Source organism: Rhodococcus sp. NPDC060084 (genome assembly GCF_042730335.1).
GTDB lineage: Bacteria > Actinomycetota > Actinomycetes > Mycobacteriales > Mycobacteriaceae > Rhodococcus.
On record NZ_JBHWWX010000001.1, the window covers coordinates 114279 to 170503 of the forward strand.

At 66.4% G+C, this 56225-nt stretch carries 58 protein-coding genes and 1 pseudogene (2 of these 59 cut by a window edge); 28 read left to right on the top strand and 31 right to left on the bottom strand.

Annotated features, from left to right (window positions below; translation table 11 throughout):
- A protein-coding gene (gene arsB / locus ACFWBU_RS00540) for an ACR3 family arsenite efflux transporter (RefSeq protein ID WP_378527245.1) crosses the window boundary here: on the top strand, nt 1-310 show its end. 731 nt of this gene lie to the left of the window's left edge; only the last 310 of its 1041 coding nucleotides appear in the window; the start codon falls outside the window, past its left edge; the stop codon is at nt 308-310.
- Between the two features lie 79 nt (nt 311-389).
- Here the strand turns inward: arsB and ACFWBU_RS00545 are convergent, their stop codons facing one another.
- The gene (locus ACFWBU_RS00545; RefSeq protein ID WP_378527155.1) at nt 390-896 is read right to left on the bottom strand and encodes an ArsI/CadI family heavy metal resistance metalloenzyme; all 507 of its coding nucleotides are present in this window, start codon (nt 894-896) and stop codon (nt 390-392) included.
- 95 nt (nt 897-991) lie between these two features.
- On the opposite strand from ACFWBU_RS00545, the gene ACFWBU_RS00550 reads away from it, so the two are divergent.
- Nucleotides 992-1351, top strand: a complete 360-nt coding sequence (locus tag ACFWBU_RS00550) for an Rv2640c family ArsR-like transcriptional regulator (RefSeq protein ID WP_378527157.1) — start codon at nt 992-994, stop codon at nt 1349-1351.
- 20 nt (nt 1352-1371) lie between these two features.
- On the opposite strand, the gene ACFWBU_RS00555 is transcribed toward ACFWBU_RS00550, so the two are convergent.
- Nucleotides 1372-1506 carry a hypothetical protein gene (locus tag ACFWBU_RS00555; protein WP_277350460.1) on the bottom strand — a complete coding sequence of 45 codons (135 nt, stop codon included), beginning with the start codon at nt 1504-1506 and terminating at the stop codon, nt 1372-1374.
- A gap of 361 nt (nt 1507-1867) precedes the next feature.
- Between ACFWBU_RS00555 and ACFWBU_RS00560 the strand changes: the two genes are divergently transcribed.
- From ACFWBU_RS00560 to ACFWBU_RS00575, 4 genes and pseudogenes are all read left to right on the top strand, one after another.
- Entirely contained in the window at nt 1868-2791 is a 924-nt protein-coding gene (locus tag ACFWBU_RS00560; RefSeq protein WP_296550326.1) for a lactate dehydrogenase, read from the top strand.
- A 201-nt stretch (nt 2792-2992) separates the two neighbouring features.
- Nucleotides 2993-3826: a DUF3626 domain-containing protein gene (locus ACFWBU_RS00565; RefSeq protein ID WP_378527158.1), complete on the top strand. Its 834-nt coding sequence runs from the start codon at nt 2993-2995 to the stop codon at nt 3824-3826.
- 84 nt (nt 3827-3910) lie between these two features.
- Complete coding sequence (locus ACFWBU_RS00570; protein WP_169620975.1) at nt 3911-4228, top strand: NIPSNAP family protein; 318 nt, start codon at nt 3911-3913, stop codon at nt 4226-4228.
- A gap of 40 nt (nt 4229-4268) precedes the next feature.
- A pseudogene (locus ACFWBU_RS00575) lies at nt 4269-4614 on the top strand (acetamidase); the annotation flags it as partial.
- Nucleotides 4615-4711: 97 nt separating this feature from the next.
- On the opposite strand, the gene ACFWBU_RS00580 reads toward ACFWBU_RS00575, so the two are convergent.
- Nucleotides 4712-5581: a LysR family transcriptional regulator gene (locus ACFWBU_RS00580; RefSeq protein ID WP_378527160.1), complete on the bottom strand. Its 870-nt coding sequence runs from the start codon at nt 5579-5581 to the stop codon at nt 4712-4714.
- An 89-nt stretch (nt 5582-5670) separates the two neighbouring features.
- On the opposite strand from ACFWBU_RS00580, the gene ACFWBU_RS00585 reads away from it, so the two are divergent.
- Nucleotides 5671-6387 carry an SDR family oxidoreductase gene (locus ACFWBU_RS00585; protein ID WP_296550323.1) on the top strand — a complete coding sequence of 239 codons (717 nt, stop codon included), beginning with the start codon at nt 5671-5673 and terminating at the stop codon, nt 6385-6387.
- 233 nt (nt 6388-6620) lie between these two features.
- Nucleotides 6621-7235, top strand: coding sequence for a hypothetical protein (locus ACFWBU_RS00590; RefSeq protein ID WP_296550322.1), 615 nt, complete (start codon nt 6621-6623; stop codon nt 7233-7235).
- A 114-nt stretch (nt 7236-7349) separates the two neighbouring features.
- On the opposite strand, the gene dnaB is transcribed toward ACFWBU_RS00590, so the two are convergent.
- From dnaB to rpsF, 5 genes are all read right to left on the bottom strand, one after another.
- On the bottom strand, nt 7350-9554 hold the full coding sequence (dnaB, locus tag ACFWBU_RS00595) for a replicative DNA helicase (RefSeq protein ID WP_296550321.1): 2205 nt from the start codon (nt 9552-9554) through the stop codon (nt 7350-7352).
- Between the two features lie 515 nt (nt 9555-10069).
- Nucleotides 10070-10525 carry a 50S ribosomal protein L9 gene (rplI, locus tag ACFWBU_RS00600; RefSeq protein WP_169620971.1) on the bottom strand — a complete coding sequence of 152 codons (456 nt, stop codon included), beginning with the start codon at nt 10523-10525 and terminating at the stop codon, nt 10070-10072.
- A 17-nt stretch (nt 10526-10542) separates the two neighbouring features.
- Nucleotides 10543-10785 carry a 30S ribosomal protein S18 gene (gene rpsR, locus ACFWBU_RS00605; protein WP_169620970.1) on the bottom strand — a complete coding sequence of 81 codons (243 nt, stop codon included), beginning with the start codon at nt 10783-10785 and terminating at the stop codon, nt 10543-10545.
- Nucleotides 10786-10827: 42 nt separating this feature from the next.
- Entirely contained in the window at nt 10828-11349 is a 522-nt protein-coding gene (locus ACFWBU_RS00610) for a single-stranded DNA-binding protein (RefSeq protein WP_169620969.1), read from the bottom strand.
- 64 nt (nt 11350-11413) lie between these two features.
- Nucleotides 11414-11701, bottom strand: coding sequence for a 30S ribosomal protein S6 (gene rpsF / locus ACFWBU_RS00615; RefSeq protein WP_072700991.1), 288 nt, complete (start codon nt 11699-11701; stop codon nt 11414-11416).
- Between the two features lie 154 nt (nt 11702-11855).
- On the opposite strand from rpsF, the gene ACFWBU_RS00620 reads away from it, so the two are divergent.
- From ACFWBU_RS00620 to ACFWBU_RS00635, 4 genes are read left to right on the top strand one after another with little or no spacing between them, the layout of a single operon-like run.
- The gene (locus tag ACFWBU_RS00620) at nt 11856-13196 is read left to right on the top strand and encodes a hypothetical protein (protein ID WP_378527164.1); all 1341 of its coding nucleotides are present in this window, start codon (nt 11856-11858) and stop codon (nt 13194-13196) included.
- Nucleotides 13193-13780 carry a GNAT family N-acetyltransferase gene (locus ACFWBU_RS00625; RefSeq protein WP_169620967.1) on the top strand — a complete coding sequence of 196 codons (588 nt, stop codon included), beginning with the start codon at nt 13193-13195 and terminating at the stop codon, nt 13778-13780. The genes ACFWBU_RS00620 and ACFWBU_RS00625 overlap by 4 nt, the downstream gene beginning before the upstream one ends.
- A gap of 31 nt (nt 13781-13811) precedes the next feature.
- Nucleotides 13812-14402: a dihydrofolate reductase family protein gene (locus tag ACFWBU_RS00630; RefSeq protein ID WP_169620966.1), complete on the top strand. Its 591-nt coding sequence runs from the start codon at nt 13812-13814 to the stop codon at nt 14400-14402.
- On the top strand, nt 14399-14827 hold the full coding sequence (locus ACFWBU_RS00635; RefSeq protein ID WP_169620965.1) for a DUF2752 domain-containing protein: 429 nt from the start codon (nt 14399-14401) through the stop codon (nt 14825-14827). The genes ACFWBU_RS00630 and ACFWBU_RS00635 overlap by 4 nt, the downstream gene beginning before the upstream one ends.
- 24 nt (nt 14828-14851) lie before the next feature.
- On the opposite strand, the gene ACFWBU_RS00640 is transcribed toward ACFWBU_RS00635, so the two are convergent.
- The 4 genes from ACFWBU_RS00640 to ACFWBU_RS00655 all read right to left on the bottom strand — a co-directional run bounded on the left by ACFWBU_RS00640 (nt 14852) and on the right by ACFWBU_RS00655 (nt 20439).
- Nucleotides 14852-15334 (bottom strand): RNA polymerase subunit sigma-24, encoded by a 483-nt coding sequence (locus ACFWBU_RS00640; protein WP_169652340.1) that lies wholly within the window; start codon nt 15332-15334, stop codon nt 14852-14854.
- Nucleotides 15335-15360: 26 nt separating this feature from the next.
- Entirely contained in the window at nt 15361-16953 is a 1593-nt protein-coding gene (locus tag ACFWBU_RS00645) for a glycosyltransferase family 87 protein (protein WP_378527166.1), read from the bottom strand.
- 9 nt (nt 16954-16962) lie between these two features.
- Complete coding sequence (locus ACFWBU_RS00650) at nt 16963-19215, bottom strand: transglycosylase domain-containing protein (RefSeq protein ID WP_296550393.1); 2253 nt, start codon at nt 19213-19215, stop codon at nt 16963-16965.
- Nucleotides 19216-20016: 801 nt separating this feature from the next.
- Nucleotides 20017-20439 (bottom strand): DUF5318 domain-containing protein, encoded by a 423-nt coding sequence (locus ACFWBU_RS00655; protein WP_169620962.1) that lies wholly within the window; start codon nt 20437-20439, stop codon nt 20017-20019.
- Nucleotides 20440-20681: 242 nt separating this feature from the next.
- On the opposite strand from ACFWBU_RS00655, the gene ACFWBU_RS00660 reads away from it, so the two are divergent.
- Both ACFWBU_RS00660 and ACFWBU_RS00665 read left to right on the top strand, forming a co-directional pair.
- Entirely contained in the window at nt 20682-21239 is a 558-nt protein-coding gene (locus tag ACFWBU_RS00660; RefSeq protein ID WP_169620961.1) for a PadR family transcriptional regulator, read from the top strand.
- Nucleotides 21232-22332: an inositol-3-phosphate synthase gene (locus tag ACFWBU_RS00665; RefSeq protein ID WP_169652338.1), complete on the top strand. Its 1101-nt coding sequence runs from the start codon at nt 21232-21234 to the stop codon at nt 22330-22332. The genes ACFWBU_RS00660 and ACFWBU_RS00665 overlap by 8 nt, the downstream gene beginning before the upstream one ends.
- An 84-nt stretch (nt 22333-22416) precedes the next feature.
- Here the strand turns inward: ACFWBU_RS00665 and ACFWBU_RS00670 are convergent, their stop codons facing one another.
- From ACFWBU_RS00670 to ACFWBU_RS00680, 3 genes are read right to left on the bottom strand one after another with little or no spacing between them, the layout of a single operon-like run.
- Nucleotides 22417-23175: an SDR family oxidoreductase gene (locus tag ACFWBU_RS00670; RefSeq protein WP_169620959.1), complete on the bottom strand. Its 759-nt coding sequence runs from the start codon at nt 23173-23175 to the stop codon at nt 22417-22419.
- Nucleotides 23172-24245 carry a phosphotransferase family protein gene (locus ACFWBU_RS00675; protein WP_378527168.1) on the bottom strand — a complete coding sequence of 358 codons (1074 nt, stop codon included), beginning with the start codon at nt 24243-24245 and terminating at the stop codon, nt 23172-23174. Before ACFWBU_RS00675 ends, ACFWBU_RS00670 begins: the two co-directional genes overlap by 4 nt.
- Nucleotides 24242-25495 carry an acyl-CoA dehydrogenase family protein gene (locus tag ACFWBU_RS00680; protein ID WP_378527169.1) on the bottom strand — a complete coding sequence of 418 codons (1254 nt, stop codon included), beginning with the start codon at nt 25493-25495 and terminating at the stop codon, nt 24242-24244. Before ACFWBU_RS00680 ends, ACFWBU_RS00675 begins: the two co-directional genes overlap by 4 nt.
- 51 nt (nt 25496-25546) lie before the next feature.
- On the opposite strand from ACFWBU_RS00680, the gene ACFWBU_RS00685 reads away from it, so the two are divergent.
- The gene (locus ACFWBU_RS00685; protein WP_378527170.1) at nt 25547-26161 is read left to right on the top strand and encodes a TetR/AcrR family transcriptional regulator; all 615 of its coding nucleotides are present in this window, start codon (nt 25547-25549) and stop codon (nt 26159-26161) included.
- On the opposite strand, the gene ACFWBU_RS00690 is transcribed toward ACFWBU_RS00685, so the two are convergent.
- The 7 genes from ACFWBU_RS00690 to ACFWBU_RS00720 all read right to left on the bottom strand — a co-directional run bounded on the left by ACFWBU_RS00690 (nt 26136) and on the right by ACFWBU_RS00720 (nt 34500).
- Nucleotides 26136-28196 carry a transglycosylase domain-containing protein gene (locus ACFWBU_RS00690; protein WP_378527171.1) on the bottom strand — a complete coding sequence of 687 codons (2061 nt, stop codon included), beginning with the start codon at nt 28194-28196 and terminating at the stop codon, nt 26136-26138. The genes ACFWBU_RS00685 and ACFWBU_RS00690 overlap by 26 nt on opposite strands.
- Nucleotides 28197-28365: 169 nt before the next feature.
- On the bottom strand, nt 28366-28560 hold the full coding sequence (locus ACFWBU_RS00695; protein WP_296550319.1) for a hypothetical protein: 195 nt from the start codon (nt 28558-28560) through the stop codon (nt 28366-28368).
- Complete coding sequence (locus ACFWBU_RS00700) at nt 28557-29408, bottom strand: carbohydrate ABC transporter permease (RefSeq protein WP_169620953.1); 852 nt, start codon at nt 29406-29408, stop codon at nt 28557-28559. The genes ACFWBU_RS00695 and ACFWBU_RS00700 overlap by 4 nt, the downstream gene beginning before the upstream one ends.
- The gene (locus ACFWBU_RS00705) at nt 29405-30478 is read right to left on the bottom strand and encodes a carbohydrate ABC transporter permease (RefSeq protein WP_169620952.1); all 1074 of its coding nucleotides are present in this window, start codon (nt 30476-30478) and stop codon (nt 29405-29407) included. Before ACFWBU_RS00705 ends, ACFWBU_RS00700 begins: the two co-directional genes overlap by 4 nt.
- 17 nt (nt 30479-30495) lie before the next feature.
- Complete coding sequence (locus ACFWBU_RS00710) at nt 30496-31770, bottom strand: ABC transporter substrate-binding protein (RefSeq protein WP_169620951.1); 1275 nt, start codon at nt 31768-31770, stop codon at nt 30496-30498.
- A 155-nt stretch (nt 31771-31925) separates the two neighbouring features.
- Nucleotides 31926-32999, bottom strand: a complete 1074-nt coding sequence (locus ACFWBU_RS00715; RefSeq protein WP_169620950.1) for an ABC transporter ATP-binding protein — start codon at nt 32997-32999, stop codon at nt 31926-31928.
- Nucleotides 33000-33045: 46 nt separating this feature from the next.
- Nucleotides 33046-34500: a sodium:alanine symporter family protein gene (locus ACFWBU_RS00720; protein ID WP_169620949.1), complete on the bottom strand. Its 1455-nt coding sequence runs from the start codon at nt 34498-34500 to the stop codon at nt 33046-33048.
- Nucleotides 34501-34585: 85 nt separating this feature from the next.
- Between ACFWBU_RS00720 and ACFWBU_RS00725 the strand changes: the two genes are divergently transcribed.
- Entirely contained in the window at nt 34586-35395 is an 810-nt protein-coding gene (locus tag ACFWBU_RS00725; protein WP_169652334.1) for a DUF2786 domain-containing protein, read from the top strand.
- Complete coding sequence (locus ACFWBU_RS00730; protein WP_378527172.1) at nt 35392-35916, top strand: TIGR04338 family metallohydrolase; 525 nt, start codon at nt 35392-35394, stop codon at nt 35914-35916. Before ACFWBU_RS00725 ends, ACFWBU_RS00730 begins: the two co-directional genes overlap by 4 nt.
- A gap of 44 nt (nt 35917-35960) precedes the next feature.
- Here ACFWBU_RS00730 and ACFWBU_RS00735 read toward each other — a convergent pair whose 3' ends face one another.
- Both ACFWBU_RS00735 and ACFWBU_RS00740 read right to left on the bottom strand, forming a co-directional pair.
- Nucleotides 35961-37097: an acyl-CoA dehydrogenase family protein gene (locus ACFWBU_RS00735; RefSeq protein WP_169652332.1), complete on the bottom strand. Its 1137-nt coding sequence runs from the start codon at nt 37095-37097 to the stop codon at nt 35961-35963.
- Nucleotides 37098-37107: 10 nt separating this feature from the next.
- Nucleotides 37108-38277, bottom strand: a complete 1170-nt coding sequence (locus ACFWBU_RS00740) for an acyl-CoA dehydrogenase family protein (RefSeq protein ID WP_378527173.1) — start codon at nt 38275-38277, stop codon at nt 37108-37110.
- 141 nt (nt 38278-38418) lie between these two features.
- Between ACFWBU_RS00740 and ACFWBU_RS00745 the strand changes: the two genes are divergently transcribed.
- From ACFWBU_RS00745 to ACFWBU_RS00760, 4 genes are all read left to right on the top strand, one after another.
- The gene (locus ACFWBU_RS00745; RefSeq protein WP_296551271.1) at nt 38419-39063 is read left to right on the top strand and encodes a TetR/AcrR family transcriptional regulator; all 645 of its coding nucleotides are present in this window, start codon (nt 38419-38421) and stop codon (nt 39061-39063) included.
- A gap of 49 nt (nt 39064-39112) precedes the next feature.
- Nucleotides 39113-39892 carry an LLM class F420-dependent oxidoreductase gene (locus ACFWBU_RS00750; protein ID WP_296551273.1) on the top strand — a complete coding sequence of 260 codons (780 nt, stop codon included), beginning with the start codon at nt 39113-39115 and terminating at the stop codon, nt 39890-39892.
- 78 nt (nt 39893-39970) lie between these two features.
- Nucleotides 39971-41152: an alpha/beta fold hydrolase gene (locus tag ACFWBU_RS00755; RefSeq protein ID WP_296551275.1), complete on the top strand. Its 1182-nt coding sequence runs from the start codon at nt 39971-39973 to the stop codon at nt 41150-41152.
- A gap of 99 nt (nt 41153-41251) precedes the next feature.
- The gene (locus tag ACFWBU_RS00760) at nt 41252-43342 is read left to right on the top strand and encodes a PhoX family protein (RefSeq protein WP_378527174.1); all 2091 of its coding nucleotides are present in this window, start codon (nt 41252-41254) and stop codon (nt 43340-43342) included.
- 15 nt (nt 43343-43357) lie between these two features.
- On the opposite strand, the gene ACFWBU_RS00765 is transcribed toward ACFWBU_RS00760, so the two are convergent.
- The gene (locus tag ACFWBU_RS00765) at nt 43358-44695 is read right to left on the bottom strand and encodes a glycogen debranching protein (RefSeq protein ID WP_169620940.1); all 1338 of its coding nucleotides are present in this window, start codon (nt 44693-44695) and stop codon (nt 43358-43360) included.
- 86 nt (nt 44696-44781) lie between these two features.
- On the opposite strand from ACFWBU_RS00765, the gene ACFWBU_RS00770 reads away from it, so the two are divergent.
- The gene (locus ACFWBU_RS00770) at nt 44782-45720 is read left to right on the top strand and encodes a spermidine synthase (protein WP_296551280.1); all 939 of its coding nucleotides are present in this window, start codon (nt 44782-44784) and stop codon (nt 45718-45720) included.
- Entirely contained in the window at nt 45717-46742 is a 1026-nt protein-coding gene (locus ACFWBU_RS00775; protein WP_296551281.1) for a pirin family protein, read from the top strand. The genes ACFWBU_RS00770 and ACFWBU_RS00775 overlap by 4 nt, the downstream gene beginning before the upstream one ends.
- Nucleotides 46743-46758: 16 nt before the next feature.
- Here ACFWBU_RS00775 and ACFWBU_RS00780 read toward each other — a convergent pair whose 3' ends face one another.
- Complete coding sequence (locus tag ACFWBU_RS00780; RefSeq protein ID WP_378527176.1) at nt 46759-48192, bottom strand: flavin-containing monooxygenase; 1434 nt, start codon at nt 48190-48192, stop codon at nt 46759-46761.
- Between the two features lie 7 nt (nt 48193-48199).
- Entirely contained in the window at nt 48200-49210 is a 1011-nt protein-coding gene (locus ACFWBU_RS00785) for a PHP domain-containing protein (RefSeq protein ID WP_169620936.1), read from the bottom strand.
- Between the two features lie 39 nt (nt 49211-49249).
- Here ACFWBU_RS00785 and ACFWBU_RS00790 point away from each other — a divergent pair, with 39 nt between their 5' ends.
- Complete coding sequence (locus ACFWBU_RS00790; RefSeq protein WP_378527177.1) at nt 49250-49900, top strand: vancomycin high temperature exclusion protein; 651 nt, start codon at nt 49250-49252, stop codon at nt 49898-49900.
- Between the two features lie 57 nt (nt 49901-49957).
- Nucleotides 49958-50629: an SDR family oxidoreductase gene (locus tag ACFWBU_RS00795; protein ID WP_169620934.1), complete on the top strand. Its 672-nt coding sequence runs from the start codon at nt 49958-49960 to the stop codon at nt 50627-50629.
- A gap of 27 nt (nt 50630-50656) precedes the next feature.
- Here ACFWBU_RS00795 and ACFWBU_RS00800 read toward each other — a convergent pair whose 3' ends face one another.
- Genes ACFWBU_RS00800 through ACFWBU_RS00810 form a run of 3 tightly spaced genes read right to left on the bottom strand, consistent with a single transcriptional unit; the run spans nt 50657 to nt 53136 of the window.
- A complete protein-coding gene (locus ACFWBU_RS00800) occupies nt 50657-51736 on the bottom strand; it encodes a DUF6777 domain-containing protein (RefSeq protein ID WP_378527180.1) in 1080 nt (359 codons plus the stop codon).
- Nucleotides 51737-51772: 36 nt separating this feature from the next.
- Nucleotides 51773-52753: an alpha/beta fold hydrolase gene (locus ACFWBU_RS00805; protein ID WP_169620932.1), complete on the bottom strand. Its 981-nt coding sequence runs from the start codon at nt 52751-52753 to the stop codon at nt 51773-51775.
- Nucleotides 52753-53136: a nuclear transport factor 2 family protein gene (locus ACFWBU_RS00810; protein WP_169620931.1), complete on the bottom strand. Its 384-nt coding sequence runs from the start codon at nt 53134-53136 to the stop codon at nt 52753-52755. Before ACFWBU_RS00810 ends, ACFWBU_RS00805 begins: the two co-directional genes overlap by 1 nt.
- A 152-nt stretch (nt 53137-53288) precedes the next feature.
- On the opposite strand from ACFWBU_RS00810, the gene ACFWBU_RS00815 reads away from it, so the two are divergent.
- The 3 genes from ACFWBU_RS00815 (at nt 53289) to ACFWBU_RS00825 (ending at nt 55540) form a co-directional block, all read left to right on the top strand.
- Nucleotides 53289-54113, top strand: a complete 825-nt coding sequence (locus ACFWBU_RS00815; RefSeq protein WP_378527182.1) for an alpha/beta hydrolase — start codon at nt 53289-53291, stop codon at nt 54111-54113.
- A gap of 100 nt (nt 54114-54213) precedes the next feature.
- Nucleotides 54214-54777 carry a CsbD family protein gene (locus tag ACFWBU_RS00820; RefSeq protein WP_378527183.1) on the top strand — a complete coding sequence of 188 codons (564 nt, stop codon included), beginning with the start codon at nt 54214-54216 and terminating at the stop codon, nt 54775-54777.
- An 88-nt stretch (nt 54778-54865) separates the two neighbouring features.
- Nucleotides 54866-55540, top strand: coding sequence for an IF2 family translation initiation factor (locus ACFWBU_RS00825; protein ID WP_378527185.1), 675 nt, complete (start codon nt 54866-54868; stop codon nt 55538-55540).
- A gap of 62 nt (nt 55541-55602) precedes the next feature.
- On the opposite strand, the gene leuS is transcribed toward ACFWBU_RS00825, so the two are convergent.
- Nucleotides 55603-56225, bottom strand: the 3' portion of a protein-coding gene (gene leuS, locus ACFWBU_RS00830) for a leucine--tRNA ligase (RefSeq protein WP_378527186.1). 2260 nt of this gene lie beyond the right edge of the window; 623 of the gene's 2883 nt are visible here — the last part of the coding sequence; its start codon lies beyond the right edge, outside the window; the stop codon is at nt 55603-55605.

The window sequence follows — 56225 nt, forward strand, 5'->3', positions numbered from 1 at the left end:
CTGGGATGTCGCGCGGATCGCGTTGCCGTTGCTGGCGTACTTCGCTCTCATGTGGGGCGGTGGCTACCTGTTCGGTGCCGCCGTGGGCCTCGGGTACGAGCGCACCACGACGCTCGCATTCACCGCTGCCGGCAACAACTTCGAGCTGGCGATTGCGGTGGCGATTGCGACGTTCGGCGTCACCTCTGGACAGGCACTGGCCGGAGTGGTAGGCCCGTTGATCGAGGTGCCTGTACTCGTTGCGCTCGTGTACGTCTCGCTCGCGCTGCGAAAGCGGTTCGCCCGAGCGTCCACGTCCACCGCATCCTGAGCGGCGACGGAAATCGGCAGTTCACCGAGCCCCCCGTCCTCCCGGATATCCACCCGGGAGGACGACGGGGGTTGAGGTGTCAGCAGCACGAAGTCGATTGCTCCGCAGCCGTGCGGTTGTCGCCGTCGGGCTCGGTTGCGGCAGACGAGGCTGCCGACCCGCAACACGCCGCCCCACCGGAGTTTTCGTCCGCGAGCAACGTGGGGCTCGTGCCGAAGGTCTCGCTGTCCGCGAGAACGGTGTAGACCTCCCACTTCTCTCCGTCCGGAGCGGTGGCCCACACCTTGTCCTGCGTCGCGAAGCAGCACGTGGTGCCGATCTCCTCTTCGGTGAACAGTCCGGCATCGGTGAGCCGGGCGATCTCCTCGTGCACCTTCTCGCTGGATTCGACCTCGACGCCCAGGTGATTGAGCGAACCGCCCTTGCCGGGATTCTCGAGGAGCACCAACTTGAGCGGCGGTTCCGACAGGGCGAAGTTCGCATACCCGGGTCGGAGCTTGTTCGGCTCGGCACCGAACAACTTCGAGTAGAAAGCAACGGCCTCGGACAGGTCGTCGACGTTGAGTGCGAGCTGAGCGCGGGACATGGGAACCTCCACGTGTGAGACATACATCGAATTAGCGGCTTCCAGTGTGGTCCACCTTTTTGACATATGTCAAGGAGGTCGGCAGAATAGTTCCCATGCCCAAGGCACTGCCCGTCGTCGACATCACCACACCGATTTGCTGCGAACCGGTGTCCGCTGCCCCGATGAGCGGCGACGCTGCACTCGAAGTGGCGCTCCGCCTCAAAGCGCTGGCGGATCCGACCCGCATCCAGCTGATGTCGATCCTGCTCACCGACCCCGCCGGCGAAGTGTGCACATGCGACCTCGCCACGGCCGTCGACCTGGCGGAATCCACCGTCAGTCACCATCTCGGGCAGCTGCGGAAAGCCGGAATGGTGGAATCCACCCGCAACGGAATGAACGTCTACCACCGTGTACGAACGGACGCACTCGAAGCGCTGCGCATCGTACTGGACCCGAACTGCTGCACCTGACACGGTGAACAGTGCCGGGCTCAGATGATGGCACCCTCGAAGAGGACGCTGTACAGGCCCAGTGCGATAAAGGTGATGACGTAGAGCGGCCCCCGGATGGGGTCTCCCTGGCTCGCACCCTCCTGAAGCCACGTGATGATCTCGACCGATCCCATGTTCCGCTCCTGACGTGGTAGTGACAGCCTTCACCGAACGAATCGGGGCCGAACGCGGCGTTGTTACAAGCGCATTCGCTTCCTTTCGTATACCGGCCAGCTGTCGGGATGCACGCGCAGGGTGCCGGCACGCCGGAAGACCGGCGTCGACGTCGATCTGGTCGTGCGGGATTCACTGCGGAAGCCGTGACCACGGTGTGTACTGGACTCGACGGAATGCCGAGCAAGCGGACCACCTCCGCACACGCTGAAGGCGCAGACCTACGGCAAGGATCCACAACGTGACAAGTATCCCCGGGCTTCGCGAAACACACTGCTGCACATCGGTTCCGATCCATCCTCCTCGTCCTCGGCGGCGGCCGTGAAGATCGGCGTGGTGGGGGTCGGCGCGGTCGGATCGGCTACCACCCTTGCACTGCTGGGCAGGGGGACCGCCAGGGAAATCGTGCTGGTGGACAAGAACGTGAAGCGGGCACAGGCAGTGGCGCTCGACATGCGCTACGGAACGCCGCTGGTTCCGCCGGTGGACGTGCGCGCCGGGGAGCGAGACGACCTCGACGGCGCGGATCTGCTGATCGTCACAGCGGGCGAGAACGAAGCCGCAGGCGGCGCGACCGACCGGAGCGACCCGGCGGGCCGACTGCGGTTGCTCGAACACAATGCCGGGGTATATCGGGAGTTGATCCCCGGACTCGTCGCGGCAGCACCGGACGCCACGATCATGGTGGTCACCGACCCGCCGGACCCCTTGGCGGACCTGACCCGTGTGCTGGCCGGGCACGACCGGGTGTTCTCCACCGGCACCGTGCTCGACAGTCTGCGCTTCCGGGTCCACCTCGGCGATCATCTCGGAGTCAGTCCCAGCGATATCCAGGCTTTCGTGATCGGCGAACACGGCACCAGCGAGGTGCTGCTCTGGTCGTCGGCCACCGCTGCGGGCGTGCCGGTACTCGACCTGCTGGCCGAGCAGGGTCAGCAGATCCGCGACCGGGTGGAGGCAGAAATCCGCTATGCCAACATCAACATCATCGAAGGGATCGGCGCGAGCCAGTACGGTATCGGCGCGGTGAGCGCACGACTGGCCGAAGCGGTTCTGCGCGACGAGCAGGCCGTCTTCACCGTCGCCGGATACCACCCGGAGTACCGAGTCACGATGTCGTTGCTTTCGGTGCTCGGCCGCGCCGGAGTAAGCCAGATGCATCAGCCCCCGATGACGGAACAGGAACGTGCCGCACTCGAAGCCAGCGCACACACCCTGCAACGCGCGGTCGAGACGATCCTCTGATTGTCGTCGGGTCGCGCACCGTGCGCGAGATCGTGCCGGCCCTCGACATTCGTGTCGGATCGACGGCTGCTCCCGGAGTGGCGTGCAGCGCAATCGTCTTCAATCGGAGTACGGGCGGCAGCTCGAGTCAGAATGCACTGTGCAACGGCGTCGTTGGAGTTGTAGCGTCGCACGGCGGGAGAGTGGGGGATGGAGGGATCGGTGGATTCGGCCGAGGCCGCAGTTGCCCACGTACGTGCGTCGGCTGCGGGGGAGAGCATCGACGGGTCGATGCGAGTGACGATGCATTTTCATCCGGATGCTCCGTACCGTGGGCTGTCGACGCTGTCCGCAATTGCCCGTCGTGGCGCCTATCTCTCGCAGTTCGAGACGAATACGGGCAATGGTGGACTCACGGCATTCGAAGGCGGTGATCGGTGGCGGTGGGAAAGCCGGATGTTCGGTGGTGTCTACGACTCCCGCCCGGCGTCGGATCGTCCCAAGTACGGCTCCCTCAACCGTCATTGCGATGGTTACGGTGGTTCGCCACGGTTCGGGTCGTCATACTTCGTGCTGGCTGAACACACTCTCGAGCGCACCACGTTCTGCTTTCCCGACAGCGTGCACGAACCACAGTTGTTCGGGACCGCGGAGACATCGAGTCATCTGCTGCAGGCCGCGGCGGTTGCCGAGTTCGACGACCCGCTCGACCACTACATCGAGGCCCATGTGCACGGGCCCATCAACATCGAATGTGATGTCGAGGCACTCGTTCTGGACCCGAGCTACCGAGGCACTCGGTTCGATGAGGTCGCAAGGACGATGCCCTGTGCTGTTCTGTGGCACGACGGTTACAGACTTGCGATAGAACAAGCCGAGGCTCATCCGGAGTACCGAGGGAACGCGGTGGTCCAGGTGGCTCGCTCGGTCGCCCGGCACGGGTGGATCACACCGTATTCACTCGGACCAGCTCGGGTGGGGAACGTCGACCCACAGGATCTGAAGAAAGTGTGGCACTACGTCGCCCGGTACGGCCGGAGAGCATCTGCGTGGTGACGGGCCGGTGCGCCTATGTGGAAGTCGCTGACCGGATTGTGATTCGTCCGCCCGAGTACACCCCTGCGGCATTACCCTCGCGTCATGATCACGTGCGTTGTGGAGTACACGATCGACCCGGTGAAAATCGACGACTTCGAGAGGTTCGCTCGCGCATGGATCGCGCTCGTCGACAAACACGGCGGTACCCACCACGGATACTTCCTTCCCGGTGAGGGTGCCAGCGACCGTGCGCTGGCTCTCTTCTCGTTCGAGTCCCTCGCCGCGTACGAGCGGTACCGCGCGTTGTTCGATTCCGACGACGAGTTTCGCGCGGCCAACGCGATCCGGGACCGGAGCGGCTGTGTGCTCCGCTACGAGCGCACCTTCATGCGGCCGATCTTCGACGGCAGGCTCCCCTGAACCTCTGTGCGTACGGCGTGCCGGAGCGTGTCTGTCCCGATCGGCGATGGAAGGTTCACTGCGCGCGATCTTCCGATTGACCGTCTGCAAACACGGATCGGGAGACGCACCGAGCGTCGCCTACCGCTGTCCGTTCGCGGAAACTGCCGAGTCTTGGATCCCCATCGGGCTGTCCGATCCCGACGATCGACGGTCAGGGCAGTGACCTCGATGTTGCGATGCGCCGGGCTGTGGTCAACGCTCTGGATTTCCTCGAACACCATCAGGGTTTGGACCGCCCGACCGCGTATGCATATCTCTCGGCAGCGGCCGACTTCACGGTGTCGCGGATGGTCGACCGGACCGTTGCCGTTCACGGGCAGATCTACAAGGAGCATTTCAGCTGATCGTGTACCCGCGTCGGCGACACTGCCCGGCGTGCAGAACTCACGGCAACAGCGGTCATTCGACGCTTTCGGGCCTGACGAAGGAAATGCAGCCAGGCTACGGTCGTTCCTCTGACCTACCGACCTCGGCCGCCAATCGCGCAAACGCCCCGATCCCCGCGGAACGACTCCCTGCCGGCCACGCCAGCACCGTGGTGATCGAGACTGCGTCGGTGACAGGGATCGCCACATGCTGCGGCCACTGCCACGCACGACTGGAGGCGGGAATCACCAGGAGTGCCTTGCCCAATGCCACGAGTTGGGCGATGGCCGATTGAGTACGCACCTCCGGACCAGGACCATCCGGGTAGCTGCCATCAAGTTTCGGCCACCGGGCCAACGGCAGACCGGGGATGTCTCGAATCTCGGCAAGCGTGACGTGCGTCCGCGCCGCGAGAAAGTGACCCGCGGGAACAATGGCCACCTGCCCCTCGACAAGCAGTTCTTCGGTGTCGAAGCCGTCGAGATCATCGACCGGCCGGTGCATGATCGCCACATCGGCCCGGCCCCCGCGCAGCAGCGCCGCCTGCTCCGCGACCTCACACAGCAGTACCTCGACATCCGGAACGTCACTGCGCTGGGCGGCCTCCCCGAGCAACCGTTGCAGTACCTCGAGGGACGCACCGGCTTTCGTTGCAAGCACCAGTGGTCCCCGAGGGCTTCCGGCTCGCCGGGTCCGATGAGCCGCAGCCTCAACCGCGTCGATCACCGTGTGCGCCTCGCTCACCAGGACCCGTCCGGCGTCGGTGAGCTCGACGCCACGACGGTTGCGCTCGAACAACTTCACGCCGAGCCTCGACTCGAGCTGCTGGATCGCACGGGACAGCGGCGGTTGCGTGATGCCGAGCAGGTCTGCCGCCCTACCGAAGTGCAACTCGTCGGCAACGGCGAGGAAATAGCGGAAGTCACGCGTCTCCAGATCGGACACATCCACCACGCTACCTCGATACTCACCGGGTATCACAGAAGAGGTGATCGGTCTTGGACGCCGCGAGTCCACGCGGCGAAGATCGAAGAGTGAACACCACCAAGACAGCGCTGGTCACCGGCGCGAACAAGGGAATCGGCTATGCGATCGCTTGCGGACTCGGCGGACGAGGGTTCCGCGTCGCACTCGGGGCCCGTGACGACGCCCGCCGCACCGAGGCCGTGGCTCGCCTCCGCAGCGAGGGAATCGACGTCTTCGGCGTCGCTCTCGACGTGACGTCGGACGACAGCGTGGCGGCAGCGGCGGCCACCGTCGCGCGCGAGGCAGGCAGGCTCGATGTGCTGATCAACAACGCCGGCGTCGGAGGCCGAACCGATGACGGCGCGCAGGACCCGACAACGATGGACCTCGATGTCCTGCAGCAGGTCCTGGACACCAATGTGTTCGGCGTCATCCGGATCACCAATGCTGTTCTCCCACTGCTGCGGCAATCCGACTCACCGCGCATCGTCAACGTGTCCAGCAACATGGGGTCCCTCGCGCTGCAAACGGGACCTCAGATGGCCGCTTATGCGCCGTCGAAAACCATGCTCAACAGCATGACCGCCCAGTACGCCCGAGCACTGTCGAACACGAACATCCTCGTCAACGCGTGCTGTCCCGGCTACGTCGCCACCGACTTCACCGGCCACAACTCGGCCCGATCTCCAGAGCAAGGGGCCGCCATCGCCGTCGCACTCGCCACCCTCCCCGACGACGGACCCCGCGGCGGATTCTTCGACGACGCCGGCACCATTCCCTGGTGAGCGCGCGGTTCCCGGTGTCACGAAGCACCGCGATCGACGGGCTGAACAGTGGCCCGACGGTGTACCAGGTGATCGCCGACAGCTCGAATCAATGAAACCGTAGCGCCGCTCCCGCCTGCACTGACGGATTGACAGATGACAGAGTTGGTGACGATGCTCGTCACTGTCGGTGCACTCTTCAGCTGAGCTTTACAACCGGTCGCACCCACGAAAGCCAGGGAGGTGCTCCGCGAATGCCCACTGTTACCTCTCCGCTGTCGATGCTGTCCGGCATCATGGGAATTCGTGCGGTGGCCACCGCACTGGTCCTTGCTGTTGCCCTGGCCGGCTGCTCGAGCACGGACACCGGAGCCGGCCCGGGTCAACTCGACCCGACCACCAGCCCACCTGCACCAAGCGAACAGTCACAGATCTACTCTGCCGCCCTGCACCACTTGATCCTCGTGGACAATCCGTTCGCGAAAGCACCGACCCCGGTCGGGTATGTCTACCTCGTCGACGGTCCCGCATCACGCAGCTCGGAAATGTTGATCGTCGCTGACGGACTGCAGTTCGATGCCGATCTGAAAAACGAAATCACAGCCCAGGCCGTCGATCTGCCACCCGTCGAGTTCGTCGCAGAACCTCAGCTTCGGGCCAGGTCCGCACGACTGGGCCTGACCGGGGTCGACAACGACGGCGTCATTGTCGGACTGGCGCCCGTCGAGCGACAGGACGACGGAACGGTCCACGTCGGTGCCGGACTGTGGTGCGGCATCGACTGCGGACTGGGCCTCACCTACGTCCTCGATCACGCAGACGGACAATGGGCAGTGACAGGAACGACTGGACCAGTCTCAATTTCGTGACGGGATGAGTCTGCAGAAGCGGCATCTGGGACCGGTGAAGGTGCTTGGTCCGGCGAAGCGTTGTCAATCCAGGGAAATCGAGTTGTCAGTCTTCGCCGTATCTCAACAGCGAAATCAGCCGCGCGCCATATCCACGAACCGCGACAGGTGCAGCTGGTGAGCCACGGTGATCGTCGCCGTCGGACCGTTACGGTGCTTACCGACGATCAGGTCGGCTTCACCACCGCGCGGGTCGTCGCGCTCGAATGCGTCGGGGCGGTGCAACAGGATCACCATGTCGGCGTCCTGCTCGAGCGATCCCGACTCGCGGAGGTCGGAGACCATCGGCTTCTTGTCGGTGCGCTGTTCGGGACCACGGTTGAGCTGACAGATCGCGATGACAGGGACTTCGAGTTCCTTCGCGAGAAGCTTGAGGCTACGCGAGAACTCGGAGACTTCCTGCTGCCGCGACTCGACTTTCTTACCGGAGGTCATCAGCTGCAGGTAGTCGACGACGATGAGACGGATGTCGTGTTTCTGCTTGAGCCGCCGTGCTTTCGCGCGGATCTCCATCATCGTCAGGTTCGGTGAATCGTCGATGTAGAGGGGGGCTTCGCTGATCTCGCTCATGCGCCGGGCGAGGCGGGTCCAGTCGTCGTCGGTCATGCGACCCGAACGCATGTCGCCGAGCTTGATCTTCGCCTCCGCGGAGAGCAAGCGCATGACGATCTCCGTCTTTCCCATCTCCAGGGAGAAGATGACGGACGCCATACCGTGCTTGATCGAGCACGACCGCATGAAGTCCATGCCGAGAGTCGAATTGTGCGTGGGCACCATCGCACGACCCGCGAGGTACATGTGGTCACCGTCGACCTCCACGCAGCGGACGGGCACCGACGCGACCGGGCGAACGGCCACGATGTGCCGTTCGCGAGCCACGGCGGTGCGGCATTCCTTGTGGCGCACTGCCTTGCTCGGAAGGACGAAGACGTCGTCGTCGGCGGTGAACGACACCACTCCGTCGTCGACGGTGCACGCGTAGCCCAAGCCCGCAACGAGTTCGGCGAGGTCGTGGGCGAGGCGCTCGCGCCCGGTGGAGAAGCGGATGGTGCCGTCGTCGTCGATGCGACCGCCGGCGTCGAGAAGACCGGCGAGCAGGTCGCGGCGCTGCACGATCGAGCCGCGCTGGTATTCGACGGGAATGTGCGCCCCGAGCGACATCAATTCTTCGGTGAACCCGCCTTCACCTTCCACCCGCATGTGTACCTCTGCGTCGGAGGGCGGCCCGCCGAGCCACGCACCGAGGGTGAACGGTGCGACCGGTAGGTCTGCCGCGGGGAGGGCCAAGGGATCGGTGTGGGGGACCGCGTGACCGGCGTCGACGGTGGCGGCGAGTTCGCCGGTGGTGCGCACCACCCCGTCGGCGGTGCGCCACTGGTGCTGTTCGTCGGCGACGAGCACCGTGCCGTCGGAGAACACGACATCGAAACAGGGCCGGTCGCGCATGATCTCGGTGGCCGCGAGCACGCGGGTGGGCTTTCCGTCGGGAGCGAGCAGTTCGTCGCCGACGCGGACCTCACCCATGGTGGTCCATCCGGTGGGTGTGGGGAGCGGGGTGTCGAGGGCGAGAGCCTTGCCGACGCCGGGACGGGCGGCGACGATGATCATCTGTCCCGGATGCAGTCCGTTGGTGAGTTCGTCGAGTTCGGCGAACCCCGTAGGCACGCCGACCGAGATGCCGCCGCGGCTGGCGATGGAGTCGATCTCGTCCATCGTCGGCTGCAGCAGTTCTTCGAGGGCCACGAAGTCTTCGGTGGTGCGCCGCTCGGACACATCGAAGATCTCGGCCTGCGCACGGTCGACGACTTCTGCGACGTCCTGACCGTCCGAGCCGGCATATCCGTATTGGACGATGCGCGTGCCCGCTTCGACGAGCCGTCGCAGGATGGCCTTCTCCGCAACGATCTCGGCGTAGAAGCCGGCGTTCGCGGCAGTAGGCACCGTCTGGGTCAGGGTGACGAGGTACGCGGGGCCGCCGATGCGCTTGAGCTCGCCTCGGCGGTCGAGTTCGGCCGACACGGTGACGGGGTCGGCGGGCTCACCGCGGCTGTAGAGGTCGAGGATCGAGTCGTAGATGGCTTGGTGAGCGGGGCGATAGAAATCGCCGGGGCGCAGCACTTCGAGAACGTCGGCAATGGCGTCCTTGCTCAGCAGCATGCCGCCGATGACGGACTGCTCGGCAACCATGTCCTGCGGGGGCTGGCGACCGAAGTCACCACCTGAGTCTTCGTCAGGGGGCCCCGGATAGTCGGAATGGCCACGATCGTCCACAACAGCCAACGTGATGCCGCCTTCCGTCCAAATACCGTCGCCCGGTGGTTCGCCGGCCGTTGACCCGTACCGACTCCCGGTGGGCGCCACCGGGAAACACTCCACGTTCTACTCGTCCCCACCGACACCGCAGTGGGTTGCAGCTCCCCACGAGGGAGAGTTGCGCGCTCGACGTTAGGGACGATTTCGAGGGCGACCAAATCGGGTTGTGCACACAGTTGGGGATAGATTGTGGAATCAGGTGGACAGGGTTGTGCACCTGATGTGGATAACCTGGGGAGAACGCATCTCACATTTGATAACGATGCAGGTTAACTAGGGAAAATGGCTGTTCAGCCCTGTGGAAGAAGGAATTTTCGGCGTGTCGCGATAACAATGCCGCCCGGGCGTGTTCATCTGTTCGTTCCCGAAACGATATGACCCGAGTCACACCGGTGCGTTTACCCACACCCGCCATCCACAGGTTGTGCACAGATGCCGAGGAGCCCCGCGCAACCATCGCGCGGGGCTCCTCGAACCGGAAATCAGGCGCTCACGACGTCCAGCGTGAACTTCGCGACGACGTCCGGGTGCAGCTTCACGACGACCTGGTGCTTGCCGGTCGCCTTGATGTGAGCCTTGGGCAGCTCGACGAGGCGCTTGTCGACAACCGGGCCACCGGCAGCCTTGATGGCACCGGCAACGTCGGCCGCGGTAACCGAGCCGAACAGCTTGCCCGAGTCACCGGCGGTCTTGACGTTGAGCGAGACGCTCTCGAGACCCTCGATAGCGGTCTTGAGCTCCTTGGCGTGCTCCAGGCCGCGCACAGCGCGCGCTTCCTGTGCACGGCGGATGCCCTCGACCTGCTTCTCGGCGCCACGGGTGGCGACGATCGCCAGGCCGCGGGGCAGCAGGTAGTTGCGGCCGTAGCCGTCCTTGACCTCAACGGTGTCGCCAGGCGCACCGAGGTTGTCCACGTCAGCGGTGAGGATGAGCTTCATCGTGTTCCCTCCCTTTCCTAGCGAGCCGTCGAGACGTAAGGCAGCAAAGCGACCTCACGGGAGTTCTTGACAGCAACAGCGATATCGCGCTGGTGCTGCACGCAGTTGCCGGTGACGCGGCGAGCGCGGATCTTTCCGCGATCGCTGACGTACTTACGCAGCAGCGTTGTGTCCTTGTAATCGATCTGCGTGTTCTTTTCCTTGCAGAAAGCGCAGACCTTCTTCTTCAAAACCTTCTCGCGCGCGGGCGACTTAGGCATGGTCTTTCTCCGTACTTCTGGATGTTCCGATCGAAGGTCGGATCAGAACGGGGGCTCGTCGTCCCCGGAACCGCCGAACGAGCCGGCCTGCGGGGCATTGCCCCACGGGTCGTCGCCGCCGACGTTCGCGTTGGAACTAGGGCGTCCACCGCCCGATCCGCCGGAAGAACCACCGAAGCCGCCTCCGCCGCCGCCACCACGACCGGCCTTGCTGACCTTGGCGGTGGCATAGCGGAGCGAAGGGCCGATCTCGTCGACCTCGAGCTCCACGACAGTGCGCTTTTCGCCTTCACGCGTTTCGTAGCTGCGCTGCTTGAGCCGGCCCTGCACGATGACGCGCGAGCCCCGGGTCAAGCTTTCGGCTACGTTCTCCGCTGCCTCGCGCCAGATATTGCAGCGCATGAACAGAGCGTCGCCGTCTTTCCATTCGTTGGACTGACGGTCGAAGATGCGGGGAGTGGACGCGACCGTGAAGTTCGCGACCGCGGCACCCGCCGGGGTGAAACGCAGTTCGGGATCGGCGGTCAGATTGCCGACCACGGTGATGACGGTATCGCCTGCCATGTGGTTCCTCCTGCTGTGTGTGGAGACCTGATGCGCCAGAGCCTACGGCCAGGCGCCGACAGGCTCACTTGCCGTGGCGCAGAACCTTGGTGCGAAGCACCGACTCGTTCAGGCCGAGCTGGCGATCCAGCTCTGCAACCGTGGCGGGCGTCGCGCTGATGTCGATAACCGCGTAGATGCCTTCGCTCTGCTTCGCGATCTCGAATGCGAGACGACGCTTACCCCACACGTCGACCTTGTCGACCTTGCCGCCTTCTTGGCGAACAACATTGAGGAACGTATCCAGCGAGGGAGCAACAGTGCGCTCATCCAGGCTGGGGTCCAGGATGATCATCAATTCGTAATGACGCATAAGACCTCATCACCTCCTATGGACTGTGAACGGTCACGGACGATCCGTGACAGGAGGGTCGTTGCGTCAGCAACCCAAGAAGGGTACATGAGCCATCCCTGACCAGGGAAATCGACCTCCGTCCCGGGCAGCGGATTTGACCTAGGGTGAGGACATGCGCACGAGCCCCAGGACGATCTCGCTCGTCGCCGTCCTGACCTGCGCGATCGCGCTCTGGCTCGGATACCTCAACAAAGCCCGCTGCGCGGGTGCACCGTTCGACGAACTCGGTCGCACGATCCGCTTCGAGGACATCAAGGACGCGCACGTCTGTTATTCCGACATCCAGCAGTTGTGGCTCGGACGTGGCATCAATCTCCACCGGTTCCCCTTCGTCGACGGCAGCATCGACGCGGCCGGGAATCTCGTCGGAAGCACCGTCGAATATCCCGTGCTCAGCGGTCTGCTGATGTGGCTGGGCGCGATCGGCGTCCATACCGACGCCGACTTCCTGCTGCGGTCCGCACTGCTCCTCGCGCCGTTCGGACTCCTCACGGCGTGGCTGCTCGCGCGCTTCGCCGGATGGGCAGCGCTGGCGTGGTCGGCGACACCTCCACTGGTGCTCTACGCGTTCCTCAACTGGGATCTCCCGGTCGTCGCGATCACCGTCCTGGCGATCGCGGTGGTCGGCGTCGAACGCTGGTCGTTGCGCACGCGCGGCGTTCTTGCGGCCGCGCTTCTCGCGGTCGGGTTCTGCCTGAAGATCTATCCGGGCATCTTCGTCCTGCCGCTGATGATCTACGTGTTCACGGGCGGTCGTGCGGCCGGCACGGTGCGTGACGTGCGGGGCGCGCTTGCGGTCGCCGGCGCCGCGGTGGCGACGACTGTCGCGATCAACCTTCCGTTCGCCGTCCTCGGGTACGAAGGCTGGCGTGCGTCGTTCACGTTCCAGCAGAACCGCGCCGCCGACGGGACGAGCAACTCGGTCTGGTTCTGGGGTCTGCGGCCTTTGCTGGGTGGTTACGAGGGCACGGGCGTGACACCGGAATTCAACGAGGTCGTCGCCGTCGCGTCTCCGCTGCTCATCGCCGCGTCGTTCCTCCTCGCCCTGTGGCTCGGCCGCCGGCGGTATCTCCGTGGGGGCCCGTATCCGTGGCTGCCGGTTGCGGCCGCGATGTTGTGCGGCTTCATGCTCTTCCACAAAGTCCACTCACCCCAGTACACGCTGTGGTTGTTGCCGCTGCTGGTCCTGCTGCAGGTTCCGTGGCGGCTTGTCGCGGCATACCTCCTCGTCGACCTCGCGATCGGTATCGGTGTCTTCCGCTGGTTCTACGCGACCGGAGGTGCGATCGACATCGAACTACCTCTCGTTCTCACCACGATCGGTGTGTGGGGACGCGCGATACTGTTGGTCGTACTGTTCTTCGTCTTCCTGCGCGCACCGCGGCGTCCGCCGCCCGGTACTCCACCCGCGGAGCGAGGTCGGGAAGCCCTCGGCACGGAAAGCGTTCGATGAGCGACATCTGGTCCGACCACCCGTCTCTCGAGGGTGCGCGCGTGCGGCTCGATCCGCTCACAGTCGCGCACGCGCCGCGACTGCTCGAGGCGGCCGACGATCCCGACGAGATCTTCCGCTGGTCCGCTGCCGTGATCCGCACTCCCGCGGACGCGGAATCGTTCGTCCGCAGCGCGGTGGACGATCCGGATCGGCAGCCCTACGCGGTGATCGACAAGGACACGGGCGCGGTCGTCGGGTCCACGTCGTACTACCTGCTCGAACCGGAACACCGCAAACTCACGATCGGCCATACCTGGCTGGCGACGTCGGCCCAGCGCACGCACGTCAACACGGAAGCGAAACTGCTGTTGTTGCGGCATGCCTTCGACGACCTTCGTGCGGTGCGTGTGGAGTGGCACACCGACGAATTCAACAATCGCTCGCGCGAGGCGCTCGCGCGCCTCGGTGCCCGGCACGAAGGATTGCTGCGCAAACACCGCCGGCGCCGAGACGGCTCGTGGCGTACGACCGCACTGTTCTCGATGACGGACGACGAATGGCCCGTCGCACGGGCAAGGCTGGAAGCGCGGGCGAACCGGTGACCTCCGGACCGTCGACCGGCAAGGAGTAGAGATGGGCAAGGTGGCTTGGGGATTCACGTGCTCGATCGACGGCTTCATCGCCGGTCCCGGGCACGACATGAGTTGGTTGTCCGCGGCCGAACCGATGGCCGAGGGCACCACGGAACGCATGGCGGGGGATGTTGCGGTGATCATCTCCGGCCGCGCAGGCTACGACGCGGCGAAGGAGCAGCAGGACGAACGCGACGAAGTGACCTCCCAGGCTTACGGGGGCGCCTGGTCGGGAACCGAATTCATCCTCACCCACCGGCCGGAAGAACTCGCCGACGATCCGACCGTCGTCGCGATGAACTGCGACATCGTGGAAGCGATTCGTCGCGCTCAGGAGATCGCGGGCGATCGGGACGTGCAGATCATCAGCGCGGATATCGCCCGGCAGGCGCTCGAGCACGATCTGATCGACGAGTTGCAGGTTTTCGTCGCCCCGGTGTTTCTCGGCGACGGCACCCGCATCTTCGACGTGCCGGGCGGTCGACGACTCGACTGGGAGTTGATCGACATCTACGAGGACAGTCCGCGCAGTTTCGGGCGGACCTACCGCCCGAAAGTGCGGTCCGATCGACCCCCCGTGGACTCGGCATGAGCGACACCGTGCGACCCGCGCTCGCGCGCCTGACCGCCCCGACACTCGTCGCGGCGGGTGCGGCGTGTGCGTGCGCGGCTGTCGTCTGGGCCGACCCGACCACTCCGGGCGGAGTGATCCCACCGTGCCCCACCTTCACGATCTTCGGCGTCTACTGTCCGGGGTGCGGGATGTCGCGAATGCTGTATTCGCTGGTGCACCTGGATATCCCGGCGGCGCTGCACTACAACGCGTTGGGCGTCGTCGCGGTGGCGGGCCTGCTGGCGGCGTTCGCGGTGTGGACCGTCGGCCGGATTCGCGGGACCGCAGCGGGACCGCGCTGGAGCAGGTTCCGCTGGGCTCCGCACTTCGCGCTCGCGGTGATCGCACTGTGGTTCGTGGTGCGCAACATTCCGGTCGCGCCGTTCACTGCCCTGCGTATCTGACCCGTCCGAAGCGCGGGAGATACGTCATGCCGCGCGTAGCGACGACAGCGCAGCGTGTTGCTCGACGCGGACGCGGCGGGGGGTGAGAGCCATGGCTACCGCTGTTTGTTCGGGATCGAGGCCGACGATCGTGCGGAGGATCAGAATGTCCTGCTGGAGGCGCGTGAGGGGCGCGTCGCGCCGGACCGCGAAGCGGGTGTCGGCAGTTTCGGCCGCCAGGGAGTACGCGAGGCGCAGGAACGGCCGGTCGGCACCGGACGGCGCGGACAGTGCGGTGAGAATCGAACGGCACGCCTCGAGGGCGAGCCGATCCGCGTCCGAGAAGGAATAGCCCACGTGCTTCGCCCGTGCCCTGCTGTACGCCGACACGGCCGGGTGCAACTCCCGGAGCAGCACGGGAAGCGCCGCCGCGTCACCTGCGGCGACCGACCAGGCCAGATCGCACGCCGTGAAGTTCGAAGATGTACGACCGGCTCCCACAACCGGTGCTCGTCCGCCCGCCGTCACAGAACCTCCTCACTTCCCCTCCGACCCTAGGACCCGGAGGCGACCGGTGACGTAGTCCATTTGGATGATTTCCGCTTTCCCACACGCTGGTGGGACGGCCGCAATCGATCGGGGAGCCAGGAGGGCGGATGGTCGGGCGCCTGGTCGAGGACGCCTCCCACCGGGTCGTCGATGAACCCGTATCGCACCGGATCCTTGACGGGCCGCCGAATCTGCCACAGCACCGCGGCGCACAGCGCCACCACGGCGACATCACGGAGGAACACCGTTGCGGTGAACCACTGTTCCGGAAGCCCCTTCTCTGCGGGACCGAGGTAGTAGTACATGCGCGGTACCCACACCAGCGCGTCGACAGTCATCCAGGCCAGGAGCGCACGGCGATGCGGGATGGCGAGTACCGCAAGAGGGACGAGCCAGAGCGAGTACTGCGGACTCCACACCTTGTTGGTGAGCAGGAACGCGGCAACGACCAGAAAGCACAGTTGAGCGAGCCGCGGGCGGCGGGGGGCGGTGAGCGCCACCAGTCCGATACCGGCGCATGCTGCGGCGAACAGCACCAGCGAGACGAGGTTGAGGGTGGACGGTGCCCAGTTCGGCCAGCCGACGAACGAGCGCAGCACGTTGTAGATCGAATCGGGATCGGCGCCCCGATCGGAGTTCAAACGGAAGAACTCGGCCCAGCCCGCCGGATACAGCAGCATGATCGGCAGGTTCACCATCAGCCACGTGGCCGCCGTCGCCCCGGCGGTTTTCGCGAACGGCCGGAGCTTCCCGGTACGCAGACACAGCACGAACAACGGGCCGAGCAGCAGCAGGGGATACAACTTCGTCGCGGCCCCGAGGCCGAGCAGCACACCGGCGAGGACGGGCCGGCGCCGCGCCCAGGCGAGCAGCCCGCCGGCGGCGAACGCGGTGGTGAGCGCGTCGAAGTTGGTGAAGGCGTGCACGATGACGAGAGGCGAGGCTGCTACCAGCGCGGCGTCCCACACGCGTCGCCCCGCAGACATGGCGGTCGCCCAGACGGTCGCCAGCCACGCCAGCGCCAGGCCCCACGCGACGACGTTGAAGTAGATCGCGACCTGGAGACCACCGGGGAGCCACGGCGTCGCATCCCACGCCTTCGCGATGCGCATGGACGCGTACTGGTACATGCCCGCGACCACCGGGTACTCCATGTACCGGGTCTGCATCTGCCCGTCGGGGCCCGGTTCCTCCCACGACGTCTTGTACGGGAAGGCGCCTTCGCTGAGACGCTCCGCGCCGTACAGGGGAACGATGTCCGAGTAGCACATCGCCACGTACTGGCGGTTGTTGCTCCAGTCGAGACCCGGCGCGCCGTCCGGGCCCATCGGCGCTTGCTGGATGCACGCGGCTTTCGTGAACCAGCCGAACGCGAGGAACACCACGGCGAGGAGCAGCATCGCGCGCACGGGGGTGAAGAAGCGGGTCCGGCCGATCATGGCGTGCCGGCCCACCGGACCGCCGATCACCGTGGTCAGGCGCGACACCATCGGGTCTGTACGACCCGGGGTGTCGCGCCAATCCACCGATCGGCGGTCCTCGGCGAGTGGGCCCGGTGACACCGGTTCCCGGTTCTTGCGCTCCCCTTCGACCGTCACGCGACTTTTTTACCGTGCCGGTGCGAGTTCGGGCTGTTGTGCCTGCGCGCCGGGAACCGCTTGCCCGTTCTGTCCCGCCCCGTTCTGTCCCGGTACCCGGTTCTGCGTCGTCTGCTCGGAAGGAGCGTTGTCCTCGACGTTTCCGCCGGAGTCCTCCTCGTCCTGTTCGACGCCGGAGTCCGGACGCGAGGGCACGGTCGGGCGTGTGGTCTGCGGCGCGACTCCCGGTACCGGAATCGTGACGCCCGGGAAGATCTCCACGTTCTGGGTGGTGATCTCCGGGATCTCCGGGATGGTCGGAATGGTGCGGGAGGTTTCGGGCGCCGTCGTGGTGGGCTTCGCCGTTTCCGACGCCGTCCACGAAGGCACACCTGCCACACCCGAGATCGCTCCGGGCTTCGGGAACGATTCGACCTCGGTGCCCTGGAGAGCGCCGTCCATCGAGTCCTTCCAGATATCCGACGGCAGACCCGAGCCGTAGATCATCCCGCCCCAGCTGTTCTCGAGCGGGAGGCCTTCCTCGGTTCCCATCCACACGGCGGTGGACAGCGACGGCGTGTAACCGACCATCCATGCGTCCTTGTTCGACCCGGTATCGCCGAGCTGTGCGGTACCGGTCTTGGATGCGGACGGGCGGCTCCCGGCGAGCGCGTGCCCGTTGGAGTAGGCCGCGATCGGCATCATCGCGGCGGTGGTGTTGTCGGCGACGACCTCGTCGACGACCTGCTCGCCGACCGGGCTGCCGCGGTCCAGCAGGACCTCGCCCTCGGACGTGACGACCTTCTGCACGAAGTACGGCTCGTGGTACCGGCCGGAGGCTGCGAGCGTCGCGTAGGCGGATGCCATGTCGAGCACGCGGGACTGGTACTGGCCCAGCACGATTCCGTAGTTGGGGCCGGCTCCGTTCGGCTCGGTGAGCGTCTCACCGATACCCGGAACCTCCTTGGGGATGCCCAGCTTGTGTGCCATGTCGGCGATCGCCTGCGGGCCGTCGTCCATCTCGAGCATCATCCGGTAGAAACTCGTGTTCAGCGACCGCTTGAGCGCCTCCGCGATGGTGCATTCGCCACACGACTGGCCTTCGACGTTGCCGATCTTGATGCCGTTGACTGTCAGCGGACCGCTGTCGTAGGTCTTGGACAGCGGCACACCCTGATCGAGGTTCGCGGCGAGACCGAACACCTTGAACGACGAACCCGTCTGCAGGCCCGCGCTGGCGAAGTCGTAACCGATACCGCTTTCACCGCCGTAATAGGCACGCACCGCACCGGATCGCGGATCGACCGAGACGACGGCCGTGCGCAATTCCTCCGGTTCGCCTTCGAGGTTGGACCGCACGGCGTCGAGTGTCGAGGCCTGTGCCTGCGCATCGATCGTCGTGGTGATGTCGAGTCCCGCGGTGTTGAGCAGGGTCTCGTCGATTCCCTCGGATGCCAGTTCCCGCAGGACCTGGTTCTTGATCAGGCCCTCGGGACCGGAGGACTGGTCGCCGTTGTCGAGTTCCGCGAGCGGGACGTACGCGGGGTACTCCATGCCTGCGCGGTCGGCGGAGTTGAGGGTGCCGGCGGCCACCATGCCGTCGAGCACGTAGGTCCAGCGCGACTTGGCGCCCTCGGGGTTCTGCTCGGGGTCGAGCAGCGACGGCAGCTGGATGGACGACGCGAGGACCGCGCCTTCTTCGACGGTCAGTTCGTTGACCGGCTTGCCGAAGTACGCGTTCGACGCGGCGGAAATCCCGTACGCGCCGCGGCCGTAGTAGATGGTGTTGAGGTAGGCGGCGAGGATGTCGTCCTTCGACCACTGATTCGCCATCTTCACCGAAAGAACGAGTTCCTTCATCTTGCGGGTCAGGCTGCGCTCGTTGCCGACCAGAGCGGTCTTGACGTACTGCTGTGTGATGGTCGAACCACCACCGGCGCTCTCGCGGCCGAGGATGTTGTCGCGCGCGGCCCGCGCGAAACCGGACGCCGAGAAGCCCGGGTTGGAGTAGAAGTCGCGATCTTCCGCGGCGAGCACGGCGTTTCGCACGTGCAACGGGATCTGGTCGAGTTCGACCTCGTGGCGGTTGCCTTCCGGCGGAATCACCTTGGTGATGACGCCGGTCCCGTCGGAGTTGTAGATCGTCGCAGCCTGGTTGGTGACGAGCTCACCCGGACGCGGCACGTCCTGTGCCACGTACGCGAGCATGAAGGCGAGCAACGGGATGAGGATGCCCGCGGCCACGACGCCGTAACCGACACGACGGATGGTGCGCCAGGGGATCTTTCTGCCGCCGCCGCTTCCGTCACCACCACGACCGCCGCCGCCCTTGCCGCGACGGGTGGGCGGCGGCGTACCGGGCGGACCGCCCGCGACAGCGGTCGTCGGCCGGGAGTCCTGCGGGGAGCGAGACGGCGGACCGGCAGGGGACGCCACGCGGCGGGTGGCCGCACCGGGGTCGGACGGACCGCCCTGGGGACCGCGTGCCGCGTCGGGACCCTGCGGCGGGCGCTGCGGCGCACGTCCCTGGGGAGTGTTGTGGCCGGGAGCAGGCGGGAACTGCTGGGTGCGCTGCGGAGGGTTCGCTCCCGGCGGCACCGGACCTGCGCCCGGTCCGCGAGGCGGCAGGGCGTTCGGGTTCTGGGCGTTCGGGTTGGACGGCGCGGGACCCCGGCGCGGGGGATACGGCTGTCCCTGGGGAGGCTGCTGCGGCCGCCCCTGCGGGAACGGCTGGGGAGGGTACGGCGGACGGCCGCCGGACTGCGGCGGCTGAGGCTGGCCGGGCCGGCCCTGGGGGCGCGGCTGAGGCGGCAACGGTCGTCCCTGGGCGGGTCCCCCTTGCGGCGCCGGTCGCTGCTGCGGCGGCGGCCCTGCCGGGTTGTCCCGGTGAGGCGGATCGGACCTGTTGCCCTCGGGTTCGTTGTCGGGGGAACTCACGTACTCATCTCCAACTGTTTGCGCGACGCGTGACGCCGCATCTTCGAATGCCCGTCCGAAGACGGGCACGCGAGGATTGGTTCGTGCGGGCGGTATGCGGGAAGGAACTTCATCGGGCAGCGTTCGCTCACGTCGTCCGGCGCCCGTTCACTCGCTCGCGGTGCGACGGTCCTGCCCCGTCGTCCGGCGACGTGGGCGTTTCGGGGCCGGTTGCGACCCCAGGACGTACGACTGCACCAGGTGATTCCAACTACACGTGCGACATACCTCGACCACATGGACCGAGAATTCCTCCTGGCTGGCGGCCAGGCGGGTCAGCTCTTCGGGCGTTCGGGCCGACCCGGACACCGGGCCGAGCTTTTCGCCGAAGACCCACGAGACGAGGGTCACCTGCTCCTTGCGGCAGATCGGGCAGGTGACGTCGCTGCCCTTGCCGTGGAACTTTGCTGCCCGGAGCAGGTAGGGGCCGGCGTCGCAGACTTCGGCCACACCGCGCCGCCCCGAGTAGACCTCGGCAAGCAGCGACCGACGCTGCAACGCGTAGTCCACCACCTGCCGCTGAATTCGCACGGACCCCAGAGTACGTGCGCCGGGGCGACAGGTGGGTGCGGAGTGGTAACAGCAACCCTGTGACGCGCGGCAATCTCGGCCCCGCCGGAGGTGCCCGCAACAACCGAGGGCCGTCCGGGAACCGCTTTCCACCTGGACGGATGTTCCGGATGATTTCACCAAGGCGTATCGTCGTTTATATCGGCGCGATATAGTTTTGTGTCGTATCCATCGGTTGGTTCACTCGGACAAGGAGGTGACTCGTGCTGGAACTGGCTATCCTCGGTCTCCTCCTCGAGTCGCCTATGCACGGGTACGAGCTGCGTAAACGCCTCACCGGGCTCCTCGGGCCGTTCCGTGCCTTCTCCTACGGGTCTCTCTATCCGACTCTGCGACGCATGCAGGCGGACGGGCTCATCGAAGAGGATTCGGGAGTTCCCGGGACCGTCAAGCGACGCGCCCGGCGCGTGTATCGGCTCACTCCGGCGGGGCGGGAACGCTTCACCGAACTGGTCGCCGACACGGGACCCCAGAATTACACCGATGACGGATTCGGTGTGCACCTCGCTTTCTTCAGTCGCACCCCCGCCGAGGCGCGGATGCGAATTCTCGAGGGCAGGCGCCGCCAGGTCGAGGAGCGCAGGGAAGCGCTCCGCGACGCGATCGGACGGGCCGGCGGCACCTTGGACCGCTACACCCGTCAACTCCATCAGCTCGGCCTCGAATCGAGCGAACGCGAAGTGCGGTGGCTCAACGAACTGATCGCCGCCGAGCAGTCGACAGCAGCACGCAACAAAGAAGGAGAACCCGACCATGGGTGAGAACAGCACCGCGGTGCGCGTGGCCATTGTGGGCGTGGGGAACTGTGCCTCGTCCCTGGTCCAGGGCGTCGAGTACTACAAGGACGCGGACGCCACCGCTTCCGTCCCCGGCCTGATGCACGTGGAGTTCGGCCCGTACCACGTGCGCGACGTCCAGTTCGTCGCCGCATTCGATGTGGACGCCAAGAAGGTCGGATTCGACCTGTCCGAGGCGATCCTCGCGAGCGAGAACAACACCATCAAGATCGCCGACGTACCGCCGACCGGCGTGACCGTGCAGCGCGGCCACACTCTCGACGGCATCGGCAAGTACTACGCCGAGACCATCGAGGTCTCCGAGGCCGAACCCGTCGACGTCGTGAAGGTCCTGAAGGACGCCGAGGTCGACGTCCTCGTGTCCTACCTCCCCGTCGGCTCGGAACAGGCCGACAAGTTCTACGCACAGTGCTGCATCGACGCCGGTGTGGCGTTCGTCAACGCGCTGCCCGTGTTCATCGCGTCCGACCCCGTGTGGGCCAAGAAGTTCACCGACGCGGGTGTCCCCATCGTCGGCGACGACATCAAGTCGCAGGTCGGTGCCACCATCACCCACCGCGTGATGGCGAAGCTGTTCGAGGATCGCGGCGTCGTGCTCGACCGCACCTACCAGCTCAACGTCGGCGGCAACATGGACTTCAAGAACATGCTCGAGCGTGAGCGTCTCGAGTCCAAGAAGGTCTCCAAGACCCAGGCCGTCACGTCGAACCTCACCGGTCCCCTCGCCGGCAAGGTCCACGACCGCGACGTGCACATCGGTCCGTCCGACTACGTGCAGTGGCTCGACGACCGCAAGTGGGCGTACGTGCGCCTCGAAGGCCGCGCCTTCGGTGACGCTCCGCTCAACCTCGAGTACAAGCTCGAGGTCTGGGACTCGCCGAACTCCGCCGGCATCATCATCGACGCGATCCGTGCGGCGAAGATCGCCAAGGACCGCGGCATCGGCGGACCGATCCTTCCGGCTTCCGCGTACCTGATGAAGTCCCCGCCGGTCCAGATGGCCGACGACAAGGCTCGTAACGAGCTCGAGGCCTTCATCATCGGCGCCGACGCCTGATTCTCACGCTCTACCGGATGTCACATTCGGGCAGTACGACGACTGCCCGAATGTGACATTCTGCTTTTTCGGATCGGAGGAGCGTCACACCATCCGGCGGACCACCGACAGCGGCAGCACCTTCATCGCGAAGCCCAGCGGCACCCAGGGCCACGCGGGCACGTAGGCGCGGGCAGGCTCTTTCTCGATCGCGGCCGCCAGTGCGCGACATCCCGTTTCCGTGTCGACGATGAACGGCACGTTCTTCACCTTCTCGTTGATCTCCGACCGGATGAAGCCCGGGTAGATCGTGCTCACACCGATTCCCGTGTTCGCCAGGTCCGCCCGCATCCCCTCGCCGAGCGACGCCACCGCGGCCTTCGAAGCCGCATAGGTGGTCATGTTCCTCGGCATTCCGCGGAGAGCGCTCATCGACGAGATGAGCGCGACGTGCCCGGCGTTGCGCGGTCGCATGAGTTCGAGCGCGGCTTCGCTCTGCGCGAGGGCACCGAGGAAGTTCGTGGTGGCCGTCTGCGCGTTCGCACGAAAATAGCCGGTGCCCAACGGTTGTCCCTTGCCGAGACCCGCGTTGACGATCACCCGGTCGAGACCTCCGAGTTCCTCGTCGAATTCACGGAAGACGGTGAAGACGTCGTCGTGCCGGTCGACGTCGAGAGCACGCAGCGTCACCGTGATGTGCGGATGTTCGGCGAGCAACTCGGTACGCAGTGCCTCGAGCCGGTCGACGCGCCGCGCAGCGAGTGCGAGATTTCGTCCCCGCGCCGCGAACTCGCGCGCCATCCCGGCACCGAGGCCGGAACTGGCACCGGTGATGAGGATGTTGCGTCGTTCCGGTCGGCTCATCGCACTTCGCTTTCGATTCGGTCGATCAGCGCGTTGCAGCGCGTATCGAGATAGCCGACGATGACCCAGAAATCCTTGAACGCCGGGTTGGTGGTCTGGCCGTGGTGGTAGCGGTAATAGATCTGCTGCGCGATGACGGCGAGCCGGAACAGGCCGAACACCTCGTAGAAACCCCAATTGTCCACCGGCAATCCGGTTTTCTCGGAGTAGTAGTCGACGATCTCCTGCCGGGTGAGCATCCCGGGAAGGTCGGAGGGCTGCCGCTTGGTCGCGAGCAGCATCGGATCGTCGTCGGCTTGCACCCAATAGGCCAGGGACGAACCGAGATCCATCAGCGGGTCGCCGACGGTGGCCAGTTCCCAGTCGAGAACCGCCAGCGGTGTGCACGGATCGGTCTCGTCGAGCACGACGTTGTCGAGGCGGAAGTCACCGTGGACGACCGTTTGCGCCACGTCGGCGGGCTGTGCTCGATCGAGCCAGGTCCGCACCCGGTCGAAGTCGGGAACGTTGTCGGTGCGGGCCTTCTCGTACCGTGACGACCACCCCGCCACCTGGCGGGCGACATATCCGGTGCCGCGGCTGAACTCGTCCAGTCCGGTCGCGGCCGCGTCGACGCTGTGCAATTCGACGAGCAGATCGACGATCCGCAAGCAGAGGCCGCGGGTCTGTTCGGGCGTGAGTGCGAGATCCGTCGGCGGATTCGTGCGCAGGATCGTTCCGGGTACGCGTTCCATGACGTAGAAATCACTGCCCAGGACGCTGTGGTCGGTGCACAGGCCGATCATCGTCGGGACGTACGGGTAGACAGGGGCGAGCAGCGACTGGATGCGGTACTCGCGCACCATGTCGTGGCCGGAGGACGGTTTCGCGCCCACCGGTGGTCGCCGGAGCACGAGATCGCGGTCCGGGTACCGCAGCAGATAGGTGAGATTCGATGCGCCACCCGCGAACTGGTGGACCGCGGGAACGCCGTCGATGCCGGCATGTTCGGAGAGCCACGACGCCACCGTGGCGACGTCGAATGCGTCCTCCTCACGCACATCGCGCGCGTTGTCGGGAAGAGTCGTCACTTCTGCCGTACCCCGTCCTGCTTGTACTTGCCGAGTTCGCCGCGCGCGATCAATCCCTGATGGACCTCGTCCGGCCCGTCGGCGAGACGCAACGCACGGGCCGCCGTCCAGGCTCCGGCGAGGGGGAAATCGTCGGACAGCCCCGCGCCACCGTGGATCTGGATCGCGAAATCGACGATCTGCTGCGTCACGCGGGGCGCCGCGACCTTGATCTCGGAGACTGCCGACCGGGCACCGGCGAGACCTTGCGTATCGAGCAGCCATGCCGCGTGGAGAACGAGCAGCCGCAGCTGATTGATCGCGATGCGGGCGTCGGCGACGCGCTCACGATTACCCCCGAGGTCGATGAGGGGTTTGCCGAACGCGGTGCGCTCGAGGCCGCGACGGCACGCGAGTTCGAGAGTGCGCTCGGCGAGGCCGACGAGACGCATGCAGTGGTGGATACGGCCGGGTCCGAGTCTGCCCTGGGCGATCTCGAATCCTTGGCCGGGGCCGGCGATGATCGCGTCGAGCGGCAACCGCACATCGGTGAACGACACCTCGCCGTGCCCTGCGGGCTCGTCGTAGAACCCCATGGTCGGCAACATGCGTTCGATCGTCACGCCCGGGGTGTCCACGGGAACGAGGACCATCGAATGCCGTTGGTACTTGTGAGCTTCCGGATCGGTCAGCCCCATGAAGATCAGGACCTTGCAGTCCGGGTGCCCGATGCCGGTGCTCCACCACTTGCGCCCGTTGAGCACCACCTGGTCGCCCTCCACCACGGCGGTCGCCGCCATGTTGGTCGCGTCCGACGAGGCGACACCGGGTTCGGTCATGCAGAACGCGGAGCGAATCTCGCCGTCGAGCAGGGGGCGGAGCCACTGATCCTTCTGGGCTGCACTGCCGTAGTGGTAGAGCACCTCCATGTTGCCCGTGTCGGGCGCGGCGCAGTTGAACACCGCGGAGTAGAACGGCGAGCGTCCCATTTCCTCTGCGAGCGAGGCATATTCGACGTTCGACAGACCGGCGCCGAGTTCCGCGTCCGGAAGGAAGAGATTCCACAGTCCCTGGGCGCGGGCAGCACGCTGGAGTTCGCGGAACTCGTCGCTCACCGCCCATGCGTCTGCACCGGAAGTGTCCTGGCGCTGGGCCTGGGCGACGCCGCGGGCGGCGTGCAGGCGGGCTTCCACCGGCGCGACCTCGTCGGCGATGAACGTGCGGAGCCGCTCGAGATAGTCGCGGCTGCGGTCGGACTGTCCGAAATCCATGTGCGCCTTCCGTAGGAACGGTAATGAGCAATGCTCAGTTAGGCTAACCGGATGAGCACCCCGCGACAAGAGGTCGGCAAACGCCGACGGCTGCCACCCGAGGAACGACGCCGGCAACTCGTCGCGATCGGTCTGCAGGAACTCGCGACGCGCCCCATCCACGCGCTCTCCATCGATCGTGTCGCCGACATCGCCGGAATCTCCCGCAGCCTGTTGTTCCGGTACTTCCCGACGAAACAGGACTACTACGTGGCGATCGTCGGTTCCGCCTCGCGCCGCCTGCTGCGCGCGGCGGTACCCGCCCCGGGCGACCCCGATCCGCTACGCGCGATTCTGCAGGCGTTCGTGTCGTTCATCGACCGGCACGGCGACAATTACCAGACCTTCTTCCACGGCGGATACGGGTCCGATCCGCAGATCCGCGAGATCCACGGTTCGATGAAGAACACCCTGGTCGATCGCGTGATCTCCGCGCTCGGGTGCGCGGACGGCCCGCTCACCCGAATGCGGCTTCGGGGATGGTGGTCGCTGGCCGAATCCCTCGCAATCGACCGGCTGCACGAACCGGGGCTCTCCGTCGACGATGTGGTCGACTACGTCAGCACGCTCCTGCCCGCCGTCCTCACGCCGGACGACGAGGTCACAGCCCCGGAATCTGGATCGTGACCCCGGGGAACACCTCGATTTGCGGCGGGACGGGCACGGGTAGCTGAACCGGCGGTGCCGGAATCGTGATCGGCGGAAGGTTCGAGAAATCCGGAAGCCGGAACCCGGGGACGGGGGCTTCCGACTCGGGCTCCTCGATTCCCGGGTCGGCCGGTACGCCGGCCTGACCGCCGATCGGTGCCGGCCACGGGAAGCTCTCCACCTCGGTACCGGCGAGGGCGCCGTCCATCGTGCCCTTCCAGATGTCCGCCGGCAGGCTCGACCCGTAGATCGATCCGCCCCAGCTGTTGGTGATGGGACCGGCGTCGGGTGTTCCGATCCAGACCGCTGTCGACAGGGACGGGGTGTATCCCACCATCCACGCGTCCTTGTTGAGCCCGGTGTCGCCGAGCTGCGTGGTGCCGGTCTTCGCCGCCGAGGGGCGGCCCCCGGCCAGTGCATGTCCGCGCGAGTGCGCCGCGATGGGCAGCATCGCCTGCGTGGCATTGTCGGCGACGGCGGGATCGATGCGCTGTTCGGCGGGGGAGGCGGGCCGATCGAGAAGTACCACACCGTCCGCCGTGACGACCTTCTGCACGAAGTACGGCGCGCGGTACGTCCCGGACGCGGCGAGCGTCGCGTACGCCGATGCCATGTCGATGACCCGGGACTCGTACTGGCCGAGCACGATGCCGCCTTCGGGAGGCCCGTTCGTCGTTCCGAGGGTGGTGCCTTCGACGCCGGGAATGGTCTTCGGGATTCCCGCCCGGTGTGCGATGTCGGCGATCTTCTGCGGACCGTCCTTCATCGACATCATGAGCCGGTAGAAGCTGGTGTTGAGCGACCGCTTGAGTGCTTCCGCGATGGTGCACCGCCCGCACGATTCGCCCTCGACGTTGCCGATCTCGAGGTTCCCGATCTGCAGCGGTGAGCTGTCGAACTTCGCGTTCAGACCGATCCCCTCGTCGAGTGCCGCGAGCAGGCCGAACACCTTGAACGACGAACCGGTCTGCAGGGGCGCCTGCGCGTAGTCGAACCCGGCGCCGTCCTCACCGCCGTAATAGGCGCGTACGGCACCGGACCGGGGGTCGATCGACACGACCGCGGTGCGGAGGTCGGGGTTCTCGCCTTCGAGCGTGCGGCGCGCGGAGCCGACGGCAGCCTCTTGCGCGACGGGGTCGATGGTCGTGGTGATGCGCAGGCCCTCGGTGTTGAGAACCTGCTCGCTGATCCCGGCCTGAGACAATTCACGCAGGACGTGGGACCGGATCAGGCCCTCCGGTCCCGTCGCCTGACTCGCGAGCGCGAGCGAGTTCGACGGCACGGTGTCCGGGAACACCTGGGTGGCGCGCTCACCTTCGTCGAGCACGCCCATACCCACCATGCCGTCCAGCACGTAGTTCCAGCGTGCCTCGACGGCGAGGCGGTTGTACTCGGGATCGAGAGTCGACGGGGTCTGGATCACGCCCGCGAGCACGGCCCCTTCGGACACCGACAGCTCACCGACGGGCTTGCCGAAATATGCCTGCGACGCCGCCGCGATTCCGTATGCGCCGCGCCCGAAATAGATCGTGTTGAGGTACGCCTCGAGGATCTCGTCCTTCGACCATTCGCGGGCCATCTTCGTGGAGATGACGAGTTCGCGCATCTTCCGGTCGAGAGTGCGGTCCGCGCCGACCAGGACGTTCTTGACGTACTGCTGCGTGATCGTGGAACCGCCACCGGCGCTTTCCTTACCCATGACGTTGTCGCGGGCCGCGCGGGCGAAGCCTGTGATCGAGAAACCCGGGTTGGTGTAGAAGTTGCGGTCTTCGGCCGACAACACCGCGTCGCGGACGTGCACGGGCACGTCGTCGATGGTGATCTCGACGCGGTTCCCTTCGGGCGGCACGACCCGCGTGATCTCGGTCGTGTCGTCGGCGGCATAGATCCGCGCGATCTGGTTCGTCTTCAGGTCGGCCGGGCGCGGAACCTCTGTCGCCGTGTACGACGACATGAAGAACCCCGCGGGCACGATCACCAGAAGCGCGACGACGGCGAGCACTACCCACCGCACGATCCGCCACCCACTCGAGCGCGCGGACTTTCTAGAACCGTTCCTGCCGGTTGTGTGCCTGTTCGAGGAAGTCACTCGTATCACTTTCTCCGGAATCCGGGCGGGCAGGGCAATCGCACCCGACTAGGAATGGTACGGAAGTGCCCGGCACAGATGATCTACGAGCAGATCAGGAGCCGGTGCGCCGCCAAGCCCGGAACGCGAACCACCACGCCACCGCGAAGCCGAGGAGCACCAGCGACGGCACGATCCCCGGCGCCGAAGTACGCATCTCGGTCACCGCGCCGACCACCGCCAGCACGGTGAAGACGGTGAGAAAGCCCAGGAGCATCTCGAGTCGCTGCCGTTTCGGAAGACGTTTCACGACTTGACGCCACCTGCGGTCAGACCCGAGATGATCCGGCGCTGGAACAGCAGCACCATGATCACGAGCGGCACCATCACGAGTGTGCCGCCGGCCATGATCGACGCGTACGGGGTGACGTACGGGTCGGTTCCGGTGAAGCGGGCCATCGCGACCGTCACCGGTGCGGTGCGTTCGCTCGAGAGCTGCGACATCAACAGGAACTCGTTGACCGTCGCGATGAACGCGAGGATCGCGGTGGTGAACAGCGCGGGGGCCGCCAGCGGCAGCATCACGAGGCGGAAAGCCTGTCCGCGGGTGGCACCGTCCATCCGCGCGGCCTCTTCGAGTTCCCAGGGAAGCTCGGAGAAGAACGACGTGAGGGTGTACACGGTCAGCGGCAGCACGAAGGAGATGTTCGGGATGATCAGGGCCTGATAGCTGCCGATCCAGCCGATGTCGGTGAACAACTGGAACAGCGGCGTGACGAGTGCGACGACCGGGAACATCGACGCACCCAGGATGATGCCCGTGACGAAGTACTTGCCACGGAAGTCGAACCGCGACAGTGCGTAGGCGGTGAACACGCCGATGAGCAGGGCGATCGCGGTGGTCGCACCCGCGATGATCACGCTGTTGAGCAGTGCGCGCGAGAAGTTGACCTTGGCGGCGGGATCGAGTGCGTCCGCGAAGTTCTGCAACGTCGGGTTCGACGGCCACAGGGAGGTGCTGAACGTCTCCCGCGGATCCCTCAATGCCGTGACGATCATCCAGTAGCACGGAGCGAGGCCCCACACCACGATGATCGCGACCCCGACGTAGGTGCCGAACGAGCGCAACCGGGGCTTGGACGTGCGCGCGGCGGTCATGCGACCTCTCCCTTCCGCTGTTTCTCCTGGGTATCGACGGCGTTGGCCCCCAGGAACCGGACAAGGACGAATGCGCACGCGAAGATGATGAGGAACGTGATCGTCGACAGCGCCGACGCCGAGTTCGCACCCTGCCGCATCTGGTCCACGACGAGCACCGAGATCGTCGACGTCGCGGGATTGGAGCCCATCATGATCGCGGGCAGGTCGTACATACGCAGCGCGTCCATGGTGCGGAACAGGATCGCGACCATCAACGCGGGCTTGACCAGCGGCAACGTGATCTGCGTGAAGCGTTGCCACGCGTTGGCTCCGTCAACCTTCGCTGCCTCGTACACGTCCGACGGGATCATCTGCAGACCGGCGAGGATGAGCAGCGCCATGAATGGCGCGGTCTTCCAGACGTCGGCGACGATGATGGCGAAACGGGCGGGCCAGGGATCGGCGGTCCACATGAAGTCGGTGCCGAGCAGTTTGTTGGCGATACCGTCGTTGGCGAAGATGAAGAACCACAGCTTGGCGGTGACGGCCGTGGGAATCGCCCACGGCACCAGGACCGAAGCGCGCAGCAGGCCGCGGCCGCGGAACGACTTGGCCATGACCAGCGCCATCGCGAAACCGACGACGGTCTCGAGCGAGACGGTGACGACCGTGAAGAAGAACGTATTGAAGATCGACTGCCAGAACTGGGAGCCGAGCGTCCCCGGGGGACACGGGATCGTGCCGGTGGCAGTCCCACAGGTCTGGGTGATCCAGCGCGTGTAGTTGTCGATCCCCACGAAGCCGCCGGTGACGAATCGACCGGTCTCGGGATCGAGGGTCTTCGCGTCACCGTGTACCGACATCCACACCGCTCGTCCGAGCGGATACAGGATGATGACGGCCAGGACGATCATCGACGGAGCGACGAACATCCAGATCGGGATCGTGCGTCGCTTCTTCACCACGGGTACGGGCGCGTTGGGCCCACGATGCCGCCCACCGACATGCCCGCGGTCGGGACCTGACGTGGTCCCGACCGCGGTGTCGTGTGGCGGATCCGCGGGAATACCGACCTGCGGTTCTGCCATGTACTGCTCCTAGAGCATCAGTTGCCGGCGGTTGCGATGCCGGCCTGGGTGTCGTCCAGCGCCTGCTGAACGGTCTTCTCACCGCGGATCGCGGCGTAGGAGTTGTCCGAGATCGCCTTCGACACGGCCGAGTAGTACGGCGACGCCGGACGCGGCTTGGCAGCCTCGAGAACTTCCTTCAGCGTGGTGAAGTACGGGTACTGCTCGATGATCGCCGCATCGTCGTAGACCTCGGCGAGGACGGGAGCGCCGCCCGCTTCGGCGTAGTACAGCTGCGACTGGCGCGTCTGCATGAACTCGAGGAAGTCACGCGCGGTCTCCGGCGCATCGCTGAACGCGCTGATGCCGACGTTGTAGCCACCGAGCGTGGACGCACCCGGTCCGTCGACACCCGGGAGGACGGCGATGCCGTACTTGCCGGCGATCGAGGAGCTCTCACCGTCGGTGTAGAAGCCGGGCCACGTGCGCAGGAACATCGCCTCACCGTTGCCGAACGCGGTCTGCGACTCGCCCTCGGTGTAGGTCTGCGCCGCAGCCGGGATGATGTTGTCCTCGAACGCGTCGACGATGAACTGCAGGCCTTCGGCGGTCTGCTCGTCGATTGCCGGTGCGAGACCGTCTTCTCCCACGAAGGAGCCGCCGAAGCCGTTGACGATCTCGGTGACGTTGACCGTCAGGCCCTCGTAGTTCTTGAACTGGCCGATGTAGCACGCGATGCCGGCTTCTTCGGCCTTCGGGCACTCGGCCTTCAGGTCGTCCCACGTGGCGGGCGCCTGGTCGACGAGATCGGTGCGGTAGTAGAGGAACGCACCGTTCGTGTTCTTGGGCGCGGCGTACAGGGTGCCGTTGTAGGTGCCCGATTCGACGGTCGCGGGCAGCAGGCCCTCGGTGTCGATCGCGAAGTCGCCCTCGAGGGGGCGCAGCCATCCGTTGGCCGCGAATTCCGCGGTGTTGGTGACGTCGACGGCGATGAGGTCGTACTCGTCGCTGCGCGCCTGCATGCGCTGCGCGATGTCGTCGTACTGGTCGTTGGCCTCGGTCGCGAGCGGCTTGAACGTCACCTGCTCGTCCGGATGATCGGCGTTCCAGTCGGCGATGATGCTTTCGAGCGCCGTGTTCAGGGGATCCTGACCCTCGACGATCGTGATCGGGCCGCGGCCGCCTGCCGGCGCAGCACTGCTGTTGTCGTCGCTGCCGGCGTTGTCGTCGGACGAGCAACCTGCGAGGACGAGCGCAGTGGCCGCCGTCGCGGCGATCGCGGCTCTACGCATCGCCTTCGTGTTGAGATTCATCAACTATCTCCCCATTCGAGGTCGGAAAATATCGCCGGTAACGCGGAGGTAACCGACACCGGCCACTACTGTGGCACGCGCCACCCGGAAAAGTCGGCATTCCGCCCATCCTGGACGGCCGAGTGTCGGGGTTCGCCGGTGCTCACCTCCGGAGGTCAGCCGATGCGCGTCCCGTCCGACGTCCTGAAGATGTGAACCTGCTCGGGGTCGAACCGCAGGTGCACGCGTTCGCCCTTCTGCGGCGGACTCCGCCAGTCGCTGCGCGCGACGATCTGCTGGTCTCGGCCACCGACCACCGCGCGCCCGTAGACGTACGCCTCGGAACCGAGTTCTTCGACGACGTCGACATCCATGGGCAGGCCGTCGTTCGAGATCTCGAGATGCTCGGGACGGATGCCGAGGGTGACCTCCGACTCGGTGACCTGACCGACCACATCGCGCGGTACCGGCACATAGCTCTCGTCCAGCCGGACGCCCCGGTCGATGACCGGCAGCCGGAACAGGTTCATCGCGGGCGACCCCATGAATCCGGCGACGAAGACGTTGGCGGGCTTGTTGTAGAGCACGCGCGGCGACGCGCACTGCTGGAGGACACCCTTGTCGAGGACTGCGACGCGGTCACCCATCGTCATCGCCTCCACCTGATCGTGAGTGACGTAGACGGTGGTGGTGTTGAGCCGGCGCTGCAACTGTGCGATCTGCGTCCGGGTCTGGACGCGGAGTTTGGCGTCGAGGTTGGAGAGCGGTTCGTCCATCAGGAACACCTGCGGCTGGCGGACGATCGCGCGGCCCATCGCGACGCGCTGCCGCTGACCACCCGACAGCGCCTTGGGCTTGCGGTCGAGGAACGGTTCGAGGTCGAGCATCTTGGCGACTTCGACGACCCGCTCCCGGATGTCGCTCTTGGGGTGCTTCGCGAGCTTGAGGGCGAATCCCATGTTCTCGGCGACCGACATGTGCGGATACAGCGCGTAGTTCTGGAAGACCATCGCGATGTCGCGTTCCTTCGGATCCTGCGCGGTGACGTCGCGGTCGCCGATGAGGATGCGGCCGCTGTGCACTTCCTCGAGACCGGCGAGCAGGCGCAGCGACGTGGATTTCCCGCAGCCCGAGGGGCCGACCAGGACGAGGAATTCCCCGTCCTCGATCTCGAGATCCAGCGAATCGACCGCGGGGGTCGTCGAGCCCGGGAACAGGCAGACCGCCTTGTCGAAGGTCACCGAGGCCATCGCAGATCCTTTCCGAAGCGGAACACAGTCTGTGCGGTAGGGGAATCTACCGTGTTCGTGGCGTATTTCCGCTACTCGGTGTGAACTCGTCGTCCTCGCCCCAGACCTGGATCCCGCGGAGGCCGGGAACGTCCCCGCGATGGAACACCGGATCGCGTCCTTGCTTGCGCTGTGCGGTGTAGTTGTGGAACAGCGCGTAGGCGATGCCGGACAGCGGGATCAGCGCTATCAGGTTGACGATCGCCATCACGCCCATCGAGAGGTCGGCGAGCGCCCACACGAGGGGCACCGATCCGATCGCACCGAGAAACACGCAGAGCACCACTGCGCTGCGCAGGTACGGCAGTGCCCTGCGCGTCCCGGTGAGAAATTCGATGTTCGATTCGCTGTAGTAGTAGTTGCCGATAACGGAGGTGAAGGCGAGAAAGAAGATCATGACGGTGAGGAAATGCACCGTCCAGTCGCCCAGTTGCAGCGACAGTGCGTTCTGGGTCATCGCGGCACCCTCGAGACCGCCGCCGAACTCGGGCTCGGACAGCAGGATGATGAACGCGGTGATCGAGCAGACGAGCCAGGTGTCGAAGTACACGCCCAGGCTCTGCACCAGTCCCTGCTTGACGGGGTGCGAGACGGACGCCGTGGCGCCGGCGTTGGGTGCCGACCCCATACCGGCTTCGTTCGAGAACAGGCCCCGGCGGATGCCGTTCATGAATGCGGCACCGAATCCACCGCCGACGATCTCCCGAATTCCGAACGCGTTCTCGAAGATCAGCCGGAACATCCCCGGCACCTCGCCCACGTTGAGAATCACGACCACCACACCGATCACCAGATATGCGGTCGCCATGACCGGAACCACGATCTGCGACACCGCCGAGATCCGCCGGACCCCGCCGAAGATCACGGCGGCCACGCACAACGCGACCCCTATTCCCACGACGACCTGCAGACCGAAGGTCTTGTCACCGACCGAACCGGCGACCGCATCGACGATCGAGTTGGTCTGCACCGCGTTGAACACGAACCCATAGGTGATCGTGATGATCACCGCGAAGATCATTCCCATCCAGCGCTTACCGAGCCCGTACTGCATGTAGTACGCGGGTCCGCCGCGGTATGCGCCTTTGTCACGCACTTTGTACAACTGCGCGAGGGTCGATTCCAGGAACGCCGTCGACGCTCCGATGAGCGCCATGGCCCACATCCAGAACACCGCACCCGGGCCGCCGAGGCTGATCGCGATGGCGACCCCCGCCACGTTGCCGGTACCGACGCGGGACGCCGCCGAGATCGAAAAGGCCCGGAATGCGGAGATGCCCTCTTCCCCGTCGGGGAGTCGCTCGGGCTTCTCCACGATCGAGCGCAGCATGTCCGGAATCAGCCTGATCTGGATGAACCGCGACCGGATCGTGTAATACAGACCGGATCCGATGAGCAAGGCGATCACGGCATACCAGAACCGGTCGTTGACCGCGGTGACAAAATCGACTGCGACGTCCATCCTGCCGATCTTGGGCTGTTCACGGAGATCCCGCAGCGCTTTGAGGTCAGCACCCCGCGTCGGTGCGACGGCCTACCCTTCTCTGGTGAGCTCGGACAAGATGTTGACCCGGATCGGTGGCCTGCTGAGACAGGCCGAGTCGACGGACAACGCGCACGAAGCCGACGCCTTCCTGGCGGCCGCGCAGCGACTCGCGACCGCCGCCTCCGTCGACCTCGCGGTGGCACGCGCGCACGCGGGCGCCAAGGAGCGTCGCGCCACCCCGGTGCAGCGACTGGTGACCATCGGCGAGGTCGGGAAGAAGGGTCTGCGCACCTACGCGCAGTTGTTCCTGGCCATCGCCGCGGCCAACGACGTGCAGTGCGACATCACGGCCACGTCGACGGTGATCTTCGCCTACGGCTTCGCCGACGATATCGACGTGTGCGAGGCGCTGTACTCGTCGCTGCTGGTGCAGATGGTCCGTGCGTCCGACGCGTATCTGCGGTCCGGCACCTACCGCAGCGAGTCGACGGTCCGCACCGTGATCGAACGGCGCGGCGGGCGCGACGTCAGAACGCGGGTACGCAAGCCGATCGCTCCCGTCACCGCGAGGCTGAACTTCCAGTCGGCGTTCGCTGCGCGTATCGGTGCACGACTCGCCGAAACCAAAGAGGAAATCGAGAAGGACGCCGAGTCGTCGTCTCCCGGGACCGAACTCGTGCTGCGCGGCAAAGCCGTGGAATTGCGCGACTTCTACCGCAGCACGTCCCAGGCCCGGGGAAGCTGGCGGGGCAACCGTGCTCCGTCGGCACGCTCGACCGATGCACAGCGTGCCGGCGACAAGGCGGGTCGCGCGGCTCGCTTGGGTACGGCACCCGAACTTCCGTCGTCGCCGAGGAGGCTGGAGGGATGACCCGGGTTCGTGATATCCGCAAGTCTGCGGTGTACGACGCGGAGGCGATGGTGCGCCGCATGTTCGATCTCGCCGACGAGCGTGGTCTGCGCACCGTCGACGTCGCAGGGTCGAGCGTGACGTTGCCCGTCGAGCGGCGGTTCGCGTCCCTCGACTCCGTGCAGCGGTACGTCGATGCCGTACTCGCGCTCGACTGGGTGCGTGCCCGCTGGCCGCGCGCCGCGGTGCCCGTCCGGATCCGTGTACGCGCCGGGAATACCGCTGCGCATTACGAAAATGATTGCGCCACGATCGCCCTGCCCGAGCATCGCGCGAATCGCGCCTGGGCGTTCCGTGAACTCGTGGTTCTGCACGAACTCGCTCACCACCTCGATCCCCAGGATCCCGACGATCCCACTGAAGCAGCTCACGGCGCCGGTTTCGTCGATCGCTTCCTCACGCTGGTCGGTGAGATCATCGGCGCGGAAGCAGTATTCGTGTTGCGTGCCACGGGGATCACCGGAGGCGAACAGCGCACCTGACAGGACGAGATCCGTCTCGTGCGCTGTCCGCCCGGACGCAGCGGTCACATTCCGGCGATCTCGACCCGGTCGTAGGACGTCACGCCGCCGGCAAGCACCCGAAGGTGATCGTCCATGGTGCCGAGCGTGTGCTCGATCGCGGTGAGTCGGCTCAGGTAGTGGCCGATGGAGTGTTCCGCGGTGACACCGATGCCTCCGTGCATCTGCACCGCCTCCTGCCCGACCTTGCGTGCGGTCCGGCCCACCTGCAACTTCGCCCTCGACGCAATGATCGGATCGACGATACCGTCCGCCAGCGCCATCGTTGCGTACAGGCTCATGCTGGCCGCCAGCTCGTACAGGACGTACATGTCGGCGGCGCGGTGCGTCAGCGCCTGGAACATCGACAGCGGCACACCGAACTGCTTGCGCTGCTTCAGATAACCCGTGGTCAGCTGCACCGATGCGTCGATCGCCCCGACCGCTTCGGCGCACAGCGCGGCTTGCGCGCGGACGACGGCGCCGGAGATCGCGGCGGACGCGTCGACGGCGTCACCGAGGGGTTGCGCCGCCACGCCGTTCAGCACGATCTGCGCACCGCGTCGCTCGTCGTTCGTGCGGTAGACCGTGCGCGAGAGGCCGTCCGCACCGGCGTCGACCAGGAACAGGCCCACGCCGCCGTCGGGAAGCTTCGCGGACACGAGGACGATGTCGGCGCAATCTCCGTGCAGCACAGGGTTCTTGCGACCGGAGAGCAACCACCGGTCACCGTCGCGGGTCGCGGTGGTGGCGACATCGACCGTGGGCCACCGGCTACCGGGCTCGTCGTGCGCGAAAGCGAGCCGGAGATCACCTTCGGACAACCGCGGCACGAGTTCGGAACGCTGTGCGTCACTGCCGAGTTCGGCGACGAGACCGCCCGGCAGGTACACCGCGGCGAGTACCGGTTCGGGTGCGAGCGTACGGCCGATTTCGGTCATGACCGCCATGACCTCCACCGGGCCGGCACCCATGCCTCCGTGTTCCTCCGCGAAAGGCAGTCCGAGCACTCCCAGTTCGGCGAGCTGCTTCCATACCTCGGGGCTCCACCCCAGGTCGCTGTCGGAGACTCGGTTACGGGCTTCCACGTCGTATGCCGCAGTGAGCATGTCGCGGACGGTCTTACGGAGCAGGTCCTGCTCGGTGTCGAGTTCGAAGTTCATGTCCTGGGCCTCACAGTCCGAGAATCGAAGAAGCGATGATCGAACGCTGTACCTCGCTCGAACCGCCGTAGATGGTCACCTTGCGGGTATTGAGGTAGGCCGGGGTGGTGAGTTGCGCCCATTCCGGCGAATCGATGTCCGAGGCGCCGGACGGCAGCGAGTCCGGTCCCGCAACGTCGACGAGAAGCTCGGTCGCCGCCTGCTGCAATTCGGAGCCTCGGAGCTTCAGCAGCGACGATGCCGGATTGGGCTTACCGTCCGCAGATCCGGCGACCACCCGCAGCTGTGTGAGTTCGAGAGCGAGCAGTTCGTTCTCGAGTTCGGCGAGACGCGAGGCGAAGATCGGATCCGAGAGCAGAGTGCCGTCTCCGACCGCGATGTCCGCCGCGAGGCTCTTGGCGCGAGCGAGCCTGACCTTGGTCGCGCCGACCCTGGCGATGCCGGTGCGTTCGTTGCCGAGCAGGAACTTGGCCTGCGTCCAGCCCGTGTTCTCCTCGCCGACAAGGTTTTCTGCGGGAACACGCACGTCCTCGAAGAATACTTCGTTGACCTCGTGGCTGCCGTCGATCAGCTTGATCGGCCGCCGGGTGACCCCGGGTGTATTCATGTCGATGAGCAGCATCGAGATACCGGCCTGCTTCTTCACGTCCGGATTGGTGCGGACGAGGCAGAAGATCCAGTCGGCGTGCTGGGCGAGGGTGGTCCAGGTCTTCTGTCCGTTGACGATGTAGTCGTCACCGTCGCGCACCGCGCGGGTCTTGAGCGACGCGAGATCCGACCCGGCTTCGGGCTCGGAGAATCCCTGGCACCACCAGATGTCGAGGTTGGCGGTTTTGGGGAGGAAGCGTTCTTTCATGTCCTGCGAGCCGAACTGCGCGATGACAGGACCGATCATCGACGCATTGAACGGCAGCGGTTCGGGCACCGACGCGAGTTGCATCTCGCTGAGCCAGATATTGCGCTGCATGGGGGTCCATTCCTGACCGCCCCATTCGACGGGCCAGTTCGGGACGGCCAGGCCCCGAGCGTGGAGGATGCGCTGAGTCGCGATGAAGTCGTCCCTGCCGAGAGGTTTGCCGGCGGCGACCTTCGAGCGCACATCGGCGGGGATCTCGGTGGTGAAGAAGGTGCGCAGCTCGTCACGGAATGCGCGCTCCTCCTCGGTGAGCTTCAGGTTCATGGGGGCCTTCCGTCACGGGTGGTGGCAATGGCTCATGAGCGCCCGGAATCCCGCACGTTCGCGAAATTGTGGCGCCCAACACAATGCAAAACTAACCTTACATCGTTAGTTCGTCCAGATCGGCGCCGAAAAGGACCTTCCATGGCACGACCCCGCACGCCCCTGCTCAACCGATCGCTCATTCGCGACACCACGCTCGCGCTGGTGGACGAGTACGGCCTCGCTGCCGTGTCCATGCGCAGGATCGCTGCCGAACTCGACGTGCGCGCACCCTCGCTCTACAGCCACTACGCGAACAAGGACGAGCTGTTCGACGACATCGCCGACGGCATCGCCGCGACGGTGGATGTGAGCGGATTCGAGGGCGAGGACTGGCAGGAAGGCCTGCGGATCTGGGCGCGCTCGTATCGGGCGGCACTCGCCGTCCATCCCAACCTCGTCCCCTTCCTGGCGTCGAGTCCACGCCAGCGTCCGACCGCCCTGCACCATGCGGACGCCGTCCACGGGGGCCTGACCCGCGCGGGCTGGCCCCCGCGAGCCGCGACGCTCATCGGAGCGTCGATCAAGTACATCGTTATCGGCTCGGCGATCACGTCGTTCGCGGGCAGCTTCGACCATCACGCCGAGACCTACAGCACCCGATATCCGCATCTCTCGCAGGCGCACCGGCTGCGCGAGTACGCGGCCGAGATCGACGTGGACAGCTTCGAACTCCTCCTGGAATCGTTTCTCCGCGGACTCGAGGACGAATACCCGGGGATGCCGGAGATTCCGGCGCACGGTTGAGCACGCTGTTGGCAGTGCGGAGTCGGCGGCGCCGTCCTACGGTGGAACGATGACGCGCACCATTCGTATCGGGCTTCAACTACAGCCCCAGCAACAACCCGACTACCGGGTCATTCGCGACACCGTGCTCCGCGCCGAGGACGCCGGCGTGGACATCGTCTTCAACTGGGACCACTTCTTCCCGCTCTACGGCGATCCGGACGGCGCCCACTTCGAATGCTGGACGATGCTCGGTGCCTGGGCCGAGCAGACCGAACGCGTCGAGATCGGCGCACTGGTCACCGGAGGCGGCTACCGCAACCCCGACCTGCTCGCCGACATGGCCCGCACGGTCGACCACATCAGCGGCGGCCGTCTCATCCTCGGTATCGGCTCCGGCTGGTTCGAAAAGGACTACGACGAGTACGGCTACGACTTCGGCACGAAAGGCTCCCGCCTGGACCTCCTGGCCGAATATCTGCCCCGCATCACGTCGCGCTTCGAGAAACTGAACCCACCGCCCACGCGGCACATCCCGATCCTCATCGGTGGTGGCGGTCCGAAGAAGACCCTTCCGCTCGTCGCGAAGTACGCAGACATCTGGCACAGTTTCGGCGAGTTCGACACCCACGTCGAGAAGTCCGACATCCTCGCGCAACGCTGCGCCGATCTGGGCCGTAGCCCCGACGAGATCGAGCGATCCACGGACTGGCCGGGCGTCGACAAGGCCGCACTCTACGTCGAACAGGGCATCACCCAGTTCACCATCGGCATCGGCGGGCCGGACTACGACCTCGCGCCCCTCGTCGAGGCGATCGCCTGGCGCGACGCGAGCGCCGGTCTCGCCTGAAAAACCCACGACCTGAAAAACCCACGGGTAGGTCCTGTTACGTGGCGCACACGTCTCAGCACCTACCATGGATGGTGCATGCCGTATCTACCGAATCTTCCACCGTGCACCTCCGACGACTGGGACGACGACCGCCGGCGCCGGCGCATGCGCGATACCCGGCTCGGCCACAGCGGGACCCGCTTCGGCCGCGCGCGCATCGTTCTGGCCCGGCTCGTGTACGTGCTCGTACCACTGATCGTGCTGGCCACCCTGTATTGGACGTGGGACGTCGCACCCGTTCGGGAAAAGCTTGCCCTGACACAACCGCAGATCCATCAGGTCTACGACGCGGCGGAGCGAGACGATCTCGATACCGCCGTGGTCGACCTGGTGGGCCTGGGCAACCTCGATGCGACCCCGACCGCCGAGGCGCTACCGGCATTGAGCGAAATCGGGCAGGTGTGGTCGGTCCAATACGACAACAGCGGTCTCGACACCGCTGTCGTCAGCGACCTGATCCTCGAGCGTGCCGGGTGGTCGGGTGTGGAGAACGTCGTCCTCGTCGGGCACAGCATGGGCGGCATCATCGCGCTGGAAGTCGCGCAGCACCTGTACGAGGAATCTCCGCTCGAGGTGACGGGCGTGGTCCTGGATTGCACTCCGGTGGACCTCCACGCGGTGCGGGCCGAAAGCCGCAATGCGGGTGAGGACCTGCTCCGCTGGATCGGCTGGCTTCCCGGCGCGCGCGAGAGCCGGCTGATGCGGATGACGGTCGAGGTCGCCGCGCGGCAGGATCGTTTCGTTGTGCCGTCGGACCGCTGGTATCGGCGGATCGACACCACCGAACTGCGGAACGTGGTCGACGAGGTGCTGCGCGACAAGATCTTGTCGGACGATGCCGCGAGCAACGGACTGATCGAGGCACAGTTCCGCGCGATCGTCGCGTCGGGCGCCACCGACAATCTGCAGGCGCTCGCCGAACCCCGCGACGACAAGGTCCGTCCCGCCGTCGTCTTCCTGCGGCCCCGGCTCGCGCAGGACGACCCGGTCGTGGACGTCGACTACACGCAGCGGATTCTCCTCGACCAGGCAGGCGGACCCGGCGGAACACTGCTCGTGTCGAAGCTCGGGCACATCGGGCACGCCAACCCGATCCAGGCGCCGGCGGCGTACAACGAGGCAATCAACCGGCGGGTAGTGCCCTTTCTGGACACACGCCCCGGCGCGGTGGACACGAGCGACGGTGCGGCGGACGGCATCGCGCCGGACGGATCCTGAAGGCGCACAACGCTCATCACCCGTTCATCTTCTCGTTCCCTGCCGATCGTGTACGACTCCTACGGTGCTCGGAGCCCCCCGAACCGAGGAGATACACCCGTGGCCCGCACGCACCTGCCCCTGTTCCCGACGCACGACGGCAGTTCGTCCCGCGCGAACATCACCTGCCTGTACAAATGTGGCGACGCATGCTCGCAGAGCGTGCCGAACACCTCCGGCGGTACCTATTTCGGCGATGTCGTGCGCACCGCGCTCACACGCCGCGGGGTGTTGCGCGGCGGCGCGATGGCCGTTGTCGCGGTGGGTGCGGGAGGTGCACTCGCCGGTTGTGCGGACGACTCCGCGGCCGCGAGCACCGGTGCAGAACCCGCCACCGGCCCACATGCGGTAGATCTCGGACCCGCGGCCACCGGAACGGACTTCGCCGCGGTGGCACCCAACACCGACGACGCCGTGACGGTGCCGGCCGGGTACGAATCCGCGGTGGTCATCCGCTGGGGCGATGCCGTTCTGCCCGGCGCTCCCGCGTTCGACATCGATCGCCAGACGGCGGCAGCACAGGAAAAGCAGTTCGGGTTCAACAACGACTTCGCCGGGTTGCTCCCGGTGGACGGGGTACCGAATACGTATCTGCTGGTCGTCAACCACGAGTACACCACCGAGCCCTTCATGTTCGCCGGATACGACGCCGAGAACCCCACCGAGGAACAGGTGCGGATCGGCTGGGCCAACCACGGGCTGTCCGTCGTCCAGGTCCAGGGTGAGCCCGGAACCGGGCGTCTCACACCGGCATTCGGACCGTACAACCGGCGTATCACCGGAACCACCGAGTTCGTCCTCACCGGACCCGCCGCCGGAAGCGAGTTGCTGAAAACCGCTGCGGACCCGACAGGCACGCGCGTCGCGGGCACCCTCAACAACTGTGCGGGTGGCCTGACACCCTGGGGCACAGTGTTGTCCGGCGAGGAGAACTTCAACCAGTACTTTGCGAACGCAGAACGCATCACCGACCCTGTCGCCGCCGAACGACTGGCGCGGTACGGACTGGAAGGCGGCGAAACCGAACGGAAGTGGGAACGCTTCGACACGAGATTCGACATCGCATCCGAGCCCCAGGAGGTGAACAGATTCGGATGGATCGTCGAGATCGACCCGTGGGATACGCTCTCCGTCCCGGTCAAGCACACCGCGCTCGGGCGTTTCAAGCACGAAGCGGCGACCGTGTACGTCACCGGCGACGGCACAGTGGTCGCCTACAGCGGCGACGACGAGCGTTTCGACTACATGTACAAATTCGTCTCCTCACGGAAGATGCAACCCGGGAACTCCCGGGCCGCAGTACGGCACAACATGACTCTGCTCGACGCCGGGACCCTGTACGTCGCCGAACTCACCGGCGATCACCCCGACGCGATCGACGGGTCGGGCACACCCCCGGAGGGCGGCCGATTTTCGGGCACAGGCCGGTGGATTCCCTTGCTGCGCGCCGAGGAAGACGGTCGGGGAGTCTCGCTGGTGGACGGCATGAGCGCAGACGAGGTGGCCGTCTTCACCCGGTTCGCCGGCGACAAGGTCGGCGCAACCAAGATGGACCGGCCGGAGGACTTCGAGCCCAACCCGGTGACCGGCAAGGTGTACGTGGCATTGACCAACAACACCAAGCGCGGCCCGGACGGTGCGGCCCCCGCCGACGAAGCCAACCCGCGCGTCAACAACAAGAACGGCCAGGTTCTCGAGATCGACGACGACCACGCGGGCACATCGTTCACGTGGAATCTGCTGCTCGTATGCGGTGACCCGAACGAGGCGGACACCTACTTCGGCGGATTCGACCCGGCGCAGGTCAGTCCGATCTCGTGCCCCGACAATCTCGCCTTCGACCCCCACGGCAACCTGTGGATCTCCACCGACGGTAACGCTCTCGGTTCCAACGACGGCCTGTTCGCCGTTGTACTCGACGGACCGCGCCGCGGCGAAACGAAACAATTCCTCACCGTGCCGATCGGCGCCGAGACATGCGGCCCGATCGTGGACGCGGACCGGGTGGTCGTGTGTGTTCAGCATCCGGGGGAGACCGACGAGGCATCGTGGGACAGTCCCGCATCGCACTGGCCCGACGGCGGCAACACCGCACCCCGGCCGGCGGTCGTCGCAGCATGGAAGTCGGACGGGGGACGGATCGGCACCTGACCGGTCTGCGGCGCGCTACCCCAGCCAATCCAGGACGGCGGCAGCGGTCCAGGACTGCTGCATGCTGCCCAGCGGTTCACCGGTGAACGGTTCGTAGTACTCCGCGAACGAACCGTCACTCGCCTGGCGTAAGCCCTCCGCCCGCAACATGTTCGAACGCTCCGCCCAACCGCGCCGGGCGAACGCCCACGAGAACAACCACGTCATCACGGGCCACACGGGGCCCCTCCAGTACTCGCGGGGCCGGAACGCGCCCGAGACGGGCGAGGCCGACGGTGGCACCGCGTAACGGAGATCGGGGTGGCCACAGAATTTCGGGCCTTCGAAGGTCCGGAGCAGCGCCCGCTCCGCCTGCCGGTCGAGACCGCCGCACAGAAGCGGAGCAAACATCGCGAGAGTGTCTGTGGCTACCCATTTTCCACTACGCAGGTCGAAGTCCTTCGCTGCGCCGCTGCGGGGATCGGTCGTCGCGACGACGCCGTGCCGAAACCGTTCGGCCCAGCCGTACAGGTCGCGGACATCGGCGTTGGGCCGGGAGTGTTCCTCGCCGATAGTGGCCAGAACTTCACACGCCAGGGAGAAGATCGCGCTGACGAACACATCCTCCACCGCGAAGCTCATCGTCTTGGCGAGCACGTCGTCCTCGTAGCGCGCCGCCTTCATCTCCTCGAGCAGCCACAGATAGCGGGCGTACTCGCCGTCACTCGGACGCTCGGCGGGATCGGCGACGTGGTTGAGATCCTCGCGGCGGAAGAGCGGAACGTTACCGGCGGTGACGTTCGAGTAGGCGAGATCCCACCGCGGCGAATTGTCCATGCCCGATTCCCACCCGTGGTAGAGCGCGATGCGGCCGTTACCGTCCAGGTCGCGGGCATGGGCGAGCCAGCGGTGCCACCGCATCAGATCGGCCCACCGGCGGTCCAGGAACTCCTCCGCGACCGCTCGGGTGCTGCGGCCGTGCCGCCGCGAGTTCTCGAGGATGCGTTGCACGGCGATCGCGTGCACGGGCGGTTGCGTGATGCCCGACGTCTCCACTCCCACCGGGGCGTTTTCCGCGAGTTCGGACACGGCCCATCGCGCCGGCCCGGGGAAATATCCGTCGACACCATTCGCGAACACGATGTGCGGGATCATGCCGTTCTTCCACTGCGCCGACAGCAGGGTGTCGAGTTCCACGACGGCGCGCTCGACGCTGAGCGGCGCGAGCCCGACCGCGACGAACGCGGCGTCCCAGCTCCACATGTGCGGATACAGCCTGGGTGCGGCACTGGTCATGGATCCCAGGTCGTTGCCGCGCAGCAGGTAGGCGGCGCGCGCGGCGAGCTGAGTCGGGGTGAATCCTCGGTCCGGCATCGTCTCATTCTCCGGCTTCCCCGCCGATCCGCACGCCGGGCACGCCTGTGTAACACGCGCGATACATGCGGGACTACGCTCGAAGTATGGGCAGGCAGCGAGGTGGCCGGGCTGCATCGACGCCGCGCCGGGTGAAAGCGACAGATGCCGCGAAGGGACCCGTGGAGGGTCTGTACGACATCGACACCGGTACATGTGAGCTGGTCAAGGACCGGTATCTGCCCGACGGCTGGGTGCTCGAGGTCAACGGGGTGCCGAGTTCTCATATCGACCTGAGCGATCCCACCCTGCTCGAGTTCGAGTACATGCGCTGGATCGCGCTGCTCGTGGAGAGCAGATTCTCCACCGACACCCGGCTGCGCGCGCTGCATCTCGGTGGCGGCGCGTGCACGATGGCGAGGTATTTCGCAGCCGTGTATCCCGACGCGCGCCAGGTGGTCGTGGAGATCGACGGCCGGCTCGCCGAGTTGGTACGCGAGTGGTTCGATCTTCCGCGCGCACCGCTGCTCCGCATCCGGGTGGGGGAGGCCCGTGCGGTCCTGACCGGCCTCTCGGACGACAGCAGGGACCTCGTGGTGCGGGACGTGTTCGCCTTCGACCGGACGCCTGTTGCTCTGACGACGGTCGAATTCACGCGTCACGCGCGGCGGGTTCTCTCGCCCGGCGGCATCTACGTCGTCAACTGCGGGGACACCCGCGACCTGACCACCGCGCGGCGAGAAGCCGCCACGATCGGGTCCGTGTTCGAACACCTGGCTGTGATCGCCGATCCCGCGATGCTCAAGGGCCGAAGGTACGGCAACATCATCATCGCGGGAAGCGATACGCCACTGTCCGATACCCCTTCGCTGGCAAGGGAATTGCTCGGGGGTGCGGTCCCAGCCCACTTGTGGGACGACACCCAGGTACGGCGGTTCGCGGCCGGTTCGCGCGTGATCGACGACAGTGAGGCCCCGGTCCGGAAGTCCGGCACACCGGTGGACGCCGGAACAAACGGGAAGACGCAGGGGTTGCACGAATCATGACTTCCGTGGACTCGCCCGTATTGCAGGTTTTCCCTCTGGGCTCCCCTTGGCAGACGATCGATCCGTTCCTGTTCGTCGCCCATCACGTCGACGCCTACCCGGCAGGCAACCCCGACCTCGGTCCCGACGCTCCGCTCACCGGTCGTCCGCTCGGTCAGGACTTCGGCAATCCCGAGGGCTGGAACATGTACCACGGCACGACCGTCCCCGGATTCCCGCAGCACCCGCATCGCGGTTTCGAGACAGTGACGTTCGTCCGGACCGGCATCATCGATCATTCCGACTCCGTGGGGGCCACAGCGCGCTTCGGTGAGGGCGATACGCAGTGGCTCACGGCAGGCAACGGCGTGGTGCACAGCGAGATGTTCCCCCTGCTGCACCGTGACCGCCCCAACCCCCTCGAGTTGTTCCAGATCTGGCTCAACCTTCCCCGCGAGTCGAAAACCGCGGAACCTCACTTCGCGATGCTGTGGAACGAGGTCACGCCCACCGTCGTCGCGACCGACGCATCCGGGCGATCCACGCACGTCCGCGTCCTCGCGGGTGCGCTCGGTGACGCGACACCGCCACCTCCACCGCCGGCGTCGTGGGCATCTCGGCCGGAGTCCGACGTCGCGATCTGGAACATCGACCTTTCTGCCGGATCGGAGTGGACACTTCCGCCCGCCGCGGGCCCCGACACCCGCAGGGTCCTGTACGTCTACAGCGGTTCCCCGGTCGCCATCGGTGGTACCGCAGTGGAATCCGGCCACGGTGCGCTGGTCGACGCCACGGCACCGGTGGTACTCCGGGGCGGACCCGACGGGACGCAGATCCTGATGATGCAGGGTCGCCCGATCGGTGAGCCCGTCGTGTCGTACGGGCCGTTCGTGCTCAACGACGAAGACGGCGTCCGGAAGGCTTTCGACGACTACCGGCGCACCGGATTCGGTGGCTGGCCGTGGGAGTCCGACGGCCCGGTGCATCCCGCGGAATCGGGGCGCTTCGCGCGTTACCCCGATGGCAGGGTCGAGACGCCCTGACCGGGCAGAATGCGGATCACCTGAACTGCATGGACCTGTCGACCCGGCCCCATCTCATGGTGGGCAGATCGAGCAGGTAGTTCTGGCGCATGAGCCATGGGCTGCGGGAACCCTGGCCGGGCAGCGTGTTTTCCGCGCGTTGGATATACCCCGAGTTCAATCCGAGCAGCGGTCTGCGTTGCCCGTCGCCGGTGTACGAGGGTACGGCGATGCGGTATCCCTTGCGGCGCATGTATCCGAGCACCCGGCAGACGTACAAAGATGTGAGGTCGGCACGGAGGGTCCAGGACGCATTCGTGTAACCGATGCACAACGCGGCGTTCGGGATGCCGTCGAGCATGGTGCCACGATAGATGACCGTGGAGGAAAGATCGACCGGTTCGCCGTCGACGGCTATCGCGATCCCGCCGGCAGGTACCAGACGAAGGCCGGTGGCAGGGATCAGGATGTCGGCGTCGAGTTCGGTTCCCGAACGCAATCGGACACCCTTCTCGGTGACCGTGTCGATGTGGTCGGTGACGACCTCTGCCGCGCCGGTTCCCAGCGCCTCGAACAGATCGGAGTCCGGCACCACGCACAGGCGCTGGTCCCACGGATCGTACGACGGCGTGAAGTGAGGATCGACCTGCGCCTTGTCACGGAGCCGGCGCGCGGTCAGCGTGCGCAGCACGCGCTTCGCGAGAAACGGTGCCCGCCGGCAGAACTGGTAGAAACCGAGATTGGTCACCACGTTCTTCGCCCGCACCGCGCGGTGGGCGACGGCGCCGGGCAGGTAACGGTGCAGGAGGCGGGCCCACCCGTCCTGCGCCGGAAGAGACATGACGTACGACGGCGAGCGCTGCAACATCGTCACGTGTTCGGCCCGTTCCGCGAGCGCGGGCACCAGGGTCATCGCTGTCGCGCCACTACCGATCACCACGATCCGCTTGCCGTGCCAGTCGAGATCCTCCGGCCAGAACTGGGGATGGACGACCGTCCCCACGAAGTCGTCCAGCCCGGGAATCTCGGGTAGGTACCCGGACTCGTAGCTGTAATAGCCGCTGCACAGGTACAGGAACGAGCACGACATCTCGACGGTCCGGTCTCCGACCCGGGCACGCACCGTCCACCGCGCATGCTCCGACGACCAGGATGCCTCGGTCACCTTGTGCCCGAACCGTATTCGAGTATCGATTCCGTTTTCGTCGGCAGTGTCGCGTACATACTGCAGAATGTCCGCACCGTCGGCGATCGACTTCTCCCCTCGCCACGGCCGGAACGGGTAACCCAGTGTGTACATATCGCTGTCGGATCGGATTCCGGGGTACCGGAACAGGTCCCAGGTTCCGCCGAGGGAGTCGCGGCTCTCGAGAATTGCGTACCGGAGGTCCGGGCACCGCGTCTGCAGGCGGTATCCGGCACCGATTCCGGAAAGACCGGCACCGACGACCAGCACATCGACGTGTTCCACCGGGTTCCTACCCTTCGGTCCAGGCGAGAAGGTCGTCGACGGACCACGTGTTGATCACCCGATCCGGTTCGACGCCCCGCTCGGCAGCGCGCTCACAACCGTAGCCCAGCCACGCGAGTTGCCCGGGTGCGTGGGCGTCGGTGTCGATGGAGAACAGGCACTCCGTCGCCAGCGCGAGATCGATCAGGCGTGACGGGGGATCGCGGCGCTCCGGCCGGGAGTTGATCTCCACCGCGGTGCGGTGGTCGCGGCACGCCGCAAACACCTTCTCGGCGTCGAACTTCGATTCGGGACGCTGCCCGCGACCTCCCGTGACGAGCCTGCCCGTGCAGTGCCCCAGCACATCGACGTGAGGGTTTTCGACAGCACGGAGCATCCGCTTCGTCATCACGTCACGGTCGGCACGGAGGTGGGAGTGCACGCTGGCCACCACCACGTCGAGTTCCGCGAGCAGGCCCTCGTCCTGGTCGAGCGTTCCGTCGTCGAGGATGTCGACCTCGATTCCCGTGAGTATCCGTGCGCCCTCGCCCTTCTCGTTGATCTCCGCGACCACCTCGAGCTGAGTGAGAAGGCGTTCGGCGCTGAGCCCGTTCGCGACCGTGAGCCGGGGGGAGTGGTCGGTGAGCGCGTAGTACTCGTGCCCGATCATCGACGACGCGGCGCGGTGCATCTCGTCGATCGAGCTGCCGCCGTCCGACCAGTCCGTGTGGGTGTGCAGATCACCGCGCAGCGCCGCGAGCAATTCTTGCCCGCCTCTCCCGATGGGTTCGGCTTCCTCGCGCAGCCGGGCGAGATACTCGGGAACGCCGTCGAAGGACTCGCGTATCACCGCTGCGGTCTTCGGACCGATGCCGGGCAGTTCCGTCCAGTTGTCCCGGCGTCGCCTCGAGGACCGCGCCACGTCGTCGAGTCCGGCGACGATGTCGGCCGCGTGCCGGAAGGCCTGGACGCGGTAGGTGGCGGCGTGCTCGCGTTCGAGATAGAACGCGACCTCACGAAGAGCTGTGACCGGATCCATCTCTCCATTGTGGCAACGCGGGTCCGTACGGTGGAGGCCATGCCGAAATGTCCGATTGCTCTTGCCGTCGCCGTCGCGGGCGGTATGTCCGCGTTCGCCTGGGTGTCGTCACAGGTGAGCGCGCAGGCGCAGGGCCGGATGGTGGACATCGCCGAAGCACCCCCTGCGCCCGTGGTGATCGTGCCCGGCGCCCGGGTGCGTGCGGGTGCGCCGATGACGTACCTGCGAGGACGGCTCGACGCGGCCGTCGAGTTGGTCCGCAGCGGCCGGGTGCGGGCGGTGCTGGTGTCGGGCGACGCGGCGGGTACGTCAGGCGACGAGATCGCGGCAATGGTGGGGTACCTCGTTGCGCACGGCGTCGACCGCGAGCATATCGTCACCGATCCGTACGGCCTCGACACCTACGACACCGCTCGCCGGGCGGTGGAGACCTACGGAGTCCGGCACGCGCTGATCGTGACGCAGTCGTTTCATCTGCCCCGCGCCGTCGCGCTGTGCCGCCGGGCGGGCATCGACATCACGGGTGTCCGGGCGAGCGGGGACGTACGAACCCGTACCCGCGTCCGGAATCTTCTCCGCGAGCATCTGCTCTCGCGACCGAAGGCATTCCTGGAGTTGCGGTTCCCCCGTGACCCGGTGGTGTCGACGCCGCGCGACGGCCGGCTCGCCGACATCCTGGCGGTGCGCTGAGCAAGCGGTGTCCTGCCGCGATCGCCATGCCCTCCGCGCGGCTCATAGTGTGGACCCATGCGTCCAACAGCTCTCATCACCGGCGGAGGCCGCGGCCTCGGTGCCGCGATCGCCCGTGAACTCGCCCCCACACACGATCTCCTGGTCGGTGGGCGCAGTCGCGGTTCCCTCGACGCCGTGCTCACCGAACTTCCGGCCGCCACCGCGTGGCCGGTCGATCTCCTCGACCACGATGCCGTTGCACGATCCACGGGGAGCATCGAGCACCTCGACGTTCTTGTACACAACGCCGGAATCGCGGAACTCGGAACGATCGCCGACGGGAACGCCGGTCAGTGGCGCGAGACGTTCGAAAGCAATGTCGTCGCCGTCGTCGAGCTCACCCGGTTGCTGCTCCCTGCGTTGCGTGCAGCGAACGGGCATGTGGTGCTCATCAATTCGGGAGCGGGTCTCCGCGCGAATGCGGGCTGGGGTGCGTATGCGGCGAGCAAATTCGCGCTCCGCGCGTTCGGCGACGCGCTGCGGCTCGAGGAGCCGTCGCTGCGCGTCACCTCGGTCCACCCCGGCCGGATCGACACCGACATGCAAAGGGCGATCATCGCCACCGAAGGTCGCGAGTACGACCCGGAGCAGTTCTTGAAGCCGAGCACGGTGGCCCGGGCGGTGCGGCAGGCGATCGAGACCCCGCGCGACGCGCAGCCCACGGAGATCGTTCTGCGTCCCTGGTGACGCGGGTGCGCCCCGGAGCCGCAGGACTCAGAAGGGCAGCGGAATGACGACCGGAGGTCCGACGGGAATCGGAATCTGGATCTGAGGGGGCGGCGGCGGAGGTGGCGGGGCCGGCGCACGAGGCGGAGCCGGAGCAGGCGCCGGCGGTGGCTGTGGAGCCGGCTCGGGTGCCGGCGGTGGGGCGGGCGCCGGCGGCGGCGGAGGCGGCACGAACACCGGGGGCCGGGCGGGCGGCGGTGCCACCGGGGGCGGTGCGGGTTCGGGTGCCGGCGCGGGCTGCGGTCGCTGCTCCTGTGCACGCTGCTCGGGCGACGGAGACGGTTCGGGTTCCGTCGGCGCGACCTCCGGTGGCGGAGGGGGCGCGGGCGCCTGCTTGCCTTCTCCGATCCGGACCGGCAGGAGGCCACCGGTCATGATGTCGACGACCCGGAACTCCTCGATGGGCTGGGCCGCCGGTTGAACGACGAACAGCCGTTCGGGATTCAGGCCGGACCAGCTTCGGCCCTCGAGCTCGGCACCTTCTGTCAGCACCGGCGACGACAGGGGATTTCCGCGGGCACATCGGACCTTGGGGACTCCGCGGTTGTCGACGAGCACGATCGTCCCCGTCTCGAGTACGGACTGGACGGGTCGTGCCACGCCGTCCTCGTACTCGTGGAGGGTGACGCGCGTATCGGCGCGGAGCAGCACCGGGGTGAGCTTGGCGATATACCCCCGGATGTCGGGGACTTCGAGGACGTCCCGCCACGCGTCTGCCTTGGAGCGGTCACCTTCGAGCGTGTCTACCAGTGCATTCCGGTCACACAGATCTCGTTCGAGGCTCCCACCGTAGAGAGCGGCCCGGTCACCCGACACCGCGGGCGTCGCGCCGTCCGCCGCCACCGGGTCGCCGGCCGTCTCGACGACATCGCGTGCGGGCGGGGGTACGGCCACGGGCGCTTGCGCCGGGAGCAGTCGGCCGGTCCACGGATATTCGCCTTGCGACGTCGCCACCTGGAGTCGCACGGTCGGGGGTTCCTCCGAACCGCCCGATGTGCACGCGCCCGCCACAAGCGTCGCGGTGAGCGCGAGCACCAGCCCGAATCCACGCACTGTGTCGGTGGCCACGTCGCCATGTTAGGGCGATGGCGTACGGAGATATGGCTATTCGGCACTTCCCGCGGGCGAGACGACGTCGGACACGAAGCGGAGGAGCAGAGCGTCCACCTCCGCCTTCCGTTCCATCTGCACGAAATGTCCGGCTCCGGGGAGAAGATGAATGCCCCGCAAGTCGGGCACAGCGGCGCTCATCCGCTCGAGCGCTCCAGGACCGGACATCGTGACGACCGGATCCCGGTCGCCCGCGACGAAGAGCGTCGGCACCGTGATCTCGGCGCCCTCGTAAGGAGCCGAGGCGAGCCAGTTCGCGTCGTACGCCCGGTACCAGCACAGTCCGCCGCCGAAGCCGGTGCGGTCGAATACCGCGGCGTACGTGTCGAGTTCCTCCTCCGAGAGCCACGCCCACGGAAGGGCAGGTGCCTGCGGGAGCACGTCGAGATAGCCGTTCCCCTCGGACGGGTGATTCCACACGTCGAGGTACCGGTACTCACCGGAAAGAGCGAAGAACAGCCGCTGCAGGAATTCTCGCGCCCGCGGATCGAGTTCGGCTTCCGCGACGCCGGGCTCCTGGAAATAGTGCAGGTGCAGAAAATGCTGTCGTGCCATCTTGCGGTACAACTCCGTCGGACGGGCACGGAGCCTGTCCGGCGCGTACGGCACGGCCAGCAGGACCAGACCGGCGACGCGAGAAGGATGACGCAGCGCCGTGGTCCACGCGGCGGGCGCACCGAAGTCGTGGCCGACGAACACCGCGCGGGCGATCCCGAGAGCGTCGAGCAGTCCGACGAGACGGTCGGAGGTCGCGACGGCTGTGTACTGCTCGACGGTGGCCGGACGATCGGTGCCGCCGTACCCCGGCATATCGGGCGCAATCGCCCGATATCCGGCTCCGGCAAGCGCGGCACTCTGGTGCCGGAAGCTGTAGCCCAGACCCGGGAAGCCGTGGCACAGGACGACGGCGGGGCCGTCGCCGCTGTCGTCGATGTTCCACGTGAAACCGTCGACGTCGACGGTGCGGGACGCCATCAGGACGCCGGAACGGTCTTCATGTCCTCCTGGCTCCAGTACGCCTTCATGCTCGAGATTCGCGCCTCGTCGTCGAACGTCATGACGTCGACGACCTCCATGACCAGATCCTGCTCGCCGAGGTGGGTGACGAGCCGGAAGAGGAACGCCGCGTTGTTCTCGGCGATCTTGAGTTCGAGTACTTCGCCCGTCTGCGTCATCGGCTCGATCACACCGTAGAACTCGCGGAGTTCGGCCTCGGTGGTGCGCACGGGCGTACCGATCGGGTCTTCGACCGTGGCGCCGGGCGCGTAGAGCGCAAGCACATCGTCGACCGTTCCCTTCGCGACCGACCGGACATAGTTCTCGACGGTGGCGCGGATCGCGTCACGGGTGGGTGCCATGGGTGAGCCCTCTCGATTTCTGGAACGTGTTCCACGTTGGAGGCTAGAGCACGACGCGCATTCCGACCAGGCTGTGATCACACAGCCCTGGGCCACAGTCGTGCCATGCTTACCCCACCACCGACGGTTCGACCCGCGACGCCAGGAGCACGATGCCCGAGACCCTCGCCTTCACCCTCGACGGACACGCCGGCACGCTCGCGGCCAGGCAATGGGAGACGGCGACGCCCCGATACATCGCGTTGTTGTGCCACGGCTACGGGGAACACGCCGGCCGCTACGACCATGTGGCCGCGCGACTCGTCGACGACGGCGCCGCGGTGTACGCCGTCGACCATGCCGGTCACGGACTCAGCGACGGCGAGCGCGTCTTCGTGCCCGATTTCGAGCTCGTGGTGGACGATTTCCGCCGCCTCGATCTCACCGCCCGGCGCGACCACCCGGGGCTTCCCGTCGCCCTGATCGGACACTCGATGGGCGGCATGATCGCCGCACGGTACGCGCAGCGATTCGGAGACGAACTCGCCGCCGTCGTTCTCTCCGGGCCGGTTCTCGGTACGTGGCCGGTCGTCGATACGCTGCTGGCGGCCGACGAGATCCCTGACACCCCTATCGATCCCGACACACTCTCGCGCGATCCGGAGGTGGGACGCGCGTACATCGACGACCCTCTCGTGTGGCACGGACCGTTCCAGCGGGTCACCGTGCAAGCCCTGAAGGCGTGTCTGGACCTCGTCACGGCGGCCGGCCCGGTCGAGACCGTGCCCGTGCTGTGGCTGCACGGAGAAGACGACCGCCTCGTGCCGCTCGACGGAACCGCGAGCGGCTGGTCCACCTTCGCCGGCAGCACGTCGTCGTCGAAGGTGTACCCCGGCGCGCGACACGAGATCTTCAACGAGACCAACCGGGACGAGGTTCTCGGTGACGTGCTCGATTTCGTGCGCAGCCACCTGCGGGAAGGCCGCACGGGCGGGTGACGACACCCGGAATTCTCCGGTCGGTTCAGGATTGAAGCGTGCCATTCGCGGTTATCCCGCCGAAAGCCACTTTCTCGTGGACCCATCGGAAGGAGTTCCCGTGGCCGAAGAGGATGCATCGCACAAAGCCCGTGAAGGGTTGAGGAAATCCGTGGTCGGCAAGTTCAAGGAAGTAGCCGGTGCACTCACCCGCAACGACTCCCTGACCGCCGAAGGCCGCCTCGAGCAGGAGGAGGCTCGCAAGCGCAAGGAGGCGGACACGTCCGCACAGCTGGCGGACGCCGAAGCGAAGCAGGCCACCGACCATCTCGACGCTGTGCACGAGGCCGGCCGCCAGGAACGTGCGGCGGCGGAACGCCGAGCGGACGCCACGGAGACCCGTGCGCACCAGGAAGCCGAGCTGCGCAAGTACGAGGCCGAACGCGAGCAGCAAGAGCAGGTGGCGCGCGAGCACGCGCAGGCGACGCGCGACGCGGCCCTCGCCGAACAGCGTGCCCGGGCTCGGGAGAACGCGGAAGCGGCCGACGTTGCCGCAGACGTGGGCGACGCCCACGCGGAACACGGAGAAGCCGTCACCGACGCCGAGCGCGCACGCCTCGAGGCGGAACAGGAACGCCGCCGGGCCGAGGCTCTCGAACACGCGCTGGACGAGCACGACCGCTGACGCGGGCGTCAGCGGCGACCCCGCGAACCGTGTTCGACGAGACCCCGACTTCGTACGGCCCACAGAACCGGAGACTGGAGATGTGCCCATGAATCTGACCGCCTTACCCAAAAGCGTTCTGCGACTGCAATATCGCATCGCCCGATTCCCTCTGGGCGTGATCGAACAGCAGTTGCGGTTCCTCCCGTCCGACGCGGCACCGCGCCTGATGTACGAGCGCGGCCTCGGTATGCTCGACGGCATTGTCGGCAGTGTGGTGGGAGACGAGGACATCGCCACACGCGGGGCGCTGGCCAACGAACGCGCGCAGGCCGTGATCCGCGCCGAAGAACTCGACCGGCAGGCGGCCGACGAAAAGCGGGCTGCAGACGAGGAACTGCGGCGCGCGCACGAACGCGCGGCGGACGAGCGCGAGGAGGCGCGACGGAAACGCGAACGCGACGTGGAGCAGGCGCGAGCCCAGCGCGACGAGCGCGAGAAGCAGGCCGCACAGGAAGCCGCGCAGAAGAAGGCAGCGCAGACCGCGCAGGCCACGAAGCAGGCCGAGAAGCAGCAGCAAACCGCCGAAGCGGCGAAGCGGAAGCAGCAGACGGCCGTTCGAGAGGCCGAGAAGCAGGCATCCGAACCGGCCAAGATCGCGCTCGAGGATGCCGTCGCCAAGAAACTCGAGTCGAAGAAGGCCGAGCAGGCCGCCAAGAAGGTGGGCAACCTCGCCGACGCGGAGAAGTCCTCGCGGCGTTCGGCTTCGAGGCAGTCCAAGTAGCAGGAACCGACAGTGCCCGGCAGCTCGTGCGAGCTGCCGGGCACATGTCTACGTGAACACGTCTACTTCACGACGTTGACCATCTTGCCCGGTACGACAATCACTTTCCGGGGCGCGGCGCCGCCGAGCATCTCGACGATCTTCTCGTCCGCCAGCGCGGCGGCTTCGATCGCATCCGGCTTCGCATCGGCGGGCACCGTGATGCGACTGCGCACCTTCCCGTTGACCTGGATCGGGTACTCGACGGAGTCCTCGACGAGCCACTTCTCGTCTGCGGTCGGGAAGGGCCCGTGCGCAAGCGATTCCGTGTGCCCGAGCCGGGACCACAGTTCCTCGGCGAGGTGCGGCGCCACCGGAGCGAGCATGAGCACGAGGGGTTCGACCGCACTGCGCGGCGCACCCGCCGGGTACTGCTTGGTCAGGTGGTTGGTGTACTCGATCAGCTTGGCGATCGCGGTGTTGTCACGCAGGTGTGCGTAGTCGTCCGTCACCCCGGCAACGGCCTTGTTGAGCGCACGCAGGGTCTCGTCGCCGGGTGTCTCGTCCGTGACCCGAACGTCGCCGGTCTCCTCGTCGACCACCAGTCGCCAGGCACGCTGCAGGAAGCGGGACGCACCCACGACGTCCTTGGTCGCCCACGGACGCGACTGGTCCAGCGGGCCCATCGACATCTCGTAGACGCGGA

Bases quoted from the DNA above. Each gene is read 5' to 3' on its own strand.
- ACFWBU_RS00815 (WP_378527182.1), top strand. From the start codon at position 53,289: ATGCCCGAGACCCTCGCCTTCACCCTCGACGGACACGCCGGCACGCTC.
- ACFWBU_RS00720 (WP_169620949.1), bottom strand. From the start codon at position 34,500: ATGGACGTCGCAGTCGATTTTGTCACCGCGGTCAACGACCGGTTCTGG.
- ACFWBU_RS00765 (WP_169620940.1), bottom strand. From the start codon at position 44,695: ATGCCGGACCGAGGATTCACCCCGACTCAGCTCGCCGCGCGCGCCGCC.
- ACFWBU_RS00740 (WP_378527173.1), bottom strand. From the start codon at position 38,277: ATGAACCTGAAGCTCACCGAGGAGGAGCGCGCATTCCGTGACGAGCTG.
- ACFWBU_RS00545 (WP_378527155.1), bottom strand. From the start codon at position 896: ATGTCCCGCGCTCAGCTCGCACTCAACGTCGACGACCTGTCCGAGGCC.
- ACFWBU_RS00785 (WP_169620936.1), bottom strand. From the start codon at position 49,210: ATGGATCCGGTCACAGCTCTTCGTGAGGTCGCGTTCTATCTCGAACGC.
- ACFWBU_RS00555 (WP_277350460.1), bottom strand. From the start codon at position 1,506: ATGGGATCGGTCGAGATCATCACGTGGCTTCAGGAGGGTGCGAGCCAG.
- ACFWBU_RS00635 (WP_169620965.1), top strand. From the start codon at position 14,399: ATGAGCGACACCGTGCGACCCGCGCTCGCGCGCCTGACCGCCCCGACA.
- ACFWBU_RS00770 (WP_296551280.1), top strand. From the start codon at position 44,782: ATGGGCAGGCAGCGAGGTGGCCGGGCTGCATCGACGCCGCGCCGGGTG.
- ACFWBU_RS00795 (WP_169620934.1), top strand. From the start codon at position 49,958: ATGCGTCCAACAGCTCTCATCACCGGCGGAGGCCGCGGCCTCGGTGCC.
- ACFWBU_RS00755 (WP_296551275.1), top strand. From the start codon at position 39,971: ATGCCGTATCTACCGAATCTTCCACCGTGCACCTCCGACGACTGGGAC.
- ACFWBU_RS00610 (WP_169620969.1), bottom strand. From the start codon at position 11,349: ATGGCAGGCGATACCGTCATCACCGTGGTCGGCAATCTGACCGCCGAT.
- ACFWBU_RS00550 (WP_378527157.1), top strand. From the start codon at position 992: ATGCCCAAGGCACTGCCCGTCGTCGACATCACCACACCGATTTGCTGC.
- ACFWBU_RS00775 (WP_296551281.1), top strand. From the start codon at position 45,717: ATGACTTCCGTGGACTCGCCCGTATTGCAGGTTTTCCCTCTGGGCTCC.
- ACFWBU_RS00805 (WP_169620932.1), bottom strand. From the start codon at position 52,753: ATGGCGTCCCGCACCGTCGACGTCGACGGTTTCACGTGGAACATCGAC.
- ACFWBU_RS00590 (WP_296550322.1), top strand. From the start codon at position 6,621: ATGCCCACTGTTACCTCTCCGCTGTCGATGCTGTCCGGCATCATGGGA.
- ACFWBU_RS00665 (WP_169652338.1), top strand. From the start codon at position 21,232: ATGGGTGAGAACAGCACCGCGGTGCGCGTGGCCATTGTGGGCGTGGGG.
- ACFWBU_RS00745 (WP_296551271.1), top strand. From the start codon at position 38,419: ATGGCACGACCCCGCACGCCCCTGCTCAACCGATCGCTCATTCGCGAC.
- ACFWBU_RS00750 (WP_296551273.1), top strand. From the start codon at position 39,113: ATGACGCGCACCATTCGTATCGGGCTTCAACTACAGCCCCAGCAACAA.
- ACFWBU_RS00710 (WP_169620951.1), bottom strand. From the start codon at position 31,770: ATGAATCTCAACACGAAGGCGATGCGTAGAGCCGCGATCGCCGCGACG.
- ACFWBU_RS00625 (WP_169620967.1), top strand. From the start codon at position 13,193: ATGAGCGACATCTGGTCCGACCACCCGTCTCTCGAGGGTGCGCGCGTG.
- ACFWBU_RS00620 (WP_378527164.1), top strand. From the start codon at position 11,856: ATGCGCACGAGCCCCAGGACGATCTCGCTCGTCGCCGTCCTGACCTGC.
- ACFWBU_RS00735 (WP_169652332.1), bottom strand. From the start codon at position 37,097: ATGAACTTCGAACTCGACACCGAGCAGGACCTGCTCCGTAAGACCGTC.
- ACFWBU_RS00685 (WP_378527170.1), top strand. From the start codon at position 25,547: ATGAGCACCCCGCGACAAGAGGTCGGCAAACGCCGACGGCTGCCACCC.
- ACFWBU_RS00810 (WP_169620931.1), bottom strand. From the start codon at position 53,136: ATGGCACCCACCCGTGACGCGATCCGCGCCACCGTCGAGAACTATGTC.
- rpsF (WP_072700991.1), bottom strand. From the start codon at position 11,701: ATGCGTCATTACGAATTGATGATCATCCTGGACCCCAGCCTGGATGAG.
- ACFWBU_RS00680 (WP_378527169.1), bottom strand. From the start codon at position 25,495: ATGGATTTCGGACAGTCCGACCGCAGCCGCGACTATCTCGAGCGGCTC.
- ACFWBU_RS00825 (WP_378527185.1), top strand. From the start codon at position 54,866: ATGAATCTGACCGCCTTACCCAAAAGCGTTCTGCGACTGCAATATCGC.
- ACFWBU_RS00705 (WP_169620952.1), bottom strand. From the start codon at position 30,478: ATGGCAGAACCGCAGGTCGGTATTCCCGCGGATCCGCCACACGACACC.
- rpsR (WP_169620970.1), bottom strand. From the start codon at position 10,785: ATGCCTAAGTCGCCCGCGCGCGAGAAGGTTTTGAAGAAGAAGGTCTGC.
- ACFWBU_RS00730 (WP_378527172.1), top strand. From the start codon at position 35,392: ATGACCCGGGTTCGTGATATCCGCAAGTCTGCGGTGTACGACGCGGAG.
- rplI (WP_169620971.1), bottom strand. From the start codon at position 10,525: ATGAAGCTCATCCTCACCGCTGACGTGGACAACCTCGGTGCGCCTGGC.
- ACFWBU_RS00790 (WP_378527177.1), top strand. From the start codon at position 49,250: ATGCCGAAATGTCCGATTGCTCTTGCCGTCGCCGTCGCGGGCGGTATG.
- ACFWBU_RS00630 (WP_169620966.1), top strand. From the start codon at position 13,812: ATGGGCAAGGTGGCTTGGGGATTCACGTGCTCGATCGACGGCTTCATC.
- ACFWBU_RS00715 (WP_169620950.1), bottom strand. From the start codon at position 32,999: ATGGCCTCGGTGACCTTCGACAAGGCGGTCTGCCTGTTCCCGGGCTCG.
- ACFWBU_RS00570 (WP_169620975.1), top strand. From the start codon at position 3,911: ATGATCACGTGCGTTGTGGAGTACACGATCGACCCGGTGAAAATCGAC.
- ACFWBU_RS00700 (WP_169620953.1), bottom strand. From the start codon at position 29,408: ATGACCGCCGCGCGCACGTCCAAGCCCCGGTTGCGCTCGTTCGGCACC.
- ACFWBU_RS00670 (WP_169620959.1), bottom strand. From the start codon at position 23,175: ATGAGCCGACCGGAACGACGCAACATCCTCATCACCGGTGCCAGTTCC.